Raw genomic sequence first — 51,526 nt, 5'->3', positions numbered from 1 at the left:
AGAAATTCCTCGTTCTCAAACTGTTTCAGCCACGCTGAGCGTCAAACTGCCGAAAATTGGCTCCAAGCATTTGCGCCTGGATTAATGCACCAAACTAAACACTACCGCTCAATTTGCGCCAAATAGCCCCTTGCTGAGTGACTACAAACGGTTAGGTTTCGGACGGCGACGCTACAATTGGTTAGAACGCATCCTGTAATATCGCCTTGGCAGCATCTTTTGTCACCATTCTCGGGTTGCCCACAAGGAGTCGTTCGAGTTGCATCGTATTTTCCGCAAGCTGGGGTAGTTCATTCTCGGCCACACCCAGTTCGGAAAGACCTCCCAAAACTCCAACATCCTCTGCAAGTGATGCAACAGCGCTTGCAGATTTTAGGGCCTTAGAACGTTGACTTCCAGACGATAGATCTTCTCCCAGAAGTTCTGCCATCGTCTGGAACCGTTCAGGTTGTGCTGCAGCATTAAAGCGCATAACCGCAGGGAGTAACGTTGCAATAGTTAGCCCATGAGGCGTATTATGCTTCCCTGCGACTGATAGAGCAAGTGCATGAGTAGCACCAAGTCCAGCATTCGTGAAAGCGATTCCAGCCAACAGACTTGCAAGAGACATATTACGTCTAGCCTCCAGATTGGCCCCGTTGTTCACAGCTGGTCTCAAATTTTCAGAGATCAGCTTGATGGCGGTAGTGGCGAGTTGATCCGTGAGTAACGTTCTACCATTATAATCCGGTCTTCCCTCCGGCGTTTGCGGTTGTTCCTTTCCATCAAAGGGGCGAGTTACATACGCCTCAACTGCATGCGATAATGCGTCTAGTCCAGAATACGCAGTCAAATTTGATGGAAGTGAGGTTGTCAACCGAGGGTCTACAACCGCCAAGTCGGGATACTGGTATTTACTGGATATTCCTACTTTAAGCTGTTTCTCGGGGAGCGAGATGACTGAAACAGGAGAGGACTCCGACCCGGTGCCTGCTGTAGTTGGAATCGCAATGACGGGAACTCCGGGTTCAGTAATCTCTTTGCCTCCTCCAGTTGGAGGAGCAATATAATCTCTAACACTACCATCTTCATCGTGGATAACACTGGCTGTCTTAGCTACATCGATGCTGCTCCCCCCACCAACAGCGATAATCACATCGGGGTCCCGTTCACGCACAAATTCCAAGGCCTCCTCGAAAACTTTTATCGAGGGATCAGCCTCAACACCGGTATAGATATGTACGAAAGTTTCCTCAAGGCAATCGGTAATTTCGTCTATCATCCCCGTCTGGGCGAGCCCCTCATCGGTGATAATCGTAGCCGATCTTGCATTCCAACTTGAAATGTCAGTCGGAAGTTCATCAACAGCGTTTATACCGAACTTTACTCTGTCCGCCATATCGAATTCCCATACCGACTCTTGGGTAAACATCGGTCATTTACTATTCCGTAGTACCCGCACAAGTAGTTTTCCCGGAATGTGGTGCTCTTCTATGAGCGAAGTAGTGATATTAGGTTCTCTTTGTACCGAGTGAGTAGAAAATTTGATTCGGCCTTGGGTTGGACGAAATATTAATAACCCTACCATCAGGTACAGTGTATATGGACGAGAAGCCGGTCGTGTACGTAACTAGGCGTATCCCTGAACCGGGTATAGAACTTCTAGAAGAGAGGTGTAAAATTGTGATGTGGGAAGAGGAGGTACCACCGTCGAAGGGTCACATAATGAAGAAGCTCACGGAAACTGAGGCTTTTGGGTTGCTCTGTAATGTCTCTGATACCATCGATGCAGATGTTTTGGCGTCATCACCAAATCTGAAGGTTGTAAGTACATTTTCTGTAGGTTATGATCATATCGACGTTGAGGAGGCCGCCCAGCAGGATATTATGGTTGGATACACACCGGGTGTACTCAGTGAAACTACTGCGGATTTGACTTGGGCACTGATGTCTGCTTGTGCGAGACGAGTAGTTGAATCTCATGAATATGTTCTAGACGGGAAGTGGAAAGCATGGGGCCCCACAACCCTTCTTGGCCATGATCTACATAACCGCACCCTCGGAATAATCGGTATAGGAAGTATAGGTTCTGCAGTCGCTCGCAGATCTATTGGGTTTGGCATGGACGTCGTTTACTCCCACCCCTATCGAAAAAACGAGCAGGAACGAGAATTAGCAGAGATGGGCGTGGACATAGAGTATGTCCCCCAAGACGAGTTACTACAAACCAGCGACTTTGTTTCGTTACACGTACCGCTGAAAGAGGAAACATACGACATGATTGGATCACAAGAATTCAAGAAAATGAATAACGAAGGTATCCTTATCAATACAAGCCGTGGCGAGATTGTAGATATGGATGCGCTGGACAATGCGCTTGAAGACGAAAGTATTGCGGCTGCTGCGTTAGACGTTACTAATCCAGAACCCCTCCCCTCAGATCATAGTATACTACGACACGAACCTGAAAAATTAGTTGTTACGCCGCATATTGGTAGTGCGAGTACTCCCACACGAGAGCGAATGTCCGTGATGTCCGCAGAAAATATTCTCGCAGCACTGGAGGGCAAATCCCTTCCAAATTCTGTATTCGATCAGATAAAGGAAGTTAGTTAGCTGATTTCAGGATGAAACTGGGTTTGGGGAAATTAGGTTCGATATGCATTATCAAACAATAACGTAGCTACAGCAAACAGCATTTATATTCTGGGGAGAAAGAAGTCTATACTAAGATGAGCAAGAAAACGATAAAGTCCGGGGTCAAGATGTTGTCGATCATCGAGGGGCTGAAAGAGCTCGAAGGAGCCCGTATAACAGAGCTCGCTGACCACCTAGATATGACTAAAGCGACGGTCCACCATCACTTGAGCACACTTGAGCAAGAAGAATACGTTGTGAAGGAGAACAAGACGTACTACACGGGTCTTCGATTCCTTGAACTTGGTGAGCGAGCCCGGGACCGGTTAAAAATACAAAAAGTGGCACAGCCAGAAATTGAAAAATTAGCCACAGAAACGGGCGAATTAGCAAATGTGGCTGTCGAAGAGCACGGTTGGGTAGTGTATCTATATCGAGCCCGCGGCGAAGATGCAGTGCACCTAGATACATATACCGGAAAACGAGTTCTCCCCCATTGTACAGCCTTGGGAAAAGCAATGATAGCCCATTTTGACGAACAACGTGTTGAGGAAATTATCAGTCGTTTCGGACTCCCAGCAAATACCGAACACACAATTACAGACAGAGATCAGCTCTTCCAAGAGCTAGAGGAAATTCGGAAATCTGGGATTGCCTTCGACCGAGAAGAGGCATTTTCGGGGTTACGTTGCATAGCTGTACCGATAGTTGATAATAGCGGTAATGCCGTTGGGGCTATCAGTGTTTCCGGGCCTACAAGCAGAATGAAAGGAGAGCGGTTTAAAAAAGAACTTCCAGAGACCATCGATCGAGCAGCAAACGTAATTGAACTAAATATTACATATTCCTAGCGTATTGGATAATCTCGAATACTATATCCAATAAAATACTGCTGTTGAAACAAGGCGGAAACAGCCCGATTTACTATTAGTAAACTATCTTTTTACAAGTCAAACCTCAACTGGCTAGGGTATATACTTTCAAGTATTTTCTTCTCTTTGAGAATTTACTGCCAAATACTTATTTGACAGTAGTAAATTAATTAATCGTCAACTGACGTTTACTCTAGTGGAGGAAATAAGATAATCCAACAGATATCCAACAGAATATTTGACTATACCCACAAAGAGGGGCAATCTATTACCTTTTTTCTAGTGGTATACCGTCGATTGGGGAAACAAAAGTAATTAGTCTTAGGTTTAACACGATCAAAAATACTTGTTCAGATAAGATCGAAAAGTGAGGCGGCCGTAGTTGCTTGGTGCCTATGCCAGAAACCAGCCGCCTCATCGAGTGTAGCGACTTCCCGGAGTTAGCGTTTGTGGAGCGAGAAGTGGCACCCAAGTCGATGATGAAGCTCGGTATCCAACTGCATTTGGCAGGGCTCTTGCTATCGGATACCGTCTCTGTCCTCAATGGGTTGGGTGTCGAGCGCTGTCGATCTACCATTCACAACAGGGTCCAGAAGACAGATCTACAGCCTGCACAGGGTCACGACCTGGATTACGTCGCGGGCGACGAAGCCGTAATCCGAGCGAATGATTAGCACTACTGGCTGTTTGCTGCGGTTGACCCCGCCTAGAATCGCCTGCTGCACGTGCGACTGTTTCCGACCATAACCTCCACGCTGAGCGAGTGTTCATCACGGAATTCCGCCAGAACTATCTTGTCGACGACGCAGCCTCCTTGGTCGATGGTGCATCGTGACTGCAGGCGGCCAGCCATCGCCACTCACTCTGATTCCAACACGTCACCCACGGGAGTCGAAATACCGTTGAACGCGTGTTTAAAGAACTGAAACGCCGAGCCGAAGCCTTTGCTACCCACTTCAGACACGCTAATTCGAACACAGCAGCAACGTGGTTGCAAGCGTTCGCCGTCTGCTTCAATCAGCTTATCTGAGCAATGCCTCAGCCGCTGGTCGTGTGGTCGTGTTTAGTTAAGGATGAAGAGTGAAACGGTGTGATTTTGTGGTGCTCTATGCTAAAAATCAATCGCCTCAGTGGATGTACGGACTGGATTGACTTGGATTTGTGGAGCGACAACGGACACCCGAGCACGCGATGAAACTCGGAATTCAACTCCAGTTAGCGGGGCTGTCACTATCGAATACTGCCTCGATTCTCGAAGAGATGGTCTCGAGCGCTCTCGTAGAGTGATCTATGATGGGATACAAAAGGCCGATTTACAGCCCGCAGACGGTCGAACCCCGAATCACGTTCCCGTAGACGAAACCGTGATTCGGATCAATGACGAGCAATTCTGGCAGTACGCGGCTGCCGGTCCCGACACGAACGACCTGCTGCATCTACGGCTCTTTTCAACAACGACGACCGCATTAACTGAGATTTTTCTGCGAGAACTCCGCCAGAAACACGATGTCGAACTGCTGTGTTTCTGGTTGATGGCGCTCAACACCTCCAAACTGCGCTGGACAGAGCTGGCCTCTGATTTCAAACTGAACGAGATGGAAATCGAAATGCCATCGAACGAATCTTTCGAGAACTCAAACGCAGAAATTCCTCGTTCTCAAACTGTTTCAGCCATATTGAGCCTCAAACCGCCGAAAATTGGCTCCAAGCATTTGCCGCCTGGTTCAATGCTCCAAACTAAACACTACCCAGCCGCTACTCCCAAAATTTTTGCTTTACCCTTAGCTCTAAAGGGTATTCCGCTCGACGGGCTGACCTGCTGTGAGATACTATTCTGCACCAAGCAATTAAGTATCATATATTTTATATATTGATCTGGAAATCGATAGCCTCTACAGATTCAGACCTACACTATTCTATGACACCCGTACGTCCATCATAGGTTAATATAGGGACTTCTCATAAGATGGTTTTTACTATGATAAACGCACGAATGATAGACGGATTTTCCGATTTACAGGCTCTTCACGAATGGATACTGTCCATCCAGCGCCATTGCATCTTCTGAGAGCAAGGCAACGAATAGGTAATCAGCGTACTGTTCGAAGTAATGAACTAGTTCTGTAATGCGGTCTGAGTCAATTGCCTCCAGCGAGTCAAGGAGCATAACAGGGAGCGTCTCGTAGACGTTATGGACAAGGTAGCCCGCAAGAGCGAAGATGAGTCCGGTCACCTCTCGTTCGCTCTCACTCAGGTGGTCTACAGTATCCTCGTACGTTGTGCCATCCGGCATTGAGCGGATAATATGAAGCTCAAATACACTCTTCGTCTCTTTCTGTCGGCCGTTTCGAACCTCCCTTGTAGTGCGTTCGAGCCAAATCCGTTCGACATTCTCGTACTCAAGAATACCAAGAATATCCGCCATATGGTCATTAAACGCCTCTACTGCTCCCTCTTCGAGTCGCTCAATCTTCGTCCGGAGCTTATTGAGTTCACTTGTAATCGTCTCACGACGATCCTGAAGGTCTCCAATCTTAGCAACTTGGTCGTTTACTTCAGCGAGTTCCGTCTTAATCTCTTCGACCTCCTTGTGGAGCCGGTCAAGCTCGAACCCGAGTTGATTAACCTCCTTGTGCGCATCTAGAATCTCACCATAGTCCTCATCTTCCACGGCCTCTGCCTCCGCTTCAAGCTGCTCAATCTTCTCAGACTGTATCATAATCAGATTCTCCAACTCATTAATCGCCTCCTCTCGTTCTTCGATTTCTTCCTCCACCTCATGGCGACGACGCGATACGTCTTCGGCACGCTCCTGCTGAACCTCGATCGACTCCTTCTCCGATTTCAGCTCTCCGATCTCGTCCTCTAGCTCACGGACCTCACTGTGTTTACCGCTCAATAATGACCGCAAATCGTCCACTGTCTCCTCAATAGCAGATTGCTCTACCCGCGAACTACACGTCCAACACACCACCTCGGTATCCGTTACCAACTGATCCGTGACTGATTCAGCATTCGCACCACCATTGGGCTGTAACGTATGTGCAATATCTGCAGTTGAACCGTCCAGCATATCCTCGTTGAACTGAATAACCTGCTGAAGGGTACTAATTTCAGCCTCCAACGCTTGCTTCTCACTCCGGAGCTGAGACAATTCAGCATTCAGCTCTTCGATCCTGTATTTTGACCCAGTCTCCAGCTGCTCCAGCGCGTCCTGTAGGTCCTCCCGCTCCGTCTTTAATGACTCAAGACTCTCTTGTTCGGTCTCCAGCTTATACTGGAGATCTTCAAGCTCCTGGCGTGCCTCCCGCAACTCACTGAACGTCTCCTCAACCTCATTCTTTTCCTCCCGCGTCTCCTTAAGTCCCTGATCAAGCTCATCAAGTTCCGCCTCTCTCTTGGCCAACTCCTCTTCCTTCGTCTCAATATCCATCTGGCGTTGCGTTAACCGCTCCTGGAGCTTCGGCAGCCGATTTTTAAGTGATTCAAGTTCCTCAGTCTTCGAATCCACCTCCCGCTTCTTTTGCTCTAACTCACGAATCTCGGTTTGAATCACCTCTGTATCCACCGGCCGCATAATAACATCCCGCAACTCTTCATCCCGCGACACCGCCAACCGTGCCTCATTCGACTCAATCAAGAACGCAAACAAATCCGCAACCTCCGCGTCATCCAAATACGGATCACCCCCATAGGTAACCCCGCCATTCGAACGCGTCAACGTTCGGGTATACGACTCACCATCCACCATCAGTTCAACGAATCCTTCATCTGCATCCGCTTTCAAACTCGCCTGCGTACTCCCGAATCCAGCCATCACCGCCTGCAGGAAAGACGTACGATTCGTAGCGTTTCGCCCCGCCAAAATTGAGACTCCTGGCTCGAAGGTTTGCTTCGTCTCATCAATACCGCCGATATTCGATACTGAAATCTTCATTTGGTCGGTTGGCATTATTATTGTAATTGGCACGTGCAGACAATAATTCTTCCTAAATTCCAGCACTAGTCACCCACCACAATTACACCCCTTCTGTGAGAGAAGGTCCGTCATACTCTGCTGGGTCCCACAGTCGGAGCAGTACACCTGAATATCCACGGTGACCCGAAACTCCCCAAGGGTAATTTCTCCAGCATTCTGTAACCGGACTAACCGACCTGTCGAAACTTCCCGGATCCGCGATCGGAGTCGCTCGACTGTCTCCTTGACACCCGCAGTCGAGATTGAGGCATCCGACGCGGGTTGCTTCCCTCCCCGAGTCTTAGTTAAATACGTATGGATCGCCTGTCGAGATACAAACTCGTCCGTCAATTCCTGTACATCTACGCCGGATTGTGCAAGGGTTCGTCGAACCTGAGTTTGGACCCCACTACTCACGCCATCACCAGTCAACGAGTCATAATACCCCTCCAACGTCGCTTCAATTGGCTCCAAATCAACCTCCCGCAACCGCACTTCAAGCAGTCTAATATTGAACTCTCGTGCGAGCTCCCGCAAACTCAATCGCTCCCCAGCATCCTCCGCCGTCCACCGATCAAGTAAATAATCACCGAACTCCTCAAGACTATACTTCTCAAGTAATCGCTCCACCTTCCCACGTGGCCCAGGCCCAGACTCACTCATAAATCAGAATAACAGCACTCAATCGCTTAACCCCATCGAAACCTATGACTCGCGTACGGTTGGCATTCTATCTTGGCGTGAAGCTCACATATGAGAAAAACCATCAAATTATTAATTTTGTATTCATTTTTAGTTGGAATATTTGGATCTGTAGTTTCGCTAGACGGAGACACCGCGACTGCGTTATTGCCGTAGAAAGCGAGGAGACAGCATAGTTTGATATCCGAATTCCGTCTTCTCACGCGTGTTACGGTCGATACAGCTAGACCAGTTGTCGATAATACAGAAGAACCCGCCGAGTGGGCGATACTCACGTTCCATACACTCCGTATCGATCTGGGCAAATCCTACCGCGTCCGGGCGCTGAAAGTCACTGCGCTCGTGGATGTTGAAACGCTGTACATCACCAACATCCACTCGACTACTCGAAGAAACGCGACGCGAAAGCTTTCCGCGATGAACTCCGCGAAAATGGCATTAGACCGCTGATCAAGCACAGATTCAAAAATCCGCTCGATCACACTTATGACGCCCGCATAGACGGTGATCGGTACCACCAATGCTTCAGTCTAAAACCGTTTTTTCGTCAACCAAGCGCACGCTCGGCGCTGCCGTGCGTGCGTGTAGTGGTGGCTGGAGGTCGTGTAATGCTGCTGAAAGCGACGACTATAACTTCTGCCGAAGCGTAAGATATCCGTGAAATCAACCGTAGTGTATCGAAACTACAGAGCCGAATATTTTGTAAGTGAGGGCTACGGAGTTTACTCTCTTATTTCGCTGAAAAAACCGAATTAATTAGGTTAAAGGAATCATATCAATTAATCTTACCAATCAAAAGAAGGATTTTTAACACTATTAGGCGCAAATAGGACTTCTCGAATGTAAAGACAATATTCGAATGCTAATAAATAATATTATATACCATATATTATATCTATCATTTTTATTTATAGTTAGCCTAGACAGATGAGTTCTCCAATGACAGTTTACATAGACCGATTCGAAACCCTAATCGAAGGACTGACGTGTGATATATGGATACTTAGAAGATATTACTCCTAGCAATCCCCATATACGATCGGAAGGATAGCTCTACATAGCTATGATTTGACTGATCTATTGAATCCACCACAGTGTCGGTGTAAATTTTGATCCGGTTGCGGCCGATACAGGTGGACCAAGTTATCGGATGGCAAGCCAAAATAGAGCAGTACCCCGATCATCAATAGTTTACTATTTCGGACGGGTATTTGTCTAGGTGTGCCGCCCCGACGAAACACTCAAAGATCAGCCCTCTATTCAAACAACTGAGATAGCGCTCTCGGTCGCTACCCTGCTCGTCGTCGTGATGCTGTTCGCCATCCCGTCGATTCGGCTCTCGGGTATCACTGATAGCCCGCCTTCCGGTATTGTTATTGGAATAATGATTTGGGTAGCACCGACACTTCTCGGGGTCGTCGCGCTCTATCACGTGACAACGGGTCCGCGGCGGTTTTCCCTCGATCTGATGGCGCACTCGGTGTAGTTCTTCTGAATGTCTATGCCTCACAACCAACGATCGTTCGTGTACGGTTGGGACCGGCGCGTTTGTCGGCCAGATTATCGTACACCTCACTGCGTCTCTGCTCGGAATAGTTGTACTACTTAACACTGTGTCACGGTTGTCCGGTCCCCGACTCAGTGATGGGTGACTCTATCGTTGTCGAGGGGCTCGCTATCTTGGATTGATCGGCTTTTCACCGGTGAAATATTGTGCTCTTCCTCCTTTACTACTTCTGTATGGCCGCTTAACGGTTCGTCTGTACTGGCCGTTCAGGAATGATCGGTCGATGTTGTGAACGAGACCAGTGATGGTAAGTACACGAAACTGCGTTCACCGTTGTCGAGATCGAACGAACGCACCATACTTCCGCTTGAGCGTTGAGTTGACAGTCTCTGATTGACTCCGTTGTCCATAGAGATCAGCGTCTAAGCGTTCGTTCTATGCCCGGTGAAGTGACGTGAACTCACGATGCTTGATCAGTGAACAAACCTCGTATTGATGGGCAAGTCGCCTGATTCTCTGATCGTCGTACCCTTTGTCACCGACAAGGATGTGAATACTCTCGGGATTACGCTTGATCAAAGACGGTGCGATCGGGCTATCGTGTTTTCGTATAGTCGTCACGAGTAGATCGAGGGTTGCGTTCACCTTCGTATCAACCAGCAGTGTCACTTTGAGCTGCTGAATCGTGAGTTCGGCTCGTTTCGTATAGTGTTTCGAGGCGTGACTACGGTCGAGCCCTGACGCATCAATCCCAACGACCCCACTTGTCGATAGTAGCGTCACTGAGAGAGAATAAAAACACGCCACACAGCCATATCAAGCCGATTAAACGCCTTACAGAGCGTTGATAGTGCAGGAAGTTCGGCTACTCCGAGAGCACGACGGACTTATGACATCTCGATCAGTTCGTCAAGCAGGCCACGATAGGTCGTGTTCTTTCGAACTTTGAGACACAGAAGAACAACGTGCTGCGGGAGTGTATAGCGGTGTTTAGAAAACTTCGAGGAGTATCGATAGACCGCTCGGCGTGCCAGATGGATCGCCTTCTCAGTAAAACGGTGAATCTGCGACTTCGGGAGGGCATCCATTCTGTGGAATTACCAGACGGAACTGAAACTCTCTGAGGGTTTCAACAGAGCCCTCGCATACAATGTGAGTCACTTCGACAGAATGCACTTGAGGAATAACAGGATTGTTTAGCACGTCTGATTTTGATACTAACAGAGTCTAATGCCGAGTTCGTCGAAGACTATTGTCGCCGAAAAGACGGCTATCTCGTTAGCTGGGGGAGTCCATCTTAATGAAAACACGCTGGCAGCAACATTCGTCGACCCTGATTATACCGAGGAACGCATTGGACGGGCACTCATCAGAAAACCCGAAAAGATAGCTCGAAAAGAGGGTTATAACAGCTCATTGTTCCTGCGTTACTGAACGCCCTCGGTTTCTATGAAAGGCTTGGATTCGAGAGACAGCAGCAAATTGATGAAGGTACTCCCAACACCCCCCGAGATTCCGAGCATCGAACTAAAAGAGAACTCATATAGTACTCCGTTCGCATCCTTACTGAGCAGCCGCTTCAATCTGAGTCCTCTGAATGAAACCTGTGATGTTCACACCATATGCATTGAGACAACCGACCTCAACTACTGTGCAACCGCCTTACGGACCCCGTTTCTAGCATAATCGCAAGAGGGTATGCGGACGAACACCCTCACCACCCACAGGCACTGTTCAGATAAGATCGAAAAGTGAGGCGGCCGTAGTTGCTTGGTGCCTATGCCAAAACCCCGCCGCCTCATCGACTGTAGCGACTGGCCAGAGGTAGATTTTGTGGAGCGAGAGGCGACACCCGAGTCCGCGATGAAGCTCGGTATCCAACTCCATTTAGCAGGGGTATCGCTGGCGGATCCCGTTTCAGTCCTAGACAGCCTGGGTGTCGAACGCTGTTGTTCGACGGTCACAACTGGATTCAGAAAGCTAGCCTACAGCCTGCAGAGGGTCACGACCCGGATGTCGCTGTCGACGAGACAGTAATCCGCGTGAATGACCAGCGTTACTGGCTGTTTGCGTCGGTCGATCCCGAGAAGAATCGCCTGCTGCACGTGCGACTATTCCCGACCAGAACCCAAGCGTTGACCGAGATGTTCTTCGCAGAACTCCGCGAGGAACATCTCGTTTCCGACGCGACCTTTCTGGTCGATGGCGCACCCTGGCTGCAGGCGGCCTGCCATCGTCAGTCGCTCCGATTCCAACACGTCACCCACGGGAATCGGAATGCCGTCGAACGGGTATTCAAAGAACTGAAACGCCGGACTGAAGCCTTTGTTACTCACTTCAGACACGCTCAACCGAACACAGCAGAGACGTGGCTACAAGGATTCGCCGTCTGTTTCAGTCAGCTAATCTGAACACTACCTTAGCTACCCGCGTTCAGCGGCAGCCTCATAAATGAGCGATCGCTTTCTCTCCTGTTCGGACTGACGGCGCTCTCACTGATATGAGACGCCGTCTTTGTTCGACTCATTGAACCGGCCGCTCTGAACTCGTTCATTTGCCTCCAGAAATCAAGTCAGTACGAAGGGATGATGGGAACTATCGATATCACTACAACTGCATTCAGAGGTCTAATAATAGTTGTAATAAATTTGAAAATCTTCCAAAGCATTTAATATGTACGAAAGTCCCTTTTGTTGTGTTGGCAAAGATACCAGTGCAAGACTCATCCAGAAATGAAAGTGAGAATATGGTAATTAGATTATGGAAATAAAAGTACTTTGTACAGGAAGCCCCACGCCCCATCCAGCCCGTGGTGGGACAAGTATAGTAATTGAGGCGGATGATAATCCCATACTAGTTGATTGTGGTCCTGAGACAATCTCGAATTCTCTTGAATATAATGTACGTCTCGAAAAGATCAACCACCTCTTTTTTACGCATCATCATATTGATCATAATTCGGACTTTTTCTATTTTGCCATTTCAACTTGGGTAGAAGGTCGAGACGAGCTGAAAGTATACGGGCCGAAGGGTACGGAAGAATTATTGGCAGCTTTTCAGGATATATACGCTGAGGACTTCGAGTATCGACAATCAGCTCTCGGGAATTCTTTGGAGGGCGTTACTGATATCGATTATGAACAAACAACGCCCGATTTATCCGTAAAGACCGACTCGTGGTCCGCCGAAGCGTTACCAGTCGAACACGCAATCGAGACGTTCGCGTATCGGTTTAGTGAACACTCTACTGGAACATCAGTTGTATTCACCGGCGATACGAGAAAGTTAGATTCGGTTGCTGAATTTGCTTCAGGTGCCGATATTCTAATACATGACTGTGATGATGCACCAATGATAGACAACCCAAACGACGAGGTATGGGATAGGTATAAGCAGAAGTATCCATTTTCGGAGGATTTGAAATCGGTACTGCGTACTGGTCACTCAAACCCAACCGAAGCGGGTGAAGTAGCTGCTGCAGCAGATGTGGAAACACTCGTACTCACTCACATCCGTCCTTACAGAGATACTAGCAAAATGAAAGAGCAAGCAGAATCTGTGTTTGATGGCACCGTTATTATCGCTGAAGATGGACTAACGATCACGCCATAGGTTAGTATCCTTTATCTCCTAGACGTCCTTTCCATCGGCCACATAGGGAGTGGACGCAACGGTCGCATCAATTGTTGTCTGTTCGTGACGTTCGACTCGGGATTTCTTCGAGTTCGGTTCACCCCATACATAACTGACCTCTGTCCCGGGCTTGCTGTAGTCGGCATCAACAACGCCGAGCGCTAAGAATTTACGTTCGTTAGCAGTATATCCAAGCCATCGTGCTATCCCAACAGTGCTCCCATTCTGGGTTACTTTGTCATGATGGGCTGAATCCCATCGGTCAAAGGGATCGGGGAGAGGCATAAATTTGTACATATCTCCTTCGAACAACGAGCTATAGATCTTGATTATATCCTCGTGGTCCAAGACGAGTGTAACCTTTTCTCGGTTGGGATCGTCGATTTTCTCTTCTAGAGCTTCTTTTCCGATGAAGTCGTGATCAAAGTCGATGAGCCGGTCATATCCGAGCTCAATTGGATCAAAATAATAATCCGAAATGGTATCGGAGTCAAAACTCCCCCCAAACGATAGATTAGCTTCCAGTGTCTCAGCACTCAACCACTTTCTGTATTCCTCAAGATCATCGCTATCATAGATTGCGGGTACTGGGCGACCAATCCAACCTGTTTCAAGAGTGGCAGTCTTGTAACTTTGCGATCCGAGTTGACGCAGACCATATTCCTGTCCTGCATCTAGAATCACATCTTTAATTTCATCATGGTAGGTATAGGGTCCAAAGACCTCCACACCTGGTGCTCCAGCCATACCGTGGCCGAGAGCCCAGAATTCTTTGCCGTTGATTTTGACCTTATTGAGGTTGAAGAAGCCAATTTCGGGGAGAGACCCATCGATCACTTCTTCCATAATTGAGTACATTTCCGGCCCCTGAACTTCGAATCGGAAATGTTCAGGCGAACTATCATCATACGGACTGTAGATCCGATCTATTGTCGCGTTGTAGTCGCCCGTTTCAAGGTTATATTGGAGCCAGTGTTGGGGGAACGGATTCGAGACCGACAAGAATTTCTCCTCATCAACGTAGAATAGAACGGTATCACCTATGAGTTCCCCATCAGGATTACACATAACGAGCTGCTTGGCTTGTCCCGGTTCACCTGACCTGAAGTCTTCAAAGCTATTCACTCCTAAATCAGAGAGGAGTTGAAGAGAATCGGGCCCCTCAAGATAAACCTCTTCCATATGATATGACTGGTCGGCCAAGGCGCAGGTTTCTCGCCATGACCGTTGTTCTTCAATCCAATTTGTGTATTCGTCGGGGAATTCGTAAGGATCATCTGGGTATGACCAAATGAAACCATCACCAATATCCATATATTCCCCACCAATATCCAAGCTCCGGAAACGTTCAACGGGCGACTCGACCGACTGGAGGATCTCTTCTAGACTGTTTGGTTTTGCCATTGGAACCTCTACATTGGCTAATGCCCTCTCCCTATATTAATTTCCCCCAAACAATAGGATATCAAATATATCAAATTGTGATACTGAGGAGACTTGCAGCGATATTTTTGTTGACAGCGAAAATGTTCTGAACGAAATTACAAACATAGGGTTGTAAAGTTATGTGCGAATCACTAATTTTCGTTACTAGTAGACTATTATTCCCCGTATTCTCCTCCTAAATTTTCTATCAGCGAATATTAAGTAATCACATCGGGTTCAGATTGACTGATTGGATCCGACACGGCACGAACTGGGCTTTGACGGTTCATCGATAGTGCATCCAAACCTGCTCTCGGGAGAGTGATGAATATGTAGATCATCGCTATTGTGGATTAAAACCATTCACTAGTCCAGACGAAACATCTCAACACAAATAGAGGTATACTTTTCTTTACTTGGGACCAACCTGAACTATGAACAAAGACAGCGAGGGAAGTCGGACGGTGAAATCAGACGAGACGTTAATATCGATAATCGAACTTCTACTAGAAAAGAACCAAGCCGGTGTATCCGAGCTATCCTCAGAACTTGGTCTGTCTCCCAGTGCCGTTTATGCCCATCTCTATACTCTTCAGAAGTATGAACTTGTTGTTTCCGATGCAGGCGTGTACGAACTTAGTTTGCGGTTCCTTGAATTTGGAAATAAAATCCGAAAAAAGAAGCAATTGTATTCTGCTGCTCAAGAGCCAATGGAAGTATTCACCGAGGAAATCCAAGAGCAAGTTTGGTGCGCCATCTTGGAACAAGATAAGATAGCCTTCTGTGCAACAAGTTCGAGAGATCGCACTGCATCTCAACCCGTGGAAATCGGTTCTCGCTTGTATATGCATCGTACTTCAATTGGAAAATCTATCCTTGCAGAGCTCCAGAGAGATGTCGCTGAATCGATTATTGACCAATCCGGCTTGCCGAAGAAAACAGAAAACACGATAACCGATAGAACGGCCCTTTTTGAGGAGTTGGATCAAATCAGAGAACAGGGATACGCATTGAATCTAGAAGAGCGTATTGAAGGGATCAATTCTATTGGAACCTCAATCAACGACCCGTCCGGTAGACCAATTGGTGGGATTAGTATCGTAGGTGCGGCAAATCGACTCACAGAGGAGATTTGCCGCTCAGATTATAGTCAAAATCTCATAGGGACTGCTGATGAGATTGAATTGAAATTGAAATACAAATGACTGGATACTCACCCCCCCCATAGCGCTATGGAGTGGGCAGCCAATAAAGTGGATCGGGAGTTCGTTTCACCATATCACGGCACTTGCAGCGTTGAGGACGGGATTGAGGCGTCCGTCGAGTTCGATGAGACTCCGTCTCGCTCTAGAATATCTAATGTATATACGGGAATCGATAGATGATACTGAGTAACTGAACTGCTGTTTTCACGCATAGGATTCGGCAAACTGACCGCGCAGGCACGCTAAAGGTTGTCGTGAGAAGATCCCTTGTCGAGTCGTGAATCCATACCACTGCTCGAAATCGGTAGACGACTGGATAAATGTCTCCACAGCCTTCCACAATATACTCCTCCACCTTTTCCTGTACCAAAAATATTAATTATTATTCGGAATTAATCTAAAGAACGCCTATGAGCAATCGAAGCTTAGAGCAAGTACTACAAGAGTCCGAAAGCCCTGTTGAAATGTTAAAGAGTACTCCCGATGGCTCTTACCCGTTCCCAGAGGTTCCCCAAGAAGTAACCAATTGGATCAGCGAACAGCGGGCGTGGCGAAATACTTGTGCGCTAGCGAACCAGTCCCACCATATGACTGACATCTGGATTCAAGGGCCAGATGCGCTCGCACTTCTCTCGAACCTAGGAATCAATAGCTTCGATAATTTTGAAAAATGGCAAGCAAAACAGTTTGTTGCCTGTAATTCAGATGGATATGTTATTGGCGACGCGGTTCTTTGCTATCTGGATGATAACGATTTCCTATTGACCGGTGCACCAGCTGCCCTCAATTGGGTCCAGTATAATGCCAAGGAGATGAATTATGATGTGTCGATAGAACGTGACGATAATTCACACGTACGCGAAGGTCCACCCAAGAATTTCAGATATCAAATCCAAGGACCAAATGCGCTAGAAGTTATGAAGAAGGTAACCGATAGTCCACTTCCAGAGGTTTCCTTCTTCAATTTCACGGAATTCTCCATAAATGGCATAGATTTCTACGGGCTCAGGCATAGTATGGCGGGAGAGGCCGGTTTCGAGATCTGGGGTCCTTGGGAGGATAATGACGAAATTCGAGTTGCAATCCTTGAAGCGGGAGAGGAATACGGGATTCAGGAGTTAGGTTCAAAGAGCTATGCAAGCAGTTCCGTAATCTTAGGCTGGGTAGGAAGTCCACTACCTGCGATTTACAGCGAGGGTTTAGAATCATATCGGGAATGGCTGGATGCTGATTCTCCCGAAGCAAAATGGTCTCTTGGAGGGAGTTACGATTCTGAGGAGATAGAAGACTACTATGTAACACCGATGGAAATCGGATATACAAAGTTGATATCACTTGATCATGACTTTATCGGCCGAGAGTCTTTAGAACAGAAAGTTGAGAATCCGAACCGAACGCTCGTTACACTAGAATGGGATCCAGCGGATGCCACGAAAATATATCGATCCCTGTTTGAGGAAAAGAGTACTTATAAGTATATGGATTTACCCGTAATTCCTTGGGCAATCGAACACAACGACAAGGTGGTAGACGGAGGCGATCTTATTGGGCTATCGAAGAAGGCTTGTTATATTGTTAACGAACGACGGATTCTTTCGCTCTGTTGTATCAATGAGGAGTACTCTCAGGAGGGAACTGAAGTCAGTATTGTGTGGGGCGATTCATCGAATTCACCGAGTGTTGAATCCCATACTGAGACTGAGATCAGCGCAACTGTGTCACCTGTTCCCTATTCAGCCGATAATCGCTGACAAGCCCCTAGGCAGAACGATAGAAGCCAGTCTTTAGAAACCCAATTTTGCGACGGTACGGGGCTATTGCAGGTGGGCATTAGTGAATCGGCTTTTTCAGCCTAATTTAAATAGTCATATTTTCTTACTTATTTGAGTGTAATTAACCAGTATGTATATTACTGATTAGAATGAATCGTGTTTCGTGGTATCATTCAACCAACCCACCGGTTCGACTAGAAACAAATGAGACTAGACAGAACACAAGCAATGCTGAGAGTATCACTCCGTAAAATAATTAGTCCACAATACATCTATGGTTGAAAAGAATAAAAGTTCGATCGGACTTATAGCCGCTTATGCCGTTGCTGTCGGGTTGTCCGTTGGTGGCGGTATGTGGGCAACACCTACAGTCGTGAGTAGTATGGTTGGACCACTTGTTCTTGTATTACCATTATTGGCAGTTATCTCGATGCTCATATTGGCTCCTACGTATTTTACGTTAGTTAAAATCTGGCCGACTGCAGCTGCCCATTACAAATATCCAGCAATGCTTTTGTTGCCTGAAAAGAAGAAATTCGGGCAACTGATTGGATGGACGCATATTTGGAGTTTTATTGCCGTAGTAGCAATAGTCGGATTGCATTTAATGGTAGCCGCTGGCGGAGAATTTATTGCAAACTCTACACCAGTATCATACGAAATAACAGTAATATCACTTCTAATAATCGGTTTTGTTATTGTTTGGTTTGGTATCCGGGCGGTCGGGATCACAGAGATCCTACTTGCCTCTTCAATTCTAATTGCGGTCTTTGCCTTGTTAATTCCAGGAATACCCAAAATACAGATGGAGAATATATTAATCTCATCACCAAATAATCTTAATTTGGGGGTCTCTGCATTTGCATTAATATATGGTATTGTCTTGCCAGCATTACTTATGATTGACTTAGGTGATGATATTGATAATCCCGGAGATGCCATTCCTAGATCTATTCTAGTAGGAATCTTCGGAAATATGGGTATTGCATTTCTGATGGGATTGCTGAGCGTTGGAGTACTACCTTACACAGAATTATCAGGAAATACGATCGCTATCGTTGCCACTCAGTATCTACCATCGGAACTACTGATCATTGTTGCCATCGGTGCGTTAGTTGCCGGTTTCTCGTCTCTAGTTGGTTTAATCACTCTTCTTTCCCGGTATCTTAACGCAGCAGCTAATGACGGAATTCTTCCGACTTGGAGTGGGAAACTAAACAAATATGGTGAGCCGAAATACCTGTTGTTACTGCAGTTCATAATAGCTATTCCTAGCGTATTTGTTGGACTTCCTCTCAGGACAATTATTGGTGCAGCAACATTAAGTTATCTCGTAGGAGCTAGTCTAATAATGATGATTGGTATCCGGATGCCGCGTCTCTATCCGGAAGAGTTCAACAAAGAGAGACTCAAGTCCTGGATCCACAACCCTAAAATTGTCCAGTTTTCTGCTCTACTTGGATTAATTATCAATCTAGCTGCATTTATTTACTTATCATACTCAGATACAATAGCATTCCTAATTTGGTTAGGAATGGTTGTTATCGGGGCAATTATATTCTTCATTCGGATTCTGCAGTCACAGAACATCGTCCTCCCTAGAGGACCAGATGATCTCTCGATAAAATTCGAATAGCAGTATTTTATTCAAAATAATTCGTTGGATGCTGCCATTATATTATTTTTACGGCGCATATTCGCCTGTTCCTTGGATAATTCTTTGATTTATCTTCACATCTTGGTTAAGTCATTTTGGATCTACTTTCGAATCACCCAACTAGAATTGAGAAACAGGACATCCCCCAGCCAAATATCCATCCAAAAGACAGTGACTAACCAATCACCAACATAGTGTGATGTCGGTGACGGTAGCCACACCGTCATCTAGAGAACTTCGATGAACAGTTCTCACGATCCCCACACCGGCTCTCTCACCGCCTATCACTTCTTGCGTCGGGTCGTTAAGGGTGTGATCAATACAGTTACTGAGGAACGTCTCGATCGACCAAATCCCGGTCGATATCGACAACACACAATCAACGGAGGTCGATCCCGCCGACGTCCCCGTCGAAGTCGAGTCCATCACCCGTGGACTCGCCGGTGAACAGCCGCCGACGAATTCGCTGATCGTGCTGAAAGCGGCCCGATAGTGGTACCTTCACAGCAAGGGCGGCACGGATCCCACCTTCCGATGGCTATCGAGTGGGTACGTCACCTCTCCCTGAAGTCGGGGACGCTGAACGTGAACGGCGAGTATGCGCCTGCCGCCCAGTAGCGGCTAGAACCGGAGTCTACCGACAAGCCCACGGCTGAAGCCGTGGATTGGTGACCTAGTGGAACAGTAATTAAATCATCAAAATCACAGGAATAAGTGTTCCCTAATCAGAATATCTGAGTCTGAGATCGAGTTCGTTCGTAGCAGCGAGGAGGATCTCAGGTATCTCAGTTCGCCACCGATCATTGACAAGTCGGTTTGCAGGGCCAGGGACACTTATCGCCCCAGCAATTTCTTCCCCGTCGAAAACGGGGGTTGCTACCGCACGAACACCATAGACAGATTCTTCATCGTTGAAACCAACGCCTTGTTCCTGGATCCGTTCGAACTCTTCAAAGAGCGACTTTTGGTCAGTGATTGTGTTTTCCGTTCGTTTGTCCATCCCTTGTCTTTCAAATATCTCTTGGACCCTGGCTTTAGGGTAGTGCGCGAGAATCACTTTGCCAGCGGCAACACAATGCATCGGCGTCCGTTCACCCGCCTTGGCATACGTGGGGACTGCTCGCCGACCGGGAACGCTCTCGAGATAAACAGCTTTCCCGTGCTCCTCGATAATATACCAGACCACCTCGTCGGTCTCGTCTGCAATCTCTTTGAGGACGGGTCGCACCTCCCCGAGAAGATCGTTGGATCGTTTTACATACTTTCCGATTTCGTAGAACTGCATTCCCACTCGATACGTTCCGTCCTCTTTGACGACGTACTCGAGATTCTCAAGGGTAGTGAGGTAGTCGTGAACAGTACTGATGGCGAGATCCAACTCGGCTGCGATATCCGATAGCGTTGCTTCATCAGCCTCTCGCAGGATCTCTACAATGCGAAACGCGTTCTCGATTGTGGTCAGATGATGGGGCGATCCACTGTTGGTCATACTTACTGAACAGAACGTACTTAGTTAAGCCTGTTACGTGCCGGGTTCAAACCTCAGATTGGTGTTGAAATTATGCGAAAATCACCGGGCACCACCTCTCCCAAACGATCCTCCAGTGAATCTGTTGAAGTGCATATATCATAAATATATTTATTTAGTTTATTTTATATAAAAATTTAGATCAGCTGGGGTTAGATCTAAAAAGAGATTATACAATTATTTGGTGTCTTTCTAGCGAATTTCTACTTAATCAGAACTGTTCACTACTATGGTATATCAGGATTGTGTAAATAATATTATATGTGTTGTTGCGGGCCTTATCCAGCTATCTGAAGGTGTTCTGATCGAGAACCGAGGACTGAGAGGGTGATAAAAACCAACATACATATGAGCCCACCAATCTGGATGATAGTGTCGGGAGCGAAAATCGTAACGATCCCGAGGATGAACGCGATCGAACGTCCAGGAGAACCAAGCTCGGCAAACCCGTTGTATCCAGTCGATGTAAATACGAGCCCAACACATCCGGATGAAACGAGAACGAACTGAAGGACTGTCTCGGGGAATGACCAGATAATGAGAGCAGGGTTCGCGAGGAACATAAAGGGGATGAAGAACAACCAAACACCGAACCGAAGTGCCTCTACGACTGTTTCCCAGAATCCGGATCCAGAGATTGTCGTCGCCATTGCAATTGGGACGGCGACCGGCGGCGTGAGAGATGAAAGTAGTGCAAAGTAAAAGACGTACATATGAGAGACGAGTGGCTCGAAGCCCAGACGAACAAGTGCCGGAGCCAACACGGTTGCGACGAGAATATATGCTGCAGGAGTCGGCATGCCCATTCCGAATAGGATACTCACAAACATAACAATGAGGAGTGCGACGACCATCACTCCTGCCGCCATTACCATAAGATTAAGCGCAATCTTCTGACCTAACCCCGTCGACCCGTAAATGTTGATGATGATCCCGAGGCCAGCACCGAGCGCCATAAATGGTGCAAGCATTTCTCCGCCTCGAATTAACCCGTTGATCGTATCTTCAACCCAGCCTCTCAGATCTCGGTCAATAACGCCGTACCGCACGACAGTGGTTAACAGAAGTGTTCCGAGTGTATATTTCCCCGCTTCAAGTGGCCCAAATTCTAAGGCGATTAGGACGTAAATGAGTACGACGATAGGGATAATGTATTGTGCACCCCGTAGGAGGAAGCCCCAACTGACGCCATCCCCCTCTGGTACATCATCGATCCATTCCTCCTTTTTTGTCCGGAAGTGGATCCCCAATCCGATAGTGATGTAGAACAACATTGCAGGGAGGAACCCGCCAATAACGACCTCCGAGAACGGGATTCCAACGATATCAGCCATTAGGAACGCAGCAAGTCCCATAATCGGTGGGAGTATCTGTCCACCAGTACTAGCGACGGACTCGATCGCACCCGCCACCGAGGCCGGAACGCCACGATCCTTCATAAGCGGGATTGTGAAGGACCCGGTTATTGCTACGTTCGAGACGGCCGCGCCCATCATCATTCCGACAATCATACTCGAAACGACCGCGGTTTGTACGAGACCACTTTTTGAGCGCCGGGCGATCTTCATCCCGCTTTCGGTGATGTAATCGAAGCCGCCGTATTCTTCCACAAGCCCGGCTAAAAGGAGGAAAATCGCAACCCAAGTCGCCATAATTTGGAGAATGAATGCGTAGACACCGCTCATAGAGACGGTTTGTCTCGCGATGAGTTCCTCAATGCCGTATCCGGAGTGTTCGAAGATCCACGGGAGGTGGTTTCCTACTAACCCATAAAGCATAACAGCGACGATAACAGCTGCCAACACACCACCATACTCTTCATAGACGACGTGGGTGGTTACGACGACGAGAATCGTACCGACCAGGATGTCCGTACTGTTGTAGACGAGCAGACTCCCGGTTGAAATCCACCGGTCGTAAACAAAGTGAACGTAAAATGTCGCACCGAGAAAGACGAGCCCCGTCAGCATCGCTGCCGCCCCGAACATTTTTGACTTCGTGTTGAGTCCATCTTCGAGTCGGGTCTTCGTATATAGCGCGTAGAATGTGAGAGTCGAAGTCCCCAAAACGAGATTGGACAGTTCAGGACGGTCTAGTGGATAGAACATCGCGTACGCTATTACTAATAGCGCAGTCACCAGCGCAGTTAGACGGAACGCCCCCGTGGCGAGTCGTTCAGGCAATCGTCCACCAGTTTCTGTCTCCGCGGTAGCGGTCATTTTTCTGTTTGAGACGTGGAAGTCATTAATAATTCACGGTACTTATCTAGTCCTGGATAGTTTATACTTCACCAACTTCGTAGTCGTCGTCCCAAGCGTCGTGCTCTTTGAGGAACTCTGCGGCGCCGGGATGGACAGGGAGTTCTGGAACAACCGTCTGGGTCCAGAATTCAATATCATTGAACGGTTGGGCACCAGCGTGACCCTCTCCGAGGTGCTCACTATTTTGCCAGAGTGTATCCATAAATGAATAGACGAAATCGGACGACAGTTGGCTCGTTCCCATCAGTACGTATCGGGACTGCAATAGGATTGACTCCGGTTCGTGAGTGAACTCTGCGATGTTTTCTGAGAGTTCGTCGTTCGGCGTCGGTTCCAGTCCGAGATTCGTTTCACTTCCGATAGTATTGACAGAATCCTCCTGAAATGACAGTACTCGTATGTCGTTTTCGGCATACACCTGAGATATGTGTGCCGGATTGAGACCGTTTACGTGCATTGGAACAATCTGGACGTCGACGCGGTTCGAGGAGACCGCATCGGCTTCTTGGTTGACCGCTGTTGTCGTCGTATCATAGTCGCCTCCCCCGGTTGCCGTATCCAGTGCCAGTTTCCACGGGTCATTGAACGAAGCCCCGGCCGGGCCGAGACCAACGGTAGCCCCCGCAACGTCACTGTAGTACTCGATATCGGTCCCGGCTTTGGTGACGGCTCCTGTACGCTGATCCATCATCGTCATAATTTGCATCGGCTGGAGTTCGGATTCGATATCCTCGAACCGGCCCTCATTGTTCAGTGCCTGTAGAACAAGCCATGCACTTGCCGCGCCGAGTTTTTCGTTACCTTGGATGAGTTGGACAAGTGACTGACCCGAGGGACCAGCCTGGGCATTTAGTACGATATCCGAGTGCTGGCGGAGCGTGGCCGACATTGCGCTGCCTACCCCATAAATGAGTGTGCCTTCCGGACCGCTCGTGAGAGTGAGGCTCTCCGGACTACTGCCGTTACCGTTGGAATCTCCGGAGCCATCTGAGGCTGTAGAATCTCCGTCACCGGAACCGCCGTTCGCGCCTGAGTTGTCGTTGTCGCCACTTGAGCAACCAGCGAGGCCGACTAATCCGGCGGTACCCATCGCCTTCAGTGCACTGCGTCGGTCGATAATGCCATTCTGGTCACATACAGATCTCTCATCTGTCATAGTTCTACACTCCTCAGATAGGTAATTAAAGCTTTCCCTTAGGGATTCGGCACCATCGTAGCCATATTGTCCCAACGTGCACTTTACGGAGAGTTAGGAAAATTTCACCGGATTTGGCCCAGAGATGATTCACAGTCGAACCACCTGACTGTCGCATCTCAGTTTGAGCATCGTCGAATTTGTGTTGTCCGTATTCGGATGCCAGAGATAATCGCGACAAACCTTCCATCGAAATGATTTGGTAATGGAGCAAAGGATACCCGATATAATCGGATTAGAACCGAGATTTATGAGGGTATCTAACACCGTGCTAGGTACTCACACATTATTTGGATATATACCAAAGCAATCAATTCGGCGAACTCAACCGGAATTGGCTACGAGGAACTATAACAGCATAGTTTCAATCGGCAAATAACAGAGGTACATATGTTACATCAGTCGAGGGTTTGGATACTGGATTGAAGCAGATCGAGCAGTACATCATCATAGAAGGGGTTCTAGTCACCTATTCAAGTAGTTCCAAACCGATTTCAATTGGTGATTTGGGTTATTTCGAAATTAAGCTCATAGTTGATGGCATTTTACTCAGGACTGCAACAGAGGTGGTCAAAATCGGCTAACGGAGACTCGAACCGGAGAAGAGACACAGTAACCGCAAAGTATTTTAGTCGGTTTGTGAAATCATTCTCTTATGGAAATCACCATTTTGGGGAGTGGATCGCCCCCGCCACAGACATCCAGAGCGGGCCAAAGTATGGTCGTATCAATAGATGATGAACCGTTGCTTTTCGATTGCGGTCCGATGACAGTTGAACGACTCCTAGAGAACAAGTTTGATCTACAGGACATTACGTCGATGTTTTTAACCCACCATCACATCGATCATAATTCGTCGTTCTTCCACTTTGTAATCACGAGTTGGATGTATGGGCGCCAAGATCTCTCGGTCTACGGCCCTGAGGGTACTGATACGCTCATTTCGGCATTAACGGACATCTACTCCAGGGACATTGATTACCGGAAGGACTTCGGCCGGCCAATCGAAGGGATGACCGGTATAAAGCACCAACACGTCAACGATGAAACGGTCATTTCCGAGGATAAATGGACTGTGACGGTCCATTCTGTTTCTCATTCGATTCCAACCTACGCCTACCGGGTCGACGCGCACGATTCCGGAAAATCCTTTGTGTTTTCGGGGGACACGGAGCGAATCGATTCACTTGTCGATTTCGCCAAAGGTGCCGATGTGCTAGTACACGACGCAGCCGTCGGGCCCACACGGGAGGTCACTGAAACCGACGATGCCTGCGATCAAGAAAGCTGGCGGCAATACCTTTCTACCAACCCTCATCCGAGCGAGACTCCGATGGTTGACTATCACGCCTCTGGGAGGGAGTCGGGTGAAGTAGCCGAGGCCGCCGGTGTCGAGACACTCGTGTTAACTCACTTCCTCCCAGCCCAAGACACAGAGGCCACCAAGGAACAAGCTGAATCAGCCTTTTCTGGCGATGTCTACGTCGCCGAGGACGGGCTCACTATCTCCACGGTGTAGACCAACTAAAACATCCTCACGGTCGGACAACCGTCACTGGAACGTCTGCGTTGAGTAAAACTGATTGAGTGACGCTACCGAAAAGCACTTTCCCGACGGGCGTTCGGCTGCGGCCAGCCATAATAATCAGATCAGGCTCGATTTCACTGGTGCGCTCAAGGATGGCTTCGGCCGGGTCAGCATAGGTCCGTTCCTTCTGAACATCAATGCTCGCACGACTGAGGATTGTCTCAGCTTCAGCTACACTCTCGGGGAAGTCTGCCTCGTCGTACCAGTCCTTTGGATCCGCAATTCGGTCCCCCACGTCCGTCAACTGTGGGTGAACATTCAAAATGGTGACCTGAACGGACTCCGCTGCGTCGGGCAGTTTAGTGACAACCTCTGCGGCTCGGCGTGCGCGTGCTTTATCCGTATCAACCGGAAGTAATACTCGGAACACGGTTCGTGTATTCTGCCCATTGACAAAAAAGTGAGCTTCATTTCTAAAGTTCCATATATTTCTTCCGCCCTCGAACGGAGCAGTTGCGCATAATTTTGATATGCTATCTCCCTCAATGATGGAGAGAATTACGTAGGATCGCGCTCTTTGTCCCCGGACCAAGATCGAGAACTCCCGATGGATACGGAGACGTTCTTTGTTTGTGTGTAGTGGTCGAGCGCCTGCACCCCCTTTTCTCGACCAATCCCACTCGCTTTGTATCCGCCGAAGGGTGCCGCGGTGAACACAGCGGGATACTCATTGATCATAATTGTCCCTGCGTCAATATCCTCAGCAATGCGGTGTGCACGAGAGAGATTGCCCGTCCAGAGAGCGGCCGAGAGACCGTATCTCGTGTCATTCGCCCGCTTGATGACCGATTCTTCATCCTCAAACCGATACGCAGTAAGAACAGGGCCAAAGATTTCTTCGCAGGAAATCAGCGCATCGTCAGCTACCTCGTCCACCAACGTGGCGGGATAAAAATGTCCCGTACTGTCAGGCAATTCACCCCCGGCGAGAACACGCCCTCCGTTTGAGACGGCCTGTTTGACCATCGAATCCACGTTGTTCTGTGCTTCCGCAGAGATCAACGCACCGAGGTCGTGATCTTCGATTCCGGGACCATACTCCAACTCGGAGACTGCTTTAGCGAACTCATTGATGAACTCCTCATAAATGTCATCGTGGACAAACAATCGCGTTGTGGCAAAGCAGATTTGGCCCGTGTTCATAAATACATTCACCATATCAGAAAGTGCCTGTTCAATGTCTGCATCTGGAAAGACGATACACGGGCCTTTGCCACCAAGTTCGAGGCTGACCGGCACCACGTTTTCTGCCGCGGCCTTCATAACTGTCTCCCCCGTCGCCCGGGAGCCGGTGAACACGAGCTTTCTAATTCGGTCATCGTTGGTCAAGGCTGCGCCGGTTCGAGCGCCGTCTCCCGCGACTGTATTGAAGACTCCGTCCGGAAGTCCTGCCTCATTTGCAATTCGCGCCATTTCGAGAAGTGAAAGTGGAGTTTCAGGAGAGGCTTTTGCCACGACAGTGTTTCCACAAGTCAGCGCTGGTGCAATACTCCGCGAGGCGAGAACAAACGAAGCGTTCCACGGGATAATGTGGCCGGTCACTCCGAGTGGTTCCTGTAGGGTGTAATCGAGTCGGTCGCCAGATACTGGAATCGTTTTACCCTCGATTTTATCTGCTAGCCCAGCGAAATAATCGAAGTTATCGATACCGAGCTCTACCAAGTATCGTGATTCAGAAAGTGGACGACCGCTCTCTCTGGTTTCGACTTTTGCCAGATGCTCTTTTTCGCTCCGCAGAGCATTGGCTACACCAGAAAGGATCTCTCCGCGGTCTTGTGCACTAAGACCGTTCCATCTCTCGAGTGACTCTTGGGCCGATCGAATCGACTCGTCGATGGCCTCCGGTCCGCCATCGTATACGGTTGTAATCCTCTCTTGGGTCGTTGGATCGAATACAGGGAACTGCTCTCCGATGGAACGCCATTCACCGTCGATGAAGCACCCATAGGTCTGGGCGAGGCTAGCAGCCATAAAAAATCACATAGAGGCTTCCAGTATATATCTACCGCTCAAATGCGGCTATTAGTAGCTCGGCCGGATTGTGCGCGTCTACGGTACTGATAAATTTAACACCGCGTGAGCAACCCTTCTATTGCGTCATTTTGGGAATTCCCGATCGATAACAACCTCCAGGAGAGCAATCGAACCTGATTCAACGGCATCGAGTCCACGATTGAGCGCACAGGATAAATGAGTTGGATCCGTTATCCGCTCGGCGTGGCACCCCATACCACTGGCTGCCTCTGCAAAGGTATGATCAGGATCGAACGTCGAGAACTCTCCACCGCCGAAGGCGGTCTCGCCGTATTGATCATCAATTGCTTTATCGACGGCCTGCCACCCTCGATTATTGTACACGACCAAGAGGTGAGGGAGATCATATGTTTGAGCCATCTGGATCACTGCCATCGGATTTCCGAAAAGGAACGAGCCATCTCCCACGACAGAGACAACGGTCGATTCCGGTTTGGCTAACTTGATGCCGAGGCTCGCCCCGAGTCCCCAACCAAGACCACTCATACAGTACGAATAGTATGTTCCGGGCTCGCTTCGATCCAGATATTCAAGTACGGTTTGGGTGTTCGAAACTGGTTCAGCTACGATTACTGTGTCGTCCTGTATCACCTGACTCAGTGTATCAGAGAGTTTTGCGACCGAAATACTGTCTGATTCTCGTTGTGTCTTTAGCCGTTCTTTTCGTTCCCTTTCGAGTTTATCGTGCCGGGCTGTGATCTGTGTGATCCGGTCCTCAGTCGCTGTCGTCGATTGGGCCCGTATGTGATCGGTCAGATCGGAGAGAACTTGAATTGGGTCTGCAGCGATTGAATAATCAGGTCGAAAATCCCATCGGGGATACTGTTCCTTTCCAACGTCCGGATCGATGTGGACAACCGGTGTCTCGTCCGACGGTGCTGATATAGTGGGAACCCAGGGAACATCACTGTTCACAACGAATACTAAGTCGCTGTCCGGCAAAAATCGATGTGGATCAAATCCGAGGTGCAGTGGATGGTCGTGCGGAAAGTTCATATCGAACGTCGGGGGCGATTCGACGACTCCGACGCCAGCAGTTTCGGCGAACTCCTGAAGAACCGACACGGAGTCTTCGGTACGGCCGAGATAGGAGGTAACGAGTAGAGGATCGTCAGCGCTATCGAGCATCGAAACAAATTCGGCACACATCGCGTTGGTAACTGTACCAAACGCGGTCTCTCGCTCTTTCGGAGTTCTGTCCATTGAATCCGATTGTGATTCATACCGGAGCACTTCTCGGGGCATCGTCAAGTAGACGGGTCCTTGGGGAGTACTCGTCGCAATATCGAGTCCTCTGTCGACCGCACCTTGAGCGGTTTCCCCGTGTTCCAGTTGGTATTCCCACTTCGTGTACTCACTCACTAGCGAGTGCTGATCGTAGACGTCTTGGTAGTAGTGCACGGGAACGCTTCGAGATCCCGGTATTTCGGCCTGTGACGTAAGCGGGGTTCGCCCGGCCATCAAAAACAGTGGAATCCGAGAACGTGCTGCGTTATGAACGCTTGCGCCGAGATTAGCTGTTCCGACGTCAACATGGACGAGCACCACCTGTGGTTCTCCTGTCGCCTGCGCGTATCCGTGTGCAGCACTCGCAGCGACCATCTCGTGCGGGGCTTTAATCGTTTTTATCTCTTCGTTTGTCGCTAAGCCCTTCAGCAGGGTCGGATGATCAGTACCGAAGGTTCCGAATACGTGTTCCACGCCGTTGTCACTGAGTCTCTGTATTACCTTCTCTCCGACTTCGATAGTGGCGGTGTTACTCTGAGTCATCACTACTGGCAACTCTCGAGAAAATATATAAACAGTTCGCCGTAGTCGGCGAGTACTGGATTGGCTACTCAGGAGAAAATGTAGTGATACATCGAGTTGGTCACCCCAAAATTTATATTCTAATTATCCAATTGACGAGATACAGCAATGTCGAGCGAACATCGAACAAATAATTCGTCAGTGGATTCTGATTATACCGTCGTCGACGTCGATGCCCACTATTTGGAATCGTTTGAAAATATTGCGGAGTATATGGACGAGCCTTGGCGAACACGACTGAAGGAGAGCGGGTGGGGAGAGATCGGAGCCAAGCAGAACGCGTCGTCATATTTTCCGACGAGTACAGGTGATAGACAGGCGTATGGACGGATCGACCGCGAACACTCAAGTTACCCGGACGAACCAGCGGAACCCGACGAAATAAAAGCCTCAATGGAGTCAATCGGTATCGATATCCAACTTCAGATTTCGCACCTGCTGCTCCCCGCGAATGCCGTCCGCTCGGACGATCAGCGGGTTACTCAATTTATGGAGGGGTACGTCAAGTACGTCCGAGAGCACATCCTCGATCCAGATGAGGGAATCTACGGACTCGTTCCCGTTCCATTTCACGACGTCGAGGCCTCCCTAGACCTACTCAAAGAAACTGAAGACGATGAGGGATTCATCGGCGCCTGTATGATTGCGGCCGGTGCCCGTCCAGCGCTCGGAAACCGCAAATACGACCGTATCTACGAACTCGGCGAGGAACTCGACTATCCGTTTGTCTTTCACACCGGCGGTGCGGGATTAGATAGCTACGATGGTTTTCAGTCGTTCATCGAAACTCACGCGCTCGGTTTCCTCGCGTCAAATCAGGCACAGCTGACGAGCCTCGTAATGGAAGGAATTCCCGAGAAGTTCCCCGAACTAGACATCATTTTTATGGAATCCGGTGTCACCTACGTACCGGCACTTATGACCAGACTTGACGAGGAGTATCTTAAACGGCCGGAGGAGAACCCTCTTTTGGAAAAACTTCCGAGCGATTACTTGAAAGAGGTTTACTACGGGACTCAACCGCTTGAGAAGAGCGCCAATCCGGAGTACTTGGAAACTTGTTTCAATATGATCGGGGCTGACCAGATAATGTACGCTTCGGATTATCCGCATTGGGATTACGATCGACCCACAACGGTGACCGACCTTCCCTTCCTCACGGAAGACGACAAGCAGAAAATCCTAGGTGGAAACGCGTTGGAGGTGTTTGACCTGTGAGTGAGAAGGTCGAAGTAAAGCCCGTTGCGGAGTTCGAGGACGGGGATCGCGAGATACTTACGGTTAATGGCAAATCAATCGGTGTCATCCAATACGATGGCAACTTCTACGCACTCAGTAATACTTGCCTGCACGATTGTGGCCCCGTTTGTACGGGACGGGTTCACGAAAAGATGGATGGAGAGTACACCGGAACGGGAAAACCGCTTGATTGGTCGCACAATGAGGACGAAATCGTGATCAGTTGCCCGTGGCACGGTTGGACCTACGATTTAGAGACAGGTGAACACCTCGCAACAGATGATATTCAACTTCCAACGTATGAGGTCGAAATTGAAGACGGTGATGTGTATATCATCGTAGAATAGATATAAAATAGCATATACTATTCATTAAACCTATCTAGTTAGAATGTTTGTGAAAGTCGCAAACTTACATCGGGATGTTGTTCAGGTATCTACCCAACGGGTTGTTCGTAACAGAATAATATAAATAGAACCAGAGGGGATTAAACAGATACAGTAGCGAGAAGTACTACTAAATATAATAAGACCAATTATTGAATCGTCGTATGAATATCACACTATTGGGTACGGGTACTCCACTTCCTCACCCAGAACGTGCCGGAACTGGTGTTTTAATAGAGGTTAATGACGAACCACTTCTTTTCGATTGTGGCCCGAAGTCGTTAGATAGAATTATTGATAAGAAAGTGTCAATCTCAGATATCGAATATTTATTTTTCACCCATCACCATATCGACCACAACAGCTCATTTTTTAATTTTCTTCTGATGGGTTGGATGCTAGGTCGGGATAAGCTCACAGTCGGTGGGCCAGAAGTGACGTTATCCCTCCTCGACGCCTTCTACGAAATCTACGACGAGGACATCAAATACAAGGAACGCGTTACCGATCAATCTATTAATCACCTGAAAAACACTACATTTGAACTCGTCTCAGAAGACTTCTCTTATGATACGGACGACTTCAAACTCACGGCAACGGAGGTGAATCACCCGATCGAAACGTATGCGTATCGTATCGAGGATCCGCAATCAGACACAGTTGTTGTTCTCTCACCCGATACAGGGTACTACCCACCATTAGCGGAATTCGCTACGGACGCGGACGTCTTAATCCACGACTCGATGGTCGCACCGCCCTTGGATCCGATTCCAGAATCAAAGGTGTTAGCGGAATACAGAGGAAGATATCCACTTGACGAATCAGATTGGGATACATTCAAGCAGACGCATAGCTCTGCCGGTGAAGCGGGGAAAATAGCAAATCAAGCCGGAGTCGATACGCTCGTGCTCACGCATATAATGCAATTACGCGATACGAAACAAATGAAAGCCGAAGCCGAAGCAGAGTTTGATGGAAAAGTGATTGTAGGTTCGGATGAAATGAATTTATCATTCTCTCACAGCTGAACAGTAATTTTCATCATCGGTGACGTATCTACACGACCGAAGTCACCGTTGAAGTCATTGGGTCCTTCAATCGTGAGAGTGCAGTGCTCACCGCCCCCTCATCAACGACAATCTGAGAGGCAATTTCGCGAGCCTTGAACGCCCGATCCTCGTTTCCGGCGAGAAATCCGAGGACCTGATCAAGGACCGAAAGATCCGCGAGCTCGTCCTCGCTCGTGTTCTCGGATGTGTCTCGGTCGATGGGCATCGTTGAAAGGAGGTGCGACATCCGCTGTGAAGGGTGTTAGGTATGAAAAACACGAAATTGTTGAAGGTGAATCACTGTCCATCTTGAAGGAGTTCGAGAACCGTATCCATTGAGACGATCAGTTTCATCTTCTGATATCCTCATCGTAGTGAACACATCGATAAAGGTGTGTTCCGTCGGAGTAGCGAATCAAACACATCGATAGAGGTGTGACATCCGTATGTAGCTACAAAGAATCGTTAGCAGCAAGTGGGGCGCGGAACGACAATCTTAACATCAAAACCTAAGGAGAGATTATTCCGAGTTTCCAGCCATTTTAAATCCTCTACCAGTGGAAAACACTTCGATAGAGGTGTGCGGTTTGAGCCTGTCTGAACCCTTCACCCCAGTCAGAACCAGGACGAAGAGAGCCTCTATCGGTGTGTATGTGTATCTCTCCCGAATACACATCGATAGAGGGGAGGGTGCAGGTGATCCAACACCGAATGTGTGAGTCTAGTCAGGCTTCATTTCGAACCTGTGCTCTCACGACCGACGTGACTTCATCGTCGGAGACCATCTTGAGACGAGAATCCTCACGCAGCGTGTCCAAGATGGTGTCCGGCCGCTCACCGAACTGGAACTCAAGGAACATTCCCGAGCTTGGGCCGTGACTACGGCGCTCGAAGTCGACCAAAGAGTACGTCGTCAGTTCTTTCATTTTGTTTACGTACGACTCCTGTTGGTACTGATCTGCATCGATCGAGTCAGTCAGATACTGATACACTCGATACCCGGTTGTACTCCGAGCGGTGCCGTCATTTGCTTCGGCAGCAACAGCCGCAGTAGCGTACAAACAAAGTTTCTTCTGCGTACTGATGCCACGGACGACTTCGAGGACGCGGTTCTTTTCGACTTTGTCTTGGGCTTGCCGGACGTGTTCTTCGCGAACACGGTCGTCGCCGTCCCGCTCAGCGAGTTCGCCCGCGACACGCATCAAATCAATCGCTTTCCGAGCATCACCGTGCGTTTGTGCAGCGAACGCGGCTGCTAGCGGGATGACGTCATCCTCAACGACACTGTCGTGGAAGGCGTCCTGGCGACGGCGGAGGATCGCCTGGAGTTGGTTCGCATCGTAGTCGTCGAAATGAACGTCTTCAGGCGTAAACGAGCTTAATGCACGACTTCCGACGGATTCCATCATCTTTGTGTCGTTCGAAATCGCGACCACGGACAGATACGCGGTAAGATCGTCGGCGGCACCGGCTCGCGATAGCTGGTAGAGCAACCGAGAGAACGCAGGCTCCTGTTTGTCCCGGCGACCAACGAGCATATCCAATTCATCGAGGACGAACACCACGGAATCGAAATTCTCGTTGACAATTCGGTAGAGTTCGTCCCATTTCTCTTTCGTCGCCACACCGTGTTTCGGAACTTCGACGTCTACGTCCGCCTCGCTTGCGGCTTGCTGTGCGAGTTCGTAGACTGCGACGCCGAGCGTATCGAGATCCTGGCAGTTGACTTCTATCGTCCCAAACCGAATATCTCGGGACTCACAAATTCGACTAATGTTTTTGCAGACGGCTTTCGTGATGAGCGATTTTCCCGTCCCGGAGGGACCGTAAAGGAACAGGTTCGGTGGCCGGTTGTCGCCAAGTGCGACCCGAAGCATCTTCGTAACTTCCTGAAGTTGTTCGTCGCGACCAACGATTCGATCCTCTTCAACGATGTAGTTTGGATCGAGGAGTGATCGATCACGAATAAGCCCATCCTGCTCGTCGAACTCGAGGAGCATCTCCTCGATCGATTGTGACTCGGTCACCTGGTCAGTCTCGACGGATCGGCTAGATGACGATTGGACTGTCGATTTGGAGGACGAATCTGTACCCGTGGAGTTAGATCCGAGATCCGCTTGCGTCGTGGTCTCATTCTCCGATGGTTCCGAACCTGGCTTGGAGCCATCGGAATCGTGAGTCCTCATAATGACGACCATACAACCAGAGTACAAAAAGTTTCCCCACCCCTATCGAAGTGTGTTTTGTTGTTACAGGTGATCAAATCGGTTTTTTCAGCAGTATCTAGTAATATTAGAGTTGATTTTCAGAAACGGACAACGAAGTGTTTCAGGACCGATGCATCGAGACACACACCCCTCTATCGATGTGTTCGGAGGATACCTGTGGGGTCAGTCTCGGAATATAGGTAATCGATGACCGGGGGTGTGTACACACGTATCTAAACTTGTAACACGATGTTTGGGAGTATAGGTAGTTGTATCCAGTAAAACGCTTAATTTGAGGTATAACTTCTTCTTCTATCTTTACACAAACACACACACACACCTCTATCGATGTGTTCGATGTGTTTATTCGACTTTGGCTCTGTTGAAATCATTCAGCGTTGATATTGAGGGGGAGCGACTCTTCTACCCTGTTCACAGGGTTCCGTTGTGAAATTATGTTCACAGAAAAACCGCAAGACAGAGCCAGGATTTCAACAGAACCTCGACTTTACATTCTCCCCAACAACGGGGCAGTACTTGTCCAACAGTAATTAACTTCTCCAATCTCAAAATCACTATTCTTACCGTCTATTGTGAATTTCCTCTTGAACTCTCTGTTCGCTTCTAATTTACCCGGTTTCTTCCCGTATCCTAATTTGGTTTGAACACATCGATAGAGGGGTGTCTGTTCGTTCAAGATGCCTGACGTCCTTCTTGTACTCAATAGACTTCGTGAGCAGAGGGGTTGGACTACTCACCACTAAACACATCGATAGAGGGGTGTCTCTATCCCTTATTCTGAATTACTGTACTTCGGTTTCGATGGTTCAATTCTCTAGATTTAACCAACAACTACTCCGTTCCTACCTTTGTTGTTGGTTAATTCTCACGCGTGAATGCTCATACTCTGCAGCCACCGGTATCTACCCATTGTACGGCGTATTACTGCGGTCGGAGTGGTGTTATTTCACAGCCGAACGAGCTCAGGATCTCCTGCTCGTTGGCCTCGACGAGGCTGGTGTACTGTCGAATACTGCTGTAGAGGTTGCTGCTGCACTCGATTGGGACACGACAATCAATACTGACGGTGCTTCCCAGAGTGACGTTGCCCGGCTGCTACTACGACTGTGATCCGTGTTCTATATTTTGTAACCGTAATCAGTAATCGTAACTAGTATCCTCTTATCTGCATCACTCGCGAGATTTTCCACAGGTGTGGATCATAGTGTTTCTCAAAACCGCGTCATCCTGTGCTTAGTGATCGATCATTCCCCCCGTGCCGACGTATAGCATCACAAATCCGGTAGTGTTCGACTAAGTTGATTATATGCGAACGCGAAGGAACTGAGTCAGTTGTCGGCTGTTTCTGGATTGACGTAATCATTATAGTTTGAGAACGAACTAGTTCTTTGTTATATCTAATAAAATATACATTTGGCGCTGTTGCGGCTTCCGTGGTGGTCGTATCTGAAACCGAGGCCGTGTCGGTGGCAGACTTCTTTCAACGGAGTAGCGTTATCACCGAGACATACACTATCGTCGACGTCGTGTCTCTCGCGAAGTCCATTAAAATTTTGTGAGAGCATTTACTCTCGTCATTTCAAGCTTTGTATGTAGTAATTCGCTCACTTCTAGATCGACGGCAGCGTCCAGTCAGTACTGATCGTCATCAATCTGAATCACGGTTTCGTCAACGGAAACGTCATCCGGAGATCGACCAGATTTGAGAGATAGATCCGCCTTGTGAACCGTCGAACGAACACACTGGGCCCCGAATATCTCAAGAGATAAAATAGTATTCGAAAGCGAAAGGTCAGCGAGATGCAGCTGAATACTGAGCTTTGTCAGCAGCTGCGGTGTCGCTTCTGGTTCACCAAACTCAAGCCCCGCCTTACCTTTTGATCCGTATCTGAACACGATCCCCGAATCCGAGGCATCTCGATCTGTTCGTCGGGCAATATTCGGTACGTCGTTTCTTCCGTACCTTGCGATAAATTAGGACGATGTGCTTCTGAAGTGTGTACCGGCGTTTCGAGAGCTTCAAAGAGTAGCGAGCGACAGCTCGGTGGATTAGTGATATCTTTGTTCAACGAACTGAGGTAACTGTGATTTTGAGAGGGCTTGCATCCAATCTGACTACCGGACTAACTTATAACTCTTTGAGGATTTCAACCAAGCTACGAATCCTTAAAAATCCTCTACTACCTTTACGTTCCTCGATCTATGTCAATTAGACAGTGATACTTATGGGATATATTCGTTTGTTGCATAGTCTTGAACGCTGAAACTTTCACTCGTGATCCCAGCATCACTTAATTCATCGATGACAAACTGTAATCGGTCGAAGTCGAATGAAAATTCAGTTCGATACCAGTCATTTTCTGTGAAAAGGAACGCATCAAGGTAGCCTTCCGGAACATCTGAAAAATCACTTGCAAGAGATATAACTTCATCCCGATTGTTGAATGAATAATCTGCTAAATTAACATAATCCTCTACAAATGCAGCAATTCCATCTTCATTTTCGTCAAGTGTATCATTTCGAGCTACAAGGTATCCAGATGGGATCGCCTCATCATAAAGATCTTGTGTAGAGAATACTAAATTATAATCATTTGATCTGGGTTCTGTTGCAAATTGTGCCACAAAAATTGAAGCATCAATAATTTCATCCTCTAAACTGGAGTACATTGTCGGGAATGGCTGTTCGACAAACTCAACATCCTCCTCTGGATCAATACCGACATCTTGTAACATTAATATTAAGATAGCGTGGACACTCGTCCCCAAACCATTGACACCGAGTTGTGCCCCTTCGAGATCTTCCGGTTCAGTAATACCGGAATCAGGCCGAGAATAGATTTCAAATCCAAAATGTTCCGGATGAGCGTCCCAAAAATCGACCAAAATGCCGGTATACCCCCCCGGAATGGTTTCTTGAATAATCGAGCTCGCATAACTCTGTGTTGTAACTAAGGCGATATCGGCATCTCCTGATGCCATTAGATTAAGCGAGTCGGGCGTGCTTGAACTTCGGGAAATTTCTATTTCATAGTCGTCGCCAACATTACTAAGATTCTCTCGTACCCCTGGGATATCAAAGAAGTATGGCCAGTTTTCAAATGGAACAACATAGTCCAATGATAGTGTAGGACTCGAATCCCCCCCTATACAACCTGCAAGTCCGGTTAATCCAATAGTTGTAGTTCCAGCGCTTGCCTTAAGGAATTCTCGTCTGGTGCCTCGGGGCATAGGTATATGTAAGTATAGTCCATAATAAACCCTACTATCTGTAAGATATCTGGTACCACGGCAGAGATGCGTTTCTAATTCCGCGCGGGGGACTAATTAGCGATCTTCAAAGATGTAGAACTTATATCTAGCGAAGGAGACAGCCCTGGATGGAGCAGAGTCTACGGTCCAGATCGGGGCCGATGAACATCACGGCGATGCTTTCGCCTTAGACCTGCTCGACAGGAAGGAGCGAACCCCTGAATATCGAAGAAGAACGTAATGATTAGGAACAGCGACATCGCGATCTGGACATCCAAGATGATTCCGGGAAACGCATCCACTCAGGCGGGCGATTTCTGCCACAGATCAGCAAGATATTTTCCTACCTCACTCTTCATCAGTAACTAAATACGACCTCCTGAGCTACGAGAAGATATATATCATAGGATCATACAACTGAGATTATGGGGAAAACGAGTGAACAAGATTCGGATGCGCATCTGAATGATCCTTTGTGCCGACACCTTGGTATCTCATTTACAACTGTATCAGACGGTGTAGCCGTTGCACAAATGAGAGTTACCGAAGATCATTTAAATATGAATGGGACACTTCACGGAGGGGCTATTTTTTCCTTAGCGGATTCTGCGGCAGGAGCTGCACTGGAATCGTTATTGGAGGATACGACTAGTGTGGCGTTGGAAGCGAATATTTCCTTTCTAACAGCAGCCGAGCAAGGAGATACAGTAACTGCCAAGGCAGAGGTAACCAATGAAAGCAGAAAAACAGCAGAGATGACGGTTAACATTGTACTATTCGACGGAACGGAAATTGCTACTTTTCGAGGAAGAGGTTACAAGGTATAGCGAATATTTAATTGTGAAACAACTGTATAGCCTCAAACAATATTCAGTAGCTCACAAAGTTGGACAATTAGAATATCTACCTGTTGAGGATATTGTTTCCAAGTAAACGATGAAATTCACAAGAACTCTTCTTAACTCCCTAGTCAATTCGTTTGACGAGGAAGTTGCTCTCACCATTTCCAACAGTACTAACAAAACTTCGATATCGATCCTCTACACAGTATTAATTTTTACAAATCGATATGTAGTATGGTTCTAGGACGTAATACATACGCGCTGAGTGAGCGATGCTAAGTCTGATAACTCACTTCTGGAAGTCTACTTCTGAGTAAGTTCCCGTTCCATTATACTTCTCTTGTTATACGGAGGGTGTCCTATTCTCCACGAGAAGCACACTCATACGAATGAATGGGCCGTTCGGTATTCTCGGACGCCCTGGCGTGAATACTAGTGATGGGAACACATCAATACCCCCCAGAGTTCTGCGTAAGCAGTTACGGAATCTAAAATAACTGAGGGACAGAGGTATTCCACGCCCAACGGATTTGTACTTCGTAGTGAGATCAATTGTCTGTTATTGTCTAACAAATTGTCCTCTTAATAATATGTGTACATCTGTTATATCCAATGCAGGTTAAATATACACAAAAATAGTTTTGAATACTGTGCGACATATTCGGACAACTTCTAGGGTTGATGACAGCTAACTACTAAATTGAGAGAGCGGCTATGAGTGAGTAGCCTAAGTTCGGAAATAATGAGGCCGATTTCCATAGGACAGACTGGAACCTTGGCTTCTTCCAGTATAATCTGTATAACAGCTAGTGAAATCAGTATTCAACACTATGTAACCTTCGAGTCTCCCTTGTGCTAAAACGGGAATCGACAATCTGATCACCGCGATAACGTTCCAGCACTTGCAGAGGAAGAATGATTGATCGAGTCAGTTGGGTACCACAAAAATGAGTCTAATAGTGCATATAGTTGATTGGTTAGCGTAGACAACTGTCGCTTACACTTTCAGTTGATTTCATCAAAACCAGTCGTTAGGTGGTAGTTCTAATTAAATTTGAGAAGTTGTAGTTTCAGTGAATACTACCGCTGTTGATACCGATTTTCGAGTTCCTCTTTGTCAATTTTTCCGGTTGCGGTTTCGGGTAAGTTATTGACGTATATGAATTCGTCAGGAGTCCACCAATCCGGGAACTCCGCGCTGATTTGATTCCTGAGAGAATCACTGATTTGCTTGCCTCTGCGGTCGGAATCACATACGATATACGCGACAGGTCGTTCACCCCACTTCGCATCCGGAACCCCAATAACACCAGCAGTGATCACGTGATCGTGGCTTTCGATGGCCTTCTCGAGTTGCATTGACGAAATCCATTCTCCACCGCTCTTGATCAGGTATTTGTTTCGGTCTATCAGATCGAAATACCCCTCCTCATCGACAGTGACGATATCACCCGTCTTGAGCCACTTTCCTTTGAAACTAGCTTCATTTTCCGCAGGACGGTTAAAATACTCCGTAGTAATCCAAGGGCCACGAACGTACAATTCACCAAACGACTCACCGTCCCACGGTACTTCGTTTCCGTCATTATTGACGACCTTAGTTTCAACTCCCGGGAGTGGAACCCCGATCTTGGTCTTTTTATTGAGCTTTCTCGGTTGATCCCAGTCATTCATTTTCGGCTTTGGACGAGAGGCTGTACATAATGGTAGTGCTTCGGTCATACCCCATCCGTGAAGAACTTCGATCCCCTGATCTTCAAATCGTCTGATGAGGTTTTGAGAAACTGAATCCGCTCCCATTTGAATTCGTTCAAACGAAGGGAGGTCAAGGTCATTCTCTTCAATATATTCGATAATACCTAGACAGATTGTAGGCACTGCAAACGATAGTGTGACGTCTTCTTCTTGAATCAATGAGACGTAGTCTTTCGGATCTGGTGACTCCCCCACTAATACCTGCTTTGCGCCAGCTGCTGCACCGAAAAATGGTGAGTCGTTCGAATTGACGTGGAACATCGGAACCCCAGACATAATTGTATCTGAGTCATCTACTCCGTACCCTTGAGGTGTCAAGCAGGCCATCGAATGTGACCACATCATTTTGTGAGTATACTCGACCCCCTTTGGCATACCAGTCGTTCCCGAAGTGTAACACATCGAGGCTGGAAGATTTTCATCCAGTTGTGGCCATTCGTAGTGGGTTGGGTGGCCCCCAATGAGAGATTCGTAATCGATTACTGGATCAAGAGATGTCTCTGGAATACTATCTCCCATAACAACAAACCGTTCAATAGATGATGCAGTTTCCGTACTTAAAGCTCGTTCTAGTTTCTCAAGTAGAGATGGATCAATAAAGATCCATTTATCTTCGGCATCTTTCACAATATGTTCTATGTGTTTATCCGGAAGGAATGGATTAATTGTATGATACTGAGCACCGATTCCTGGCACACCAAAATATATCTCGAAGTGCCTGAAATGGTTGAAACTGAATGTTCCAAGCCGATCTCGTCGGCTAACACCGGCGTACTGCAGTGCATTTGCCAATTGTGAAATTCGTTCGACGGCTTCTGAATAGGAATAGCGGTGGATCCTGTCGTTAGTTCGTGTGACGATCTCCTTCTCGGGGTAGAATTTCTCCGCACGCGTTAGGAAGGGGATGATGGTCTGCTCGAATCCAGGCATACATTTCGTTTACTAACACGAAAGATTATAATATTTGGTGTTGCGCCGATTAATTATTTGAAACAGATGGTGAATATCTGCAACTATATTCTTATGGGGGTGACTGAGCGTATCTAATATTGTCGGGAGAGTGACCCGGTTCAACGATCTAGATCCACCAGTGAGCAACTTGTTGGAATTTATGTAGGTATCGATGATAATAGGATGATTACAATTAGACGGGCCGTCCACCAGAAAGATTGCTTCACTAACGGGGATTCTCCCGGCTTTACGGAATATTGGATCAGTACGGTGTTTCTGGCTGGAAACAGTCGGATATTCATCACCCGATTATTGTGTGAATGATCGCGGCGAGATTCAGGCTCGGCTGTTATGGTTGCAGGTCGGGTTTCTAGACTCTCTGTCAATATTGGTTGGTAGTGGGCAGACCTAAGCTTTTGAGTACAGCGATAGATTTCGACAGGGGAATTTTGCTACCTACAATTTAAACCTGAGTATTATTATTCGCTTGAATATCTGCTGTCGTGCCACAAAATACAATTCAATCACCAAAGGATTTATTATTGCTAATAGCACTTTGGATTACGTTGCTAATGAAAGCTGACCTTGAACATATTACCGTCGAGAAAGAAGGACCAATCGCTCGAATTACTCTGGAAAGGCCAGAACGTCTAAACGCCATTGATCACGACATTGCTCGTGACTTGGACGCAGTTTCAGAGCTATTAGATCATGATCGGGAAGTACGACTTATAACAATCGAAGGTGCTGGGCGGGCGTTTTGTTCCGGCATTGATCTAAAGGAACTCTCAACTGGTAATATCGACAAGCGCATTTTCGAGCCGTGGGAGCGAGGCCTCCGGCGCTTTGAAACGATGGATGCGATTGTCATTAGCCTGATTAAGGGATACGCAATAGGCGGGGGGTTACAAATCGCCTTGGCAAGCGATATCCGCGTTTGTACAAAATCAGCAGAGCTAGGACTAACTGCAATTGAAGAGAGCATCCTTCCGGGCCTAGGGACGTGGCGCCTGCCCCGATACATTGGCATGGGACGAGCGAAGAAAATGAACATCCTCGGAAACCATATTGATGGTGAAGAGGCAGAACGAATTGGTCTCGTTGATCATTTAGTTGACGAAGAAACGATGGATGAAGAAGTAGAGGAACTGCTCCAGCAGTATATGAGGGTAAACTCTAAAGGGGCTCGGCTGACGAAACATGCTACGGGAGATGCATTCGATTTAGGGTTTGAGGATTTCTTCCAGCAATATTTAGAATTCCAGCAAGAATGTATGTCCTCCGCTGATTACGAGGAAGCTATGGCCGCGATTCGTAACGAGCGAGAGCCTGAGTGGAACTAATCTCGAACAACCCCGATAGAAGAGTCAACCAATTAACCATACTATCCGGATTATTCAGTGAGTTCCTGTTGAAGCTGGCTCCGGTTAATTTTTCCGAGAGCTGTCTTTGGTAGCTCGTTCAAGAATCGCACGACCCTTGGATGCTTGAATGCCGCGTCTTGGCTGATAAACCACTGCTGCAGTTCTTTTTCGGTGAGATCTTCACCATCTCTCAATACCACATTCGCAACAGGGATTTCTCCTTTTCGTTCATCGGGAATGGCGATCACGACTGCCTGAGAAATCGCCGGGTGCTGTACCAGCGTTTCCTCCACATCAGTTGGATAGACATTTTCTCCGCCGACAATCATCATATTATCCAGTCGACCTGTTATATAGAGATATCCGTCTTCGTCAACTGTGCCGAGATCCTCAGTGTGTAACCAGCCGTCTTCGTAAACCTCCCGCTCCTTATCGGGCCGATTGTGGTATCCGTGGGCGAGCTTGTCGCCTGATATCAAAATCTCACCAATTTCGCCAGAGTCAACCTCTTGTCCGGTTTCAGGGTCTACGATTCTCACTTTGGCTATATCTTCGATAACCTTTCCAGTTGAGTCTAGAGGACAATCTATATCTCCAAATTTTGTGACTGCAATAACTGCCATCGTTTCCGTGAGTCCGTACGCTTGCATCGGTTGTGCACCGAGGGAGAGAAACTTGTCGGCGAGCTCTTCGGTGACGGTATCAGAGCCGACTAAAAAATACGAAAGGGAGGATAGATCGTACTTATTTATCTCATTTTGGTGGACTAACTCATATCCCATTTGTGGTACTACAGTTATACCATCTACGCTATATTCCTCAATTTTCGATAGGGCATCAGAAGGATCCCACCCACTCCCAACGATTGTCGTCGCTCCGATTAATAGCCGACAAAGCGTCATATCAATCCCACCAGAATGGTAGAGGGGGTAGTAATGAAGACCCACGTCATTTACTCCTAAATTCGCCCCAATCATCGCTCCCATACTAGCTGCTAGGTTCCCGTGCGAGATTCGGACCCATTTTGGCCGCCCGGTCGTCCCAGCAGTGTGTAGAAATATTGCATCATCTTGATCTCCCCTTGGGCTAACGGTCCGATTCCTGACCTCCTCGGGGAAGACCGACTCGAAGCCTGTTTTGTCGCTGCTTGACCAGTGAAGGGCAGCCTTATCTTTTAAGTCTGATTCGTTGATTTTGTTTTGATACTTCTGATCAGCGATAACGAGTGAACTCCCTGCATCCTCAACAAGCTCCGTAATATCCTCATCCTTCAGTCGGATGTTGATCGGTGCTGGAACCGCACCTATCTGCCAACCTGCTAATAGGAGTGTGAGCATTCGATTCGAGTTCTCCATAACTAAACTGAAACGGTCTCCTTCCTTTACTCCATACTCTTTTAACGCTCTCGCATAACGGTCCGTTTGATCGTAAAGCTCCTCGTATGACAGTTCGCCATCGACACTCGCGACAGCTATCTTGTCTGCATTTGAATCAGCGACGAAACGGAGTCTATGTATAATATTCATTGTTAGTTTAGCGATTGTAACTTAGCAAGACATTATTCTATCGGTTGATTTCATTTGAAAAATTAGAACGTCGTCTGTCCTGTGCGTTTCTGCGGACTCTATTATGACCTCCGCGAGTATGGGGTGGTGTGGGTTGTGTTCGCGACGTCATCGGGCGTGGCACATTTCTCGGCGGTGAACGCACACTCCGCGATTAGTTCCGACACGTTCGGTCCGATGAGCTGTCCGCCGGGGATGATTCCACTTTCCTCGCCGTTCTGACTGGCTATCTGTTTTTACCTGCTTCCGGGACGATTTCCAAAATCCGCTACTCGACAGTAATCAATGCTCCCGGATATTCGTTCCAAATGTTGGTTAAAGCGCAGTGATGACGGTTAAGAGAAGGTGACACACGCGGTTGTGTGATCTCTCCCAGATGGAACAGTCGAAGGTCATCACGCTTCGATACCGTTTCCAGGACAGGTCGTGTTACATCACTTCGTGTGAATAGCGCGTACTTCGTCTCCCCCTCGTGGGTACCAGATGTCCAGCGGGTTTCTGCAGCGTGGTCTTCAAGCGATGAGAGCGCGCTGTCGTCCAGCGTCGCATTCGTGCACTTTCACTCACCCACGACCATCCCCCTCTCTGTGGTGAAGTCGACCATATCACCCTCGTGCTCTTTGTACCACCAGCGACCGATATCAATGAACGTCTCTTCGGCGTATAGTTCCGGAAGCATCTGCTGACACAGCCTCTCGAATTCCGAACTCACGAAATCCGGAGGCGGCTCTGTTGAAATGACACTGTCTAGTTCGCGCAGATTGAGGAACGAGCTGGTCGTTGCGTATCTTGTACAGAGATGCTCGCAGACCTGCTCAACAGGACGTAACGCTGAGTTAGATGAGTAGCGTGAGCGGACGGAGACGTCCGTCAGGGCGTTCACCGTGCGACTCCATGCGGCCGGTTGTTCGCTCAGAGAGACAACAACGATTCTGGTGCACCGGCTGGCTGACAGCGTTCCTGACCTGTCGTCGTTCGCGAGAGCAGGGCTCTTATGCAGCCAACCAGAACGCAGAGCGTCTGGTGACGGCGTAGCCGAGCGCGTCGCGGTTGTCGAAACCGCTGCCCGACTCAAAGGCGGTCTGTCTTGGGTATATCTCGCAATACACTTCGACTCACAGTTGCTACTCGGCATCGATCTATTCGAACGGCGAGGAACCGACCCCGCGGATGAGTTTCTTGGGTAAAAATCGCCGATAAACACTATTTATCGGACACTACGTTTCTGGTCGAGGGCTACCGATGCCTGACTGCTCTCTTTCGTGTCGGAGTGAGCGATCACCTGGACTACGTCGACCGAAACCCATCAAAAATCCGTCTCTGACCTTTAAAATGAGGATCGACTGCTTTCATTATCCGTGGGTCGGCAGTCGGTCTGTCGTTCTCCGATGTATTGCATAGAATATGAACTATTATGACGTTCAACGACCCCATCAAGTACTGTATGATCAAACGCCAGCTGAGGCTATTAACTAGACAATTCTGTTGAAATTTTCTTATTAGATCTCCTCGACTGTGAAACACCCGTTCGGTAGCGATGTGGATTGACTATATGAGAAAAGTCTATACGGGTACTGGGTAATTGCATTATCCATGTTCCCGCTTCCCTTACAGGTCCCCGGTGGCCCCGAGTTGATGATTATCCTCCTGATACTGCTCCTCGCCTTCGGTCTAATCGGTCGGTGGGTCTACCGCGATGCGAAATCCCGTGGGAGCGACTGGGCGTGGCAATGGGGGGTAGGTATCGGATTGCTTTTCTTGGCAGGCTTGGTTCCCGGATTGCTTGGAATACTCATTTACGTCACGGTACGCGGAGAACGCGTCGAATCGACGCCCTGAGGATCTCACCTCAACCAGAGGTATGCCGAAGACTGTCACGTTCGGGTTCTGTGCTGTCATCGGGACTTCCGCTGTCGATACCGTCTCGATCTTTCAAGAACCGGATGTCGATCGATCCCCTAAGGCAATCCACGATTGGATGCAAAGCCGATTTAGAGCCCGCAGGCGGTCGTTACCCGAATCACGTTGCCGTAGACGAGACCGTGATTCGAATCAATGACGAGCAATTCTGGTTGTACGCTGCGTCTGATCTTGACACACACGATCTGCTACACTCCGATCACTTTCGACGACAACGACCGCCTAAACCGAGATAGTTCTGCGGGAACTCCGACAGAAATACGATGTCGAACCTGCTGTATTTCTGGGTGGCGGCGCTCAAAACCTCACACTGTCCTGGACAGAGTTGGCCTCCGATTTCACACTGAACGAACTGAAATCCGAACGCCATCGAACGAATTTTTTTGCCAATTCAAGCGACGAACGTCCTCGTTCTCGAATTGTTTCGACTCACTCGAGCCTGAGACCGGTGAAACTGTCTTCAAGCATCTGGCTGGCTCAATGTTCCAAACGCCTACGGACTCGCGTTGTAGATCTCCGGATCTTCTGGACCCTCAGCGGAGACGACTGCCATCGCACCCTTACGAGCGACTCGTGAGAGCGCGTGGTCGACGAGTTTGACGTCCCCGGGAACGGGGAACGACATCGTCGCGACGCAAGCGCTCCCCGGGAGGACAGGCGTTGTCTGTACGAACCGATCCGGTTCGCTGGCGAGGGCGCCCTGGCGCCAGACCTCGTCCCAGACGCTCCCGATGGGGTGGAAGCTCGAGAACAGGTTGGGTCCCCCGACGCCGAAGAACACTCGCGCCGTTTCGCCCGTCTGTACGTTCATCTCCGCGTAGTTGTCGGGCGTGATCGCGTACTTCTCGCCGTTCATCAGCACGTACGTCGGATCCTCGCGGGCCATCCGCCCGAAGTCGAACTCGTGGTGACCTTCCTGTCCCGTCTTCCCGGTCGTGTACAGCTCGTGCTGGCCGAGGTAGAACTCGTGATCGATCGCGGGCATCCCCTCTTCGGGCTCGACGAGGATGATGCCGAACATCCCCGCAGAGATATGGTAGTCGACGTTCGCGACAGCGCAGTGGTAGACAAACGCGCCGGGGTAGGTCACCTTGAAGCGGAGACGCTTCTCCTCCCCTGGGGCGACGACGGTGTCCTCAGCCCCGCCGCCGGGTCCGCGGCAGGCGTGGAAGTCGACGTTGTGTGCCATCGAACTGTCCTCGTGGTTTCGGATTGTCAGATCGACTGTGTCGCCGACGCGCGTCCGAATGAACGGACCGGGAACCTGGTCGTTGAACGTCATATAGGTGAACGTGACGCCGGGTTCGACCTCCGCGACGAGTTCCCGCGTTTCGAGTTCTACCTCGACGGTCGTGGGCTTCGAACGCGTAATCGGTGCCGGAATATCGCGGGGATCTGCGGCAATTCGGTCGACGTCGGCCGTCTTGGCAGGGCCGAGGTCGGGATCGTCCATCTGAAGCGGCAAGGGGCTCGTTTCGATATCATCGGTGGTCAGCGTGCCAACGGTACAACCCGCAAGCGCCATCGTTCCGCCCACACCAGCAGCCTGTAGCACCCGCCGTCGCGTCGTAGTATACGTCATAATCTTGTTCCTCTACTAACCCCTAAGGTCTGGTATATGATATATGGGAAATACGGTTCTTAGGTTCTGAGAATTGGGTTCTCGAACTATATCGTACTGTAACTTTTGTATATCTATGACTACCACAACATCCGGCCCGACGATCGGGCGACGGCGGTTTCTGCAGGCTTCGACGGCGGTAGCGGTGGGCGGGGCAGCGCTGACGGCCGCTCCACCCGTCAGTGCGCAGTCCGACGCAGACCTCGAGAAGTGGTTCGCGAACGTCTCCAACTACGAGGGCGTCGTCGACAAGCGCGGTGCAGACACGGTCCTAGTCGAGGTCGGTGCGCAGGGCAACGGCGGCGGCTTCGCGTTCGGCCCCGCCGCCGTTCGCGTCGACCCCGGGGCCACAGTCGTGTGGGAATGGACCGGAGAGGGCGGAATGCACAACGTGGCGGCGACTGACGGGGCCTACGAAAGCGAGTTAGTGTCCGATGCGGGCGAAACGTTCGAACGGGTATTCGAAGCCGAGAGTGTCTCTCGATACGTCTGTACGCCCCACGAACCGATGGGAATGAAGGGCGCTGTCGTCGTCGGCGACGTCAATGTCGGGGCGGAAGCTGCGGCCCCCGAATACGTGCCCCGTGAGCCCGATTACGGAGACTGGTTCGACGGTATCGAGTCGTTTGACGGGACGGTCGATCTGCGTGGTCGTGAGGAGGTCCGCATCAGTGCCACTACGGACGGTGATGCCACCTCCGGGTTCTCGCCGGGGGCGATACAGGTAGACCCTGGAACACGAGTTATTTGGGAATGGACCGGCGACGTTGAACACAGTGTGACGGCCGCTGACGGCAGTTACACGAGTCCCAAGCAGGTGAGAGGCACGTGGGGTCTCGTATTCGACGGAATCGGTATTAGCAAGTACGTCAGTTCGAGAGACGAGACTGAGATGCGGGGTGCGATCGTCGTCGGAGATGTCTTCGGAAGTGTCCACGAGGTGTCGACAACACAGCTCAGCGCGATCGGTGCGTTCGGAATGGCACTGCTGTCACCCCTGGCGTTCGCGGTTTTCCTCTGGAGGCGCGGCCTCGAAGAGCGCCCCGAGGCGGGTTCAGCGACTGAACTCGGTCACTCGGGCGACTATGAGGAATCAATCGATCTGGACTCTCCGGAGTCGGTACGGTCTCACCCTCGCGTGTGAGCGCCATCGGCCGGTGGGGGAGATTTCCATAGTGTGAGGATATCCGCACGGTCGCGAACCCGTTCGGGGAATGATTTTCTCACCACTGTCGTGTAAGAACAGTTGGTGACAGAGCCGACGCCAAGCGGAACGCGGTGTTACACACCCCAAACCTATGACAACCCTCAAAACATATGACGTTCCCGATGCTGTCGATCCGGACGGATACCAACTTGACATCACTGGTGCAGTCACTCACGAGTTACAGTTTCGTAGACCGGAACTCGAGGAACTGCCTTCAGAGTCGTTCACGGCTGATTTCGCGTGCGTGGAGGGTTGGATAGCTGAAGATTGCTCGTGGCAGGGCGTCTGCTTGGAACATCTCCTCGATCGGGCCGAACCGATCGCGTCGGCCAGCCACGCACTTGTTCACGCGATGGATGGGGCATACGCGTGTTCGTTTCCCTTGCCACGACTTTCGAATGCCGTTCTAGCGATCGATCTGGACGGCAATCCGCTACCGATCGAACACGGTGGGCCCGCGCGACTCGTCCCGACTGGCGATGCTGATTGCTGGGAGAGTGTCAAGTGGGTTCGTGAACTCGAAATCGTGACGTCGCCACAGGATGATACTGACACCGCGAAATCAATCGCGCTCTCCCGGATCGAGTGATCACCGCGCTGAAACAACCCGCGTGTACGCTGGATTCATCGAAGGACGGGTCCCCGTTTTATTCGCCGGAGTCGGTTTCTCTGGTGCCCTCGTAGCGTTCACTTTGAACTATCGACGGGTCGTGTGTGACATAAATGGTGCCGTTTCTATTGCGGTATCTCACTCTCCCTTCAACAGCCCTGTGACCATTCGGCTCTGTTGAAACCCTTCGCAACTGATCGGGAAACCGTGCTGAATACAGCGGATGTAGCCAGTACGAGGGTTTGTCTGCTACTCTTAATGCGAATCAACTTCCACAATACCTCATATGAATGCAAGTGGAATCACACTCTACATCGCACTGAGCGTGGACGGCTACGTTGCCGACGCCCAAGGTAACGTTGACTGGCTGGCAGAATTTCAATCACAGCCAGACGGCGACGAGGACGTTGAGGGTTTTTCCGAGTTCTTTGAGACAGTGGACTGCCTCGTTATGGGAGCAACGACCTATGAACAGGTTCTTAGCTTCGGCGAGTGGCCATACGGTGACAAGCCAACGTACGTGTTCACCCACAGGGACCTCCCACCCGCAACTGATGAAGTACTGTTCGTTAACGGAGAAATCGCCCATCTTGTGCTTGAACTCAGACAGCAGTACAACCATATCTGGGTGGTCGGCGGTGCACACCTCGCACATTCATTTCTCCGAGAACGCGAGATCGACACGTTCCGACTGTCGTTCGTCCCAATTCTCTTGGGAGATGGAATATCGTTGTTTTCCGGTAAATACGATAAACAGCGACTGGATCTAGTCGATACGACTACACACGGCAGCGGAATCGTAGAACACCAGTATGAGGTAGCCAACTAGGACTGTATGTTGCTGTAATGTGCTCTCTCTGCAACACTTCTTTTGGGATCATCTAACAAATAAGCATTCCAACATATTCTCCCGTTCATTTGTCTTGAGGAAAACGATGCCGAGTGAGTTTGGAGACTCTTTTTCGCAGATTCCACCCGTGCCCTGGACGGATTGCTCACGGTTTACCCAATCGCACGTGTAAGGGGGTTCTTCCCCAACGACCGGGCAGGTCGTAGGGGGGAGACAGCGCCGTTATGTTCAATCGATTACAACCGATTGCAGGCTCTCAGACCCCACTCTATCTGTGATGTTTCTCGCAACCGTCGTGCTCAGGCCCGGTATGTGGATTGGCGGCGCTTTCGGGGGCGGTGTCGATTCCCCCATCGACGAGTGCCGTCTGCCGGGTATCTTCGAGCCACTGCCATTCGTTAGTGAGGAGATGATCTCGTTTGAGGTTCCAGGGATCGGTGCTATCGATCTCTTTGCCCTCTACCCACGATGACAGCAGGTTCCAGACGAAGATCAACTGTCCGAACACGAGGACGAACACCCCGAGAGTCGCAAGCTGATGAAGATCTGTGAAGTATGCCACGGGGCCGACAGTGAGGTCGTACCCGGCGTATCGGCGCGGCATCCCGCCGTACCCGAGGAAGATCATCGGGAAGAACGTGAGATTGGTGCCGATCATCGTGAGCCAGAAGTGCCACTTGCCGAGCGTCCGCTGGTACCAGCGGCCCGTGACAAGCGGGAACCAGTAGTAAATCCCCGCGAAGACCGCGAACGCGATTCCTCCCATAATGACGTAATGGAAGTGCGCGATGACGTGGTAGGTGTCGTGCAGAACCATATCGATCGGGATCGAGGCCTCAAAGACGCCGGTGACGCCGCCGATGATGAAGTTTGCGATGAATCCGACACAGAAGAGCATCGGGGTCGTGAGGCGGATCCGCCCACC

At 49.0% G+C, this 51,526-nt stretch carries 34 protein-coding genes and 13 pseudogenes; 25 read left to right on the top strand and 22 right to left on the bottom strand.

What is annotated here, in order from left to right; all coding sequences use genetic code 11:
* Positions 1–98: pseudogene (locus FJT57_RS17000) on the top strand (IS6 family transposase); the annotation flags it as partial.
* 83 nt (positions 99–181) lie between these two features.
* Here FJT57_RS17000 and FJT57_RS13315 read toward each other — a convergent pair.
* A complete protein-coding gene (locus FJT57_RS13315) occupies positions 182–1,378 on the bottom strand; it encodes a hydroxyacid-oxoacid transhydrogenase (RefSeq protein ID WP_238993996.1) in 1,197 nt (398 codons plus the stop codon).
* A gap of 203 nt (positions 1,379–1,581) precedes the next feature.
* Here FJT57_RS13315 and FJT57_RS13310 point away from each other — a divergent pair, with 203 nt between their 5' ends.
* From FJT57_RS13310 to FJT57_RS13295, 4 genes and pseudogenes are all read left to right on the top strand, one after another.
* Positions 1,582–2,595 carry a 2-hydroxyacid dehydrogenase gene (locus FJT57_RS13310; protein ID WP_144906021.1) on the top strand — a complete coding sequence of 338 codons (1,014 nt, stop codon included), beginning with the start codon at positions 1,582–1,584 and terminating at the stop codon, positions 2,593–2,595.
* A gap of 116 nt (positions 2,596–2,711) precedes the next feature.
* Positions 2,712–3,467 (top strand): IclR family transcriptional regulator, encoded by a 756-nt coding sequence (locus FJT57_RS13305; protein WP_144906019.1) that lies wholly within the window; start codon positions 2,712–2,714, stop codon positions 3,465–3,467.
* Positions 3,468–3,883: 416 nt separating this feature from the next.
* Positions 3,884–4,518 (top strand): annotated as a pseudogene (locus tag FJT57_RS13300) (IS6 family transposase).
* A 78-nt stretch (positions 4,519–4,596) separates the two neighbouring features.
* Positions 4,597–5,229: pseudogene (locus tag FJT57_RS13295) on the top strand (IS6 family transposase).
* A 273-nt stretch (positions 5,230–5,502) separates the two neighbouring features.
* On the opposite strand, the gene FJT57_RS13290 reads toward FJT57_RS13295, so the two are convergent.
* Positions 5,503–7,440, bottom strand: a complete 1,938-nt coding sequence (locus FJT57_RS13290; RefSeq protein ID WP_144906017.1) for an archaea-specific SMC-related protein — start codon at positions 7,438–7,440, stop codon at positions 5,503–5,505.
* A gap of 54 nt (positions 7,441–7,494) precedes the next feature.
* Positions 7,495–8,109 (bottom strand): rod-determining factor RdfA, encoded by a 615-nt coding sequence (gene rdfA / locus FJT57_RS17375; protein ID WP_394348817.1) that lies wholly within the window; start codon positions 8,107–8,109, stop codon positions 7,495–7,497.
* A gap of 216 nt (positions 8,110–8,325) precedes the next feature.
* On the opposite strand from rdfA, the pseudogene FJT57_RS13285 reads away from it, so the two are divergent.
* Positions 8,326–8,809: pseudogene (locus FJT57_RS13285) on the top strand (hypothetical protein).
* A gap of 1,173 nt (positions 8,810–9,982) precedes the next feature.
* On the opposite strand, the pseudogene FJT57_RS13275 reads toward FJT57_RS13285, so the two are convergent.
* Positions 9,983–10,743 (bottom strand): annotated as a pseudogene (locus FJT57_RS13275) (IS5 family transposase).
* A 142-nt stretch (positions 10,744–10,885) separates the two neighbouring features.
* On the opposite strand from FJT57_RS13275, the gene FJT57_RS17305 reads away from it, so the two are divergent.
* The 3 genes and pseudogenes from FJT57_RS17305 (at position 10,886) to FJT57_RS13260 (ending at position 13,267) form a co-directional block, all read left to right on the top strand.
* Positions 10,886–11,089: a GNAT family N-acetyltransferase gene (locus FJT57_RS17305; protein WP_345775907.1), complete on the top strand. Its 204-nt coding sequence runs from the start codon at positions 10,886–10,888 to the stop codon at positions 11,087–11,089.
* Between the two features lie 345 nt (positions 11,090–11,434).
* Positions 11,435–12,066, top strand: a pseudogene (locus FJT57_RS13265) (IS6 family transposase).
* Between the two features lie 349 nt (positions 12,067–12,415).
* Positions 12,416–13,267, top strand: coding sequence for an MBL fold metallo-hydrolase (locus FJT57_RS13260; RefSeq protein WP_144906015.1), 852 nt, complete (start codon positions 12,416–12,418; stop codon positions 13,265–13,267).
* A gap of 18 nt (positions 13,268–13,285) precedes the next feature.
* On the opposite strand, the gene FJT57_RS13255 is transcribed toward FJT57_RS13260, so the two are convergent.
* Complete coding sequence (locus FJT57_RS13255; protein ID WP_144906013.1) at positions 13,286–14,692, bottom strand: aminomethyl transferase family protein; 1,407 nt, start codon at positions 14,690–14,692, stop codon at positions 13,286–13,288.
* A gap of 455 nt (positions 14,693–15,147) precedes the next feature.
* Here FJT57_RS13255 and FJT57_RS13250 point away from each other — a divergent pair, with 455 nt between their 5' ends.
* The 4 genes and pseudogenes from FJT57_RS13250 to FJT57_RS16995 form a co-directional block, all read left to right on the top strand.
* On the top strand, positions 15,148–15,918 hold the full coding sequence (locus tag FJT57_RS13250) for an IclR family transcriptional regulator (RefSeq protein ID WP_144906011.1): 771 nt from the start codon (positions 15,148–15,150) through the stop codon (positions 15,916–15,918).
* Between the two features lie 410 nt (positions 15,919–16,328).
* Positions 16,329–17,669 (top strand): aminomethyl transferase family protein, encoded by a 1,341-nt coding sequence (locus FJT57_RS13245; protein ID WP_144906009.1) that lies wholly within the window; start codon positions 16,329–16,331, stop codon positions 17,667–17,669.
* Between the two features lie 295 nt (positions 17,670–17,964).
* Positions 17,965–19,326: an APC family permease gene (locus tag FJT57_RS13240; RefSeq protein WP_144906007.1), complete on the top strand. Its 1,362-nt coding sequence runs from the start codon at positions 17,965–17,967 to the stop codon at positions 19,324–19,326.
* Between the two features lie 340 nt (positions 19,327–19,666).
* Positions 19,667–19,911, top strand: a pseudogene (locus FJT57_RS16995) (hypothetical protein); the annotation flags it as partial.
* A gap of 157 nt (positions 19,912–20,068) precedes the next feature.
* Here FJT57_RS16995 and FJT57_RS13230 read toward each other — a convergent pair.
* The 3 genes from FJT57_RS13230 to FJT57_RS13220 all read right to left on the bottom strand — a co-directional run bounded on the left by FJT57_RS13230 (position 20,069) and on the right by FJT57_RS13220 (position 24,292).
* Positions 20,069–20,836 carry an IclR family transcriptional regulator gene (locus tag FJT57_RS13230; protein ID WP_144906005.1) on the bottom strand — a complete coding sequence of 256 codons (768 nt, stop codon included), beginning with the start codon at positions 20,834–20,836 and terminating at the stop codon, positions 20,069–20,071.
* Positions 20,837–21,153: 317 nt separating this feature from the next.
* Complete coding sequence (locus FJT57_RS13225) at positions 21,154–23,094, bottom strand: TRAP transporter permease (RefSeq protein ID WP_144906003.1); 1,941 nt, start codon at positions 23,092–23,094, stop codon at positions 21,154–21,156.
* A gap of 61 nt (positions 23,095–23,155) precedes the next feature.
* Positions 23,156–24,292: a TAXI family TRAP transporter solute-binding subunit gene (locus FJT57_RS13220; protein ID WP_144906001.1), complete on the bottom strand. Its 1,137-nt coding sequence runs from the start codon at positions 24,290–24,292 to the stop codon at positions 23,156–23,158.
* Positions 24,293–24,986: 694 nt separating this feature from the next.
* Here FJT57_RS13220 and FJT57_RS13215 point away from each other — a divergent pair.
* Positions 24,987–25,850 (top strand): MBL fold metallo-hydrolase, encoded by an 864-nt coding sequence (locus FJT57_RS13215; RefSeq protein WP_144905999.1) that lies wholly within the window; start codon positions 24,987–24,989, stop codon positions 25,848–25,850.
* Positions 25,851–25,866: 16 nt separating this feature from the next.
* Here the strand turns inward: FJT57_RS13215 and FJT57_RS13210 are convergent, their stop codons facing one another.
* From FJT57_RS13210 to FJT57_RS13200, 3 genes are all read right to left on the bottom strand, one after another.
* The gene (locus tag FJT57_RS13210) at positions 25,867–26,289 is read right to left on the bottom strand and encodes a universal stress protein (RefSeq protein WP_144905997.1); all 423 of its coding nucleotides are present in this window, start codon (positions 26,287–26,289) and stop codon (positions 25,867–25,869) included.
* 128 nt (positions 26,290–26,417) lie between these two features.
* Positions 26,418–27,890: an aldehyde dehydrogenase family protein gene (locus FJT57_RS13205; RefSeq protein ID WP_144905995.1), complete on the bottom strand. Its 1,473-nt coding sequence runs from the start codon at positions 27,888–27,890 to the stop codon at positions 26,418–26,420.
* A 126-nt stretch (positions 27,891–28,016) separates the two neighbouring features.
* Positions 28,017–29,723 (bottom strand): thiamine pyrophosphate-requiring protein, encoded by a 1,707-nt coding sequence (locus tag FJT57_RS13200; RefSeq protein ID WP_144905993.1) that lies wholly within the window; start codon positions 29,721–29,723, stop codon positions 28,017–28,019.
* Between the two features lie 147 nt (positions 29,724–29,870).
* Between FJT57_RS13200 and FJT57_RS13195 the strand changes: the two genes are divergently transcribed.
* The 3 genes from FJT57_RS13195 to FJT57_RS13185 all read left to right on the top strand — a co-directional run bounded on the left by FJT57_RS13195 (position 29,871) and on the right by FJT57_RS13185 (position 32,415).
* Positions 29,871–30,980 (top strand): amidohydrolase family protein, encoded by a 1,110-nt coding sequence (locus FJT57_RS13195; protein ID WP_144905991.1) that lies wholly within the window; start codon positions 29,871–29,873, stop codon positions 30,978–30,980.
* On the top strand, positions 30,977–31,348 hold the full coding sequence (locus tag FJT57_RS13190) for a Rieske (2Fe-2S) protein (protein WP_144905989.1): 372 nt from the start codon (positions 30,977–30,979) through the stop codon (positions 31,346–31,348). Before FJT57_RS13195 ends, FJT57_RS13190 begins: the two co-directional genes overlap by 4 nt.
* A gap of 203 nt (positions 31,349–31,551) precedes the next feature.
* On the top strand, positions 31,552–32,415 hold the full coding sequence (locus FJT57_RS13185) for an MBL fold metallo-hydrolase (protein ID WP_144905987.1): 864 nt from the start codon (positions 31,552–31,554) through the stop codon (positions 32,413–32,415).
* Positions 32,416–32,476: 61 nt separating this feature from the next.
* Here FJT57_RS13185 and FJT57_RS13180 read toward each other — a convergent pair.
* The 5 genes and pseudogenes from FJT57_RS13180 to FJT57_RS13160 form a co-directional block, all read right to left on the bottom strand.
* Positions 32,477–32,662, bottom strand: a pseudogene (locus FJT57_RS13180) (MarR family transcriptional regulator); the annotation flags it as partial.
* A gap of 499 nt (positions 32,663–33,161) precedes the next feature.
* Positions 33,162–34,622 (bottom strand): AAA family ATPase, encoded by a 1,461-nt coding sequence (locus FJT57_RS13175; protein WP_144905984.1) that lies wholly within the window; start codon positions 34,620–34,622, stop codon positions 33,162–33,164.
* 1,370 nt (positions 34,623–35,992) lie between these two features.
* Positions 35,993–36,563, bottom strand: a pseudogene (locus tag FJT57_RS13170) (IS6 family transposase).
* Positions 36,560–36,770 (bottom strand): annotated as a pseudogene (locus tag FJT57_RS16990) (IS5/IS1182 family transposase); the annotation flags it as partial. The pseudogenes FJT57_RS13170 and FJT57_RS16990, both read right to left, overlap by 4 nt.
* Positions 36,771–36,887: 117 nt before the next feature.
* Positions 36,888–37,895: an ABC transporter substrate-binding protein gene (locus FJT57_RS13160; protein ID WP_144905982.1), complete on the bottom strand. Its 1,008-nt coding sequence runs from the start codon at positions 37,893–37,895 to the stop codon at positions 36,888–36,890.
* 446 nt (positions 37,896–38,341) lie between these two features.
* Between FJT57_RS13160 and FJT57_RS13155 the strand changes: the two genes are divergently transcribed.
* Positions 38,342–38,743, top strand: a complete 402-nt coding sequence (locus FJT57_RS13155; RefSeq protein ID WP_144905980.1) for a PaaI family thioesterase — start codon at positions 38,342–38,344, stop codon at positions 38,741–38,743.
* Between the two features lie 1,095 nt (positions 38,744–39,838).
* Here the strand turns inward: FJT57_RS13155 and FJT57_RS13150 are convergent.
* Positions 39,839–41,443: a long-chain-fatty-acid--CoA ligase gene (locus tag FJT57_RS13150; RefSeq protein ID WP_144905978.1), complete on the bottom strand. Its 1,605-nt coding sequence runs from the start codon at positions 41,441–41,443 to the stop codon at positions 39,839–39,841.
* 593 nt (positions 41,444–42,036) lie between these two features.
* Here FJT57_RS13150 and FJT57_RS13145 point away from each other — a divergent pair.
* Positions 42,037–42,807 (top strand): enoyl-CoA hydratase/isomerase family protein, encoded by a 771-nt coding sequence (locus FJT57_RS13145; RefSeq protein WP_144905976.1) that lies wholly within the window; start codon positions 42,037–42,039, stop codon positions 42,805–42,807.
* A 50-nt stretch (positions 42,808–42,857) separates the two neighbouring features.
* Here the strand turns inward: FJT57_RS13145 and FJT57_RS13140 are convergent, their stop codons facing one another.
* From FJT57_RS13140 to FJT57_RS17300, 3 genes and pseudogenes are all read right to left on the bottom strand, one after another.
* Positions 42,858–44,354: a class I adenylate-forming enzyme family protein gene (locus FJT57_RS13140; RefSeq protein ID WP_144905974.1), complete on the bottom strand. Its 1,497-nt coding sequence runs from the start codon at positions 44,352–44,354 to the stop codon at positions 42,858–42,860.
* A gap of 101 nt (positions 44,355–44,455) precedes the next feature.
* Positions 44,456–44,590 carry a hypothetical protein gene (locus FJT57_RS17370; RefSeq protein ID WP_394348818.1) on the bottom strand — a complete coding sequence of 45 codons (135 nt, stop codon included), beginning with the start codon at positions 44,588–44,590 and terminating at the stop codon, positions 44,456–44,458.
* 164 nt (positions 44,591–44,754) lie between these two features.
* Positions 44,755–45,114, bottom strand: a pseudogene (locus FJT57_RS17300) (DUF234 domain-containing protein); the annotation flags it as partial.
* A 127-nt stretch (positions 45,115–45,241) separates the two neighbouring features.
* On the opposite strand from FJT57_RS17300, the pseudogene FJT57_RS13125 reads away from it, so the two are divergent.
* The 3 genes and pseudogenes from FJT57_RS13125 to FJT57_RS16985 all read left to right on the top strand — a co-directional run.
* Positions 45,242–45,869 (top strand): annotated as a pseudogene (locus FJT57_RS13125) (IS6 family transposase); the annotation flags it as partial.
* Between the two features lie 117 nt (positions 45,870–45,986).
* Positions 45,987–46,232, top strand: a complete 246-nt coding sequence (locus FJT57_RS13120; protein WP_144905972.1) for a hypothetical protein — start codon at positions 45,987–45,989, stop codon at positions 46,230–46,232.
* A gap of 55 nt (positions 46,233–46,287) precedes the next feature.
* Positions 46,288–46,825 (top strand): annotated as a pseudogene (locus FJT57_RS16985) (IS6 family transposase); the annotation flags it as partial.
* Here the strand turns inward: FJT57_RS16985 and nirK are convergent.
* On the bottom strand, positions 46,807–47,895 hold the full coding sequence (gene nirK / locus FJT57_RS13110) for a copper-containing nitrite reductase (RefSeq protein WP_144905970.1): 1,089 nt from the start codon (positions 47,893–47,895) through the stop codon (positions 46,807–46,809). The pseudogene FJT57_RS16985 and the gene nirK sit on opposite strands and share 19 nt — an antisense overlap.
* Positions 47,896–48,010: 115 nt before the next feature.
* On the opposite strand from nirK, the gene FJT57_RS13105 reads away from it, so the two are divergent.
* The 3 genes from FJT57_RS13105 (at position 48,011) to FJT57_RS13095 (ending at position 50,580) form a co-directional block, all read left to right on the top strand.
* A complete protein-coding gene (locus tag FJT57_RS13105) occupies positions 48,011–49,078 on the top strand; it encodes a halocyanin domain-containing protein (RefSeq protein ID WP_144905968.1) in 1,068 nt (355 codons plus the stop codon).
* Positions 49,079–49,232: 154 nt separating this feature from the next.
* The gene (locus FJT57_RS13100) at positions 49,233–49,730 is read left to right on the top strand and encodes a molybdopterin-dependent oxidoreductase (protein ID WP_144905966.1); all 498 of its coding nucleotides are present in this window, start codon (positions 49,233–49,235) and stop codon (positions 49,728–49,730) included.
* A gap of 307 nt (positions 49,731–50,037) precedes the next feature.
* Positions 50,038–50,580 (top strand): dihydrofolate reductase family protein, encoded by a 543-nt coding sequence (locus FJT57_RS13095; RefSeq protein ID WP_144905964.1) that lies wholly within the window; start codon positions 50,038–50,040, stop codon positions 50,578–50,580.
* A gap of 289 nt (positions 50,581–50,869) precedes the next feature.
* Here the strand turns inward: FJT57_RS13095 and FJT57_RS16980 are convergent.
* A partial coding sequence (locus FJT57_RS16980; RefSeq protein ID WP_238993995.1) for a cbb3-type cytochrome c oxidase subunit I occupies positions 50,870–51,526 on the bottom strand: 657 nt, incomplete at its 5' end.

Source organism: Halobellus captivus, assembly GCF_007655485.1.
Lineage (GTDB): Archaea > Halobacteriota > Halobacteria > Halobacteriales > Haloferacaceae > Haloquadratum > Haloquadratum captivum.
This window is presented reverse-complemented; position numbering and strand designations above follow the sequence as displayed.

Coding starts and splice junctions, on each gene's coding strand:
- FJT57_RS13315 (WP_238993996.1), bottom strand. CDS start 1,378: ATGGCGGACAGAGTAAAGTTCGGTATAAACGCTGTTGATGAACTTCCG.
- FJT57_RS13310 (WP_144906021.1), top strand. CDS start 1,582: ATGGACGAGAAGCCGGTCGTGTACGTAACTAGGCGTATCCCTGAACCG.
- FJT57_RS13305 (WP_144906019.1), top strand. CDS start 2,712: ATGAGCAAGAAAACGATAAAGTCCGGGGTCAAGATGTTGTCGATCATC.
- FJT57_RS13290 (WP_144906017.1), bottom strand. CDS start 7,440: ATGCCAACCGACCAAATGAAGATTTCAGTATCGAATATCGGCGGTATT.
- rdfA (WP_394348817.1), bottom strand. CDS start 8,109: ATGAGTGAGTCTGGGCCTGGGCCACGTGGGAAGGTGGAGCGATTACTT.
- FJT57_RS17305 (WP_345775907.1), top strand. CDS start 10,886: ATGCCGAGTTCGTCGAAGACTATTGTCGCCGAAAAGACGGCTATCTCG.
- FJT57_RS13260 (WP_144906015.1), top strand. CDS start 12,416: ATGGAAATAAAAGTACTTTGTACAGGAAGCCCCACGCCCCATCCAGCC.
- FJT57_RS13255 (WP_144906013.1), bottom strand. CDS start 14,692: ATGGCAAAACCAAACAGTCTAGAAGAGATCCTCCAGTCGGTCGAGTCG.
- FJT57_RS13250 (WP_144906011.1), top strand. CDS start 15,148: ATGAACAAAGACAGCGAGGGAAGTCGGACGGTGAAATCAGACGAGACG.
- FJT57_RS13245 (WP_144906009.1), top strand. CDS start 16,329: ATGAGCAATCGAAGCTTAGAGCAAGTACTACAAGAGTCCGAAAGCCCT.
- FJT57_RS13240 (WP_144906007.1), top strand. CDS start 17,965: ATGGTTGAAAAGAATAAAAGTTCGATCGGACTTATAGCCGCTTATGCC.
- FJT57_RS13230 (WP_144906005.1), bottom strand. CDS start 20,836: ATGACCAACAGTGGATCGCCCCATCATCTGACCACAATCGAGAACGCG.
- FJT57_RS13225 (WP_144906003.1), bottom strand. CDS start 23,094: ATGACCGCTACCGCGGAGACAGAAACTGGTGGACGATTGCCTGAACGA.
- FJT57_RS13220 (WP_144906001.1), bottom strand. CDS start 24,292: ATGACAGATGAGAGATCTGTATGTGACCAGAATGGCATTATCGACCGA.
- FJT57_RS13215 (WP_144905999.1), top strand. CDS start 24,987: ATGGAAATCACCATTTTGGGGAGTGGATCGCCCCCGCCACAGACATCC.
- FJT57_RS13205 (WP_144905995.1), bottom strand. CDS start 27,890: ATGGCTGCTAGCCTCGCCCAGACCTATGGGTGCTTCATCGACGGTGAA.
- FJT57_RS13200 (WP_144905993.1), bottom strand. CDS start 29,723: ATGACTCAGAGTAACACCGCCACTATCGAAGTCGGAGAGAAGGTAATA.
- FJT57_RS13195 (WP_144905991.1), top strand. CDS start 29,871: ATGTCGAGCGAACATCGAACAAATAATTCGTCAGTGGATTCTGATTAT.
- FJT57_RS13185 (WP_144905987.1), top strand. CDS start 31,552: ATGAATATCACACTATTGGGTACGGGTACTCCACTTCCTCACCCAGAA.
- FJT57_RS13175 (WP_144905984.1), bottom strand. CDS start 34,622: ATGAGGACTCACGATTCCGATGGCTCCAAGCCAGGTTCGGAACCATCG.
- FJT57_RS13160 (WP_144905982.1), bottom strand. CDS start 37,895: ATGCCCCGAGGCACCAGACGAGAATTCCTTAAGGCAAGCGCTGGAACT.
- FJT57_RS13155 (WP_144905980.1), top strand. CDS start 38,342: ATGGGGAAAACGAGTGAACAAGATTCGGATGCGCATCTGAATGATCCT.
- FJT57_RS13150 (WP_144905978.1), bottom strand. CDS start 41,443: ATGCCTGGATTCGAGCAGACCATCATCCCCTTCCTAACGCGTGCGGAG.
- FJT57_RS13145 (WP_144905976.1), top strand. CDS start 42,037: ATGAAAGCTGACCTTGAACATATTACCGTCGAGAAAGAAGGACCAATC.
- FJT57_RS13140 (WP_144905974.1), bottom strand. CDS start 44,354: ATGAATATTATACATAGACTCCGTTTCGTCGCTGATTCAAATGCAGAC.
- FJT57_RS13120 (WP_144905972.1), top strand. CDS start 45,987: ATGTTCCCGCTTCCCTTACAGGTCCCCGGTGGCCCCGAGTTGATGATT.
- nirK (WP_144905970.1), bottom strand. CDS start 47,895: ATGACGTATACTACGACGCGACGGCGGGTGCTACAGGCTGCTGGTGTG.
- FJT57_RS13105 (WP_144905968.1), top strand. CDS start 48,011: ATGACTACCACAACATCCGGCCCGACGATCGGGCGACGGCGGTTTCTG.
- FJT57_RS13100 (WP_144905966.1), top strand. CDS start 49,233: ATGACAACCCTCAAAACATATGACGTTCCCGATGCTGTCGATCCGGAC.
- FJT57_RS13095 (WP_144905964.1), top strand. CDS start 50,038: ATGAATGCAAGTGGAATCACACTCTACATCGCACTGAGCGTGGACGGC.